Source organism: Streptomyces sp. NPDC057099 (assembly GCF_042671245.1).
Classification (GTDB): Bacteria; Actinomycetota; Actinomycetes; order Streptomycetales; family Streptomycetaceae; genus Streptomyces; species Streptomyces purpurascens.
On the sequence record NZ_JBHUTX010000008.1, the window covers coordinates 57302 to 112830 of the forward strand.

General features: G+C 71.9%; 53 protein-coding genes and 2 pseudogenes (2 of these 55 running past the window's edge). 26 read left to right on the forward strand and 29 right to left on the reverse strand.

The features are described from left to right. Together ACFT4A_RS13715 and ACFT4A_RS13720 are read right to left on the reverse strand one after the other, a co-directional pair. On the reverse strand, positions 1-32 hold the 5' portion of the coding sequence (locus tag ACFT4A_RS13715; RefSeq protein ID WP_382829235.1) for a toxin Doc. The gene continues 346 nt to the left of window position 1, outside the view; 32 of the gene's 378 nt are visible here — the first part of the coding sequence; its start codon is at positions 30-32; the stop codon falls past the left edge of the window. A gap of 3 nt (positions 33-35) precedes the next feature. Further along, positions 36-281: a hypothetical protein gene (locus tag ACFT4A_RS13720; protein ID WP_184587072.1), complete on the reverse strand. Its 246-nt coding sequence runs from the start codon at positions 279-281 to the stop codon at positions 36-38. Between the two features lie 187 nt (positions 282-468). Here ACFT4A_RS13720 and ACFT4A_RS13725 point away from each other — a divergent pair, with 187 nt between their 5' ends. Then, complete coding sequence (locus ACFT4A_RS13725) at positions 469-1401, forward strand: sigma-70 family RNA polymerase sigma factor (protein WP_382829236.1); 933 nt, start codon at positions 469-471, stop codon at positions 1399-1401. A gap of 18 nt (positions 1402-1419) precedes the next feature. Here the strand turns inward: ACFT4A_RS13725 and ACFT4A_RS13730 are convergent, their stop codons facing one another. The 3 genes from ACFT4A_RS13730 to ACFT4A_RS13740 form a co-directional block, all read right to left on the reverse strand. Further along, positions 1420-2211: an alpha/beta fold hydrolase gene (locus ACFT4A_RS13730; protein WP_382829238.1), complete on the reverse strand. Its 792-nt coding sequence runs from the start codon at positions 2209-2211 to the stop codon at positions 1420-1422. 68 nt (positions 2212-2279) lie between these two features. Continuing rightward, a complete protein-coding gene (locus tag ACFT4A_RS13735; RefSeq protein ID WP_382829240.1) occupies positions 2280-4523 on the reverse strand; it encodes a glycoside hydrolase family 9 protein in 2244 nt (747 codons plus the stop codon). Between the two features lie 147 nt (positions 4524-4670). Next, on the reverse strand, positions 4671-7760 hold the full coding sequence (locus tag ACFT4A_RS13740; RefSeq protein ID WP_382829242.1) for a glycoside hydrolase family 2 TIM barrel-domain containing protein: 3090 nt from the start codon (positions 7758-7760) through the stop codon (positions 4671-4673). 257 nt (positions 7761-8017) lie between these two features. Between ACFT4A_RS13740 and ACFT4A_RS13745 the strand changes: the two genes are divergently transcribed. Both ACFT4A_RS13745 and ACFT4A_RS13750 read left to right on the forward strand, forming a co-directional pair. Continuing rightward, positions 8018-10405 (forward strand): SpoIIE family protein phosphatase, encoded by a 2388-nt coding sequence (locus tag ACFT4A_RS13745; RefSeq protein ID WP_382829243.1) that lies wholly within the window; start codon positions 8018-8020, stop codon positions 10403-10405. A gap of 65 nt (positions 10406-10470) precedes the next feature. Continuing rightward, positions 10471-11727, forward strand: a complete 1257-nt coding sequence (locus ACFT4A_RS13750; protein ID WP_382829726.1) for an arsenic transporter — start codon at positions 10471-10473, stop codon at positions 11725-11727. Positions 11728-11738: 11 nt separating this feature from the next. Here ACFT4A_RS13750 and ACFT4A_RS13755 read toward each other — a convergent pair whose 3' ends face one another. Together ACFT4A_RS13755 and ACFT4A_RS13760 are read right to left on the reverse strand one after the other, a co-directional pair. Further along, complete coding sequence (locus ACFT4A_RS13755; RefSeq protein WP_382829245.1) at positions 11739-13856, reverse strand: ricin-type beta-trefoil lectin domain protein; 2118 nt, start codon at positions 13854-13856, stop codon at positions 11739-11741. A 242-nt stretch (positions 13857-14098) separates the two neighbouring features. Further along, positions 14099-15073, reverse strand: a complete 975-nt coding sequence (locus ACFT4A_RS13760) for a helix-turn-helix domain-containing protein (protein ID WP_382829248.1) — start codon at positions 15071-15073, stop codon at positions 14099-14101. Between the two features lie 61 nt (positions 15074-15134). Between ACFT4A_RS13760 and ACFT4A_RS13765 the strand changes: the two genes are divergently transcribed. Beyond that, a complete protein-coding gene (locus tag ACFT4A_RS13765) occupies positions 15135-15974 on the forward strand; it encodes a phytanoyl-CoA dioxygenase family protein (RefSeq protein WP_382829250.1) in 840 nt (279 codons plus the stop codon). A gap of 55 nt (positions 15975-16029) precedes the next feature. Here ACFT4A_RS13765 and ACFT4A_RS13770 read toward each other — a convergent pair whose 3' ends face one another. Next, complete coding sequence (locus ACFT4A_RS13770) at positions 16030-16998, reverse strand: aldo/keto reductase (RefSeq protein WP_382829252.1); 969 nt, start codon at positions 16996-16998, stop codon at positions 16030-16032. Between the two features lie 214 nt (positions 16999-17212). On the opposite strand from ACFT4A_RS13770, the gene ACFT4A_RS13775 reads away from it, so the two are divergent. Then, on the forward strand, positions 17213-18088 hold the full coding sequence (locus ACFT4A_RS13775; RefSeq protein ID WP_382829255.1) for a hypothetical protein: 876 nt from the start codon (positions 17213-17215) through the stop codon (positions 18086-18088). A gap of 3 nt (positions 18089-18091) precedes the next feature. On the opposite strand, the gene ACFT4A_RS13780 is transcribed toward ACFT4A_RS13775, so the two are convergent. After that, the gene (locus tag ACFT4A_RS13780; protein WP_382829257.1) at positions 18092-18628 is read right to left on the reverse strand and encodes a flavoprotein; all 537 of its coding nucleotides are present in this window, start codon (positions 18626-18628) and stop codon (positions 18092-18094) included. Between the two features lie 28 nt (positions 18629-18656). Continuing rightward, entirely contained in the window at positions 18657-19115 is a 459-nt protein-coding gene (locus ACFT4A_RS13785; RefSeq protein WP_382829260.1) for a nuclear transport factor 2 family protein, read from the reverse strand. A 92-nt stretch (positions 19116-19207) separates the two neighbouring features. Between ACFT4A_RS13785 and ACFT4A_RS13790 the strand changes: the two genes are divergently transcribed. Continuing rightward, positions 19208-19759, forward strand: coding sequence for a TetR/AcrR family transcriptional regulator (locus tag ACFT4A_RS13790; RefSeq protein ID WP_382829263.1), 552 nt, complete (start codon positions 19208-19210; stop codon positions 19757-19759). A 9-nt stretch (positions 19760-19768) separates the two neighbouring features. On the opposite strand, the gene ACFT4A_RS13795 is transcribed toward ACFT4A_RS13790, so the two are convergent. Both ACFT4A_RS13795 and ACFT4A_RS13800 read right to left on the reverse strand, forming a co-directional pair. Further along, positions 19769-19969, reverse strand: a complete 201-nt coding sequence (locus ACFT4A_RS13795; protein WP_382829729.1) for a ferredoxin — start codon at positions 19967-19969, stop codon at positions 19769-19771. 19 nt (positions 19970-19988) lie between these two features. Continuing rightward, positions 19989-21185, reverse strand: a complete 1197-nt coding sequence (locus tag ACFT4A_RS13800; RefSeq protein ID WP_382829266.1) for a cytochrome P450 — start codon at positions 21183-21185, stop codon at positions 19989-19991. Positions 21186-21543: 358 nt separating this feature from the next. Here ACFT4A_RS13800 and ACFT4A_RS13805 point away from each other — a divergent pair, with 358 nt between their 5' ends. Continuing rightward, complete coding sequence (locus ACFT4A_RS13805; RefSeq protein WP_382829269.1) at positions 21544-22176, forward strand: LysE family transporter; 633 nt, start codon at positions 21544-21546, stop codon at positions 22174-22176. Between the two features lie 75 nt (positions 22177-22251). Then, positions 22252-22701, forward strand: a complete 450-nt coding sequence (locus ACFT4A_RS13810) for a nitroreductase family deazaflavin-dependent oxidoreductase (RefSeq protein WP_382829271.1) — start codon at positions 22252-22254, stop codon at positions 22699-22701. Positions 22702-22769: 68 nt separating this feature from the next. Here the strand turns inward: ACFT4A_RS13810 and ACFT4A_RS13815 are convergent, their stop codons facing one another. Further along, a complete protein-coding gene (locus ACFT4A_RS13815; protein ID WP_382829731.1) occupies positions 22770-23690 on the reverse strand; it encodes a cation diffusion facilitator family transporter in 921 nt (306 codons plus the stop codon). 159 nt (positions 23691-23849) lie between these two features. On the opposite strand from ACFT4A_RS13815, the gene ACFT4A_RS13820 reads away from it, so the two are divergent. Further along, positions 23850-24872, forward strand: coding sequence for a glutathione S-transferase family protein (locus tag ACFT4A_RS13820; protein WP_382829274.1), 1023 nt, complete (start codon positions 23850-23852; stop codon positions 24870-24872). A gap of 40 nt (positions 24873-24912) precedes the next feature. Further along, entirely contained in the window at positions 24913-25209 is a 297-nt protein-coding gene (locus ACFT4A_RS13825; protein ID WP_382829277.1) for a DUF4235 domain-containing protein, read from the forward strand. A gap of 71 nt (positions 25210-25280) precedes the next feature. On the opposite strand, the gene ACFT4A_RS13830 is transcribed toward ACFT4A_RS13825, so the two are convergent. Next, positions 25281-25739: an Lrp/AsnC family transcriptional regulator gene (locus tag ACFT4A_RS13830; protein ID WP_382829278.1), complete on the reverse strand. Its 459-nt coding sequence runs from the start codon at positions 25737-25739 to the stop codon at positions 25281-25283. Positions 25740-25801: 62 nt separating this feature from the next. Between ACFT4A_RS13830 and ACFT4A_RS13835 the strand changes: the two genes are divergently transcribed. The 3 genes from ACFT4A_RS13835 to ACFT4A_RS13845 are packed head-to-tail and all read left to right on the forward strand — an operon-like array spanning position 25802 to position 27636. Beyond that, positions 25802-26494 (forward strand): AzlC family ABC transporter permease, encoded by a 693-nt coding sequence (locus ACFT4A_RS13835; RefSeq protein ID WP_382829281.1) that lies wholly within the window; start codon positions 25802-25804, stop codon positions 26492-26494. Continuing rightward, positions 26487-26813, forward strand: a complete 327-nt coding sequence (locus ACFT4A_RS13840) for a branched-chain amino acid transporter permease (protein ID WP_382829284.1) — start codon at positions 26487-26489, stop codon at positions 26811-26813. The genes ACFT4A_RS13835 and ACFT4A_RS13840 overlap by 8 nt, the downstream gene beginning before the upstream one ends. A gap of 28 nt (positions 26814-26841) precedes the next feature. Further along, complete coding sequence (locus ACFT4A_RS13845) at positions 26842-27636, forward strand: thioesterase family protein (RefSeq protein WP_382829287.1); 795 nt, start codon at positions 26842-26844, stop codon at positions 27634-27636. Positions 27637-27659: 23 nt separating this feature from the next. Here ACFT4A_RS13845 and ACFT4A_RS13850 read toward each other — a convergent pair whose 3' ends face one another. After that, positions 27660-28052, reverse strand: coding sequence for a VOC family protein (locus ACFT4A_RS13850; protein ID WP_382829289.1), 393 nt, complete (start codon positions 28050-28052; stop codon positions 27660-27662). Positions 28053-28130: 78 nt separating this feature from the next. Then, complete coding sequence (locus tag ACFT4A_RS13855) at positions 28131-28595, reverse strand: pyridoxamine 5'-phosphate oxidase family protein (protein ID WP_382829291.1); 465 nt, start codon at positions 28593-28595, stop codon at positions 28131-28133. Positions 28596-29196: 601 nt separating this feature from the next. Between ACFT4A_RS13855 and ACFT4A_RS13860 the strand changes: the two genes are divergently transcribed. After that, positions 29197-30927: a hypothetical protein gene (locus ACFT4A_RS13860; protein WP_382829293.1), complete on the forward strand. Its 1731-nt coding sequence runs from the start codon at positions 29197-29199 to the stop codon at positions 30925-30927. 165 nt (positions 30928-31092) lie between these two features. Here ACFT4A_RS13860 and ACFT4A_RS13865 read toward each other — a convergent pair whose 3' ends face one another. The 6 genes from ACFT4A_RS13865 to ACFT4A_RS13890 form a co-directional block, all read right to left on the reverse strand. After that, entirely contained in the window at positions 31093-32343 is a 1251-nt protein-coding gene (locus ACFT4A_RS13865; protein ID WP_382829296.1) for a cytochrome P450, read from the reverse strand. Then, complete coding sequence (locus tag ACFT4A_RS13870; protein WP_215116838.1) at positions 32340-32945, reverse strand: ATP/GTP-binding protein; 606 nt, start codon at positions 32943-32945, stop codon at positions 32340-32342. Before ACFT4A_RS13870 ends, ACFT4A_RS13865 begins: the two co-directional genes overlap by 4 nt. Next, positions 32926-33297, reverse strand: a complete 372-nt coding sequence (locus tag ACFT4A_RS13875) for a DUF742 domain-containing protein (RefSeq protein ID WP_215116839.1) — start codon at positions 33295-33297, stop codon at positions 32926-32928. Before ACFT4A_RS13875 ends, ACFT4A_RS13870 begins: the two co-directional genes overlap by 20 nt. Continuing rightward, entirely contained in the window at positions 33294-33704 is a 411-nt protein-coding gene (locus tag ACFT4A_RS13880; RefSeq protein ID WP_003994857.1) for a roadblock/LC7 domain-containing protein, read from the reverse strand. The genes ACFT4A_RS13875 and ACFT4A_RS13880 overlap by 4 nt, the downstream gene beginning before the upstream one ends. Before the next feature lie 5 nt (positions 33705-33709). Further along, entirely contained in the window at positions 33710-35437 is a 1728-nt protein-coding gene (locus ACFT4A_RS13885; RefSeq protein WP_382829298.1) for a sensor histidine kinase, read from the reverse strand. Positions 35438-35689: 252 nt separating this feature from the next. Next, positions 35690-36634 carry a GlxA family transcriptional regulator gene (locus ACFT4A_RS13890; protein WP_382829301.1) on the reverse strand — a complete coding sequence of 315 codons (945 nt, stop codon included), beginning with the start codon at positions 36632-36634 and terminating at the stop codon, positions 35690-35692. 71 nt (positions 36635-36705) lie between these two features. Between ACFT4A_RS13890 and ACFT4A_RS13895 the strand changes: the two genes are divergently transcribed. The 3 genes and pseudogenes from ACFT4A_RS13895 to ACFT4A_RS13905 all read left to right on the forward strand — a co-directional run. Further along, on the forward strand, positions 36706-37656 hold the full coding sequence (locus ACFT4A_RS13895; protein WP_382829303.1) for an NADP-dependent oxidoreductase: 951 nt from the start codon (positions 36706-36708) through the stop codon (positions 37654-37656). 448 nt (positions 37657-38104) lie between these two features. Next, a complete protein-coding gene (locus tag ACFT4A_RS13900; protein ID WP_382829305.1) occupies positions 38105-39472 on the forward strand; it encodes a cytochrome P450 in 1368 nt (455 codons plus the stop codon). A gap of 163 nt (positions 39473-39635) precedes the next feature. Then, a pseudogene (locus ACFT4A_RS13905) lies at positions 39636-39905 on the forward strand (transposase); the annotation flags it as partial. Positions 39906-40170: 265 nt separating this feature from the next. On the opposite strand, the gene ACFT4A_RS13910 reads toward ACFT4A_RS13905, so the two are convergent. Both ACFT4A_RS13910 and ACFT4A_RS13915 read right to left on the reverse strand, forming a co-directional pair. Next, positions 40171-41277: an NAD(P)-dependent alcohol dehydrogenase gene (locus ACFT4A_RS13910; protein ID WP_382829308.1), complete on the reverse strand. Its 1107-nt coding sequence runs from the start codon at positions 41275-41277 to the stop codon at positions 40171-40173. Between the two features lie 23 nt (positions 41278-41300). Then, a complete protein-coding gene (locus ACFT4A_RS13915) occupies positions 41301-42755 on the reverse strand; it encodes an aldehyde dehydrogenase family protein (protein ID WP_382829311.1) in 1455 nt (484 codons plus the stop codon). Between the two features lie 103 nt (positions 42756-42858). Here ACFT4A_RS13915 and ACFT4A_RS13920 point away from each other — a divergent pair, with 103 nt between their 5' ends. From ACFT4A_RS13920 to ACFT4A_RS13935, 4 genes are all read left to right on the forward strand, one after another. Further along, positions 42859-43296 carry a MarR family winged helix-turn-helix transcriptional regulator gene (locus ACFT4A_RS13920; protein WP_382829313.1) on the forward strand — a complete coding sequence of 146 codons (438 nt, stop codon included), beginning with the start codon at positions 42859-42861 and terminating at the stop codon, positions 43294-43296. Between the two features lie 182 nt (positions 43297-43478). Beyond that, entirely contained in the window at positions 43479-43859 is a 381-nt protein-coding gene (locus ACFT4A_RS13925; protein WP_382829316.1) for an anti-sigma factor antagonist, read from the forward strand. A gap of 110 nt (positions 43860-43969) precedes the next feature. Continuing rightward, a complete protein-coding gene (locus ACFT4A_RS13930; RefSeq protein ID WP_382829318.1) occupies positions 43970-44632 on the forward strand; it encodes a DUF4230 domain-containing protein in 663 nt (220 codons plus the stop codon). Positions 44633-44776: 144 nt separating this feature from the next. After that, positions 44777-45322, forward strand: coding sequence for a VanZ family protein (locus ACFT4A_RS13935; protein ID WP_382829320.1), 546 nt, complete (start codon positions 44777-44779; stop codon positions 45320-45322). On the opposite strand, the gene ACFT4A_RS13940 is transcribed toward ACFT4A_RS13935, so the two are convergent. Beyond that, complete coding sequence (locus ACFT4A_RS13940; protein ID WP_382829323.1) at positions 45319-45555, reverse strand: hypothetical protein; 237 nt, start codon at positions 45553-45555, stop codon at positions 45319-45321. The genes ACFT4A_RS13935 and ACFT4A_RS13940 overlap by 4 nt on opposite strands. Positions 45556-45648: 93 nt before the next feature. Between ACFT4A_RS13940 and ACFT4A_RS13945 the strand changes: the two genes are divergently transcribed. The 4 genes and pseudogenes from ACFT4A_RS13945 (at position 45649) to ACFT4A_RS13960 (ending at position 48951) form a co-directional block, all read left to right on the forward strand. Continuing rightward, positions 45649-46689 (forward strand): PHP domain-containing protein, encoded by a 1041-nt coding sequence (locus ACFT4A_RS13945; protein WP_382829324.1) that lies wholly within the window; start codon positions 45649-45651, stop codon positions 46687-46689. Between the two features lie 39 nt (positions 46690-46728). Then, positions 46729-46944 carry a hypothetical protein gene (locus tag ACFT4A_RS13950; protein WP_382829327.1) on the forward strand — a complete coding sequence of 72 codons (216 nt, stop codon included), beginning with the start codon at positions 46729-46731 and terminating at the stop codon, positions 46942-46944. Then, positions 46941-48089, forward strand: coding sequence for an aromatic acid exporter family protein (locus tag ACFT4A_RS13955; protein WP_382829330.1), 1149 nt, complete (start codon positions 46941-46943; stop codon positions 48087-48089). The genes ACFT4A_RS13950 and ACFT4A_RS13955 overlap by 4 nt, the downstream gene beginning before the upstream one ends. A 65-nt stretch (positions 48090-48154) precedes the next feature. Further along, a pseudogene (locus ACFT4A_RS13960) lies at positions 48155-48951 on the forward strand (NAD-dependent epimerase/dehydratase family protein). A gap of 91 nt (positions 48952-49042) precedes the next feature. On the opposite strand, the gene ACFT4A_RS13965 reads toward ACFT4A_RS13960, so the two are convergent. The 4 genes from ACFT4A_RS13965 to ACFT4A_RS13980 form a co-directional block, all read right to left on the reverse strand. Beyond that, positions 49043-49327, reverse strand: coding sequence for a hypothetical protein (locus ACFT4A_RS13965; protein WP_382829332.1), 285 nt, complete (start codon positions 49325-49327; stop codon positions 49043-49045). Positions 49328-49387: 60 nt separating this feature from the next. Further along, positions 49388-50677, reverse strand: a complete 1290-nt coding sequence (locus ACFT4A_RS13970; RefSeq protein WP_382829335.1) for an ROK family protein — start codon at positions 50675-50677, stop codon at positions 49388-49390. Between the two features lie 78 nt (positions 50678-50755). Then, the gene (locus ACFT4A_RS13975) at positions 50756-51736 is read right to left on the reverse strand and encodes a phosphotransferase family protein (RefSeq protein ID WP_382829337.1); all 981 of its coding nucleotides are present in this window, start codon (positions 51734-51736) and stop codon (positions 50756-50758) included. Positions 51737-51766: 30 nt separating this feature from the next. Continuing rightward, positions 51767-54949, reverse strand: a complete 3183-nt coding sequence (locus tag ACFT4A_RS13980) for a cytochrome P450 (RefSeq protein ID WP_382829338.1) — start codon at positions 54947-54949, stop codon at positions 51767-51769. Between the two features lie 152 nt (positions 54950-55101). Here ACFT4A_RS13980 and ACFT4A_RS13985 point away from each other — a divergent pair, with 152 nt between their 5' ends. Further along, a protein-coding gene (locus ACFT4A_RS13985; RefSeq protein WP_382829340.1) for a PAS domain S-box protein crosses the window boundary here: on the forward strand, positions 55102-55529 show its 5' portion. The gene runs 202 nt beyond the window's last position; 428 of the gene's 630 nt are visible here — the first part of the coding sequence; the start codon lies at positions 55102-55104; its stop codon lies off the right edge, out of view.

Below are 55529 nucleotides of genomic sequence, written 5' to 3' on the forward strand. Positions count from 1 at the left end.
CAGGGCACGTCGATATGGATGACGGGGGCCATCGGTCAGGCGGCCCGCCCCTCGTCCTTCGCGGGCGGTTCGTCGTCGGGGAAGGCGGCGGCGAACTCGTCGGCGTGGGTCGCGAAGAACCTGCGGAAGGCCTCCGCGCCCTCCTGGAGCGCCCGGTGGCGCGCTATGTCGGCCGCGGCCGCCTCCCGCACGAGCGCCTTCATCGACGTACCGCGCTCCTTGGCGATCTGCCGCAGGTCCTCGAGTTCGCGGTCGCTGAACTCCACGTTGAGAGCTGGCATTCCCTCAAGGTACCGCTCGGGTACTGACTCGTAAATATCCCCAGGTCAGAGAGGAAGTCAGACGGTACCGGGAGCGGTTCACCGCCGGTCGGCCGCCGAGACCTGCGTCACATGGCACCCCGGCGATGTCACATTCCGGGCCCCCGCCCGGGTCCCAGTGGTGAGCGCGTCTCTGGGAGGACCACGCATGACCGAGATCACCGCACCCGGCACCGACACCCCGGTCGACGAGGCGACCGGGGTGTTCGTCGACCATCGCGAGCTGCTGTTCGGCGTCGTCTACAACATGCTCGGCAGTGTCGCCGACACGGAGGACGTCCTGCAGGAGACCTGGCTGTCCTGGACGGCCCGGGGCGGCGGCGCTCCCCTGGCCGGCGTCGACAACCCCCGCGCCTATCTCGTGCGGGCGGCGGTCAACCACGCGCTGCGCCGCCGTGCCACGATCAGCCGCAGGCGGGAGACCTACGTCGGCGAGTGGCTGCCCGAGCCCCTGGTCGCCGAGGGCGAGGCCGACACCGCCGACGGGCCCGCCCTGCGCTCCGAGTCGGTGTCGCTGGCGATGCTGGTGGTCCTGGAGTCGCTGACCCCGCTGGAGAGGGCCGTCTTCGTCCTGGGCGAGGTGTTCGGCTACCCGCACGCCGAGATCGCGGAGGTCATCGACCGCTCCCCCGCCGCCGTACGGCAGTTGGCGCACCGGGCCCGGGAGCATGTGCACGCGCGGCGGCCGCGCTACGAGGCGCATCCGCGGGTGCGGCGAGAGGCGACCGAGCGGTTCGTGCGGGCGGCGCTCGGCGGGGACATCGCCGCGCTGATGGAGGTCCTCGCGCCGGACGTCACGGCGTGGACGGACGCCGGCGGCAAACGCAGGCCGGCGAGCCTGCGCCCGGTGCACGGCCGGGACAAGGTGGCCCGCCTGCTCACGTCCGGGCGCGGCGGTCCGCGCAACCCCGTCTGGCGCTACCGCCGCGTCAACGGCGACGACGCCGCCGTGCTGTTCGACGGGGACGCGCCGTTCGCCGTCCTGGTGCTGGACCTCACCCCGGAGGGCGACCGGGTGCGCGGCATCTATGTCGTGGCCAATCCGGACAAGCTCGCCCATGTGCCCAAGGAGGAGGCGTGAGCGTCCGGGACCGGCCGCTCAGGAACGGGCGCGGCAGAACTCCCGGACCGTCCGGTTGAAGGCCTCCGGGGCTTCGATGTTGCTGAGGTGCCCGATGCCCGGCAGCACGACCAGCGTGGCGTGCGGGATCGCCGCCAGGAACGGGTGGGCCACCTGCTCCACCGGGGAGCGCGTGTCCAGCTCGCCCCAGAGCAGGAGCGTCGGCACCGTGATCCTGGGCAGCAGGTCGCGCTGGTCGGCCTCGGCCATGACGGTGAGCTCGGTCCGCATGGTCTGGGGGCGGGTGTCGGCCGACATCACGGACATCAGACGTACGGCTTCGGCGGGTGGCTCGCCCGCGAACAGGCCCGGCATGGTCGGCGCGAAGTCCTCGGCCGGGACCGCGAGCAGCCGCTCGGCCCCCTCGACCCGTGCCCGCACCTCGGCCGCGGGCAGCGAGCCCTTCCAGCCGGCGTAGGTGTCGACGAGGAGCAGCGTCCTGACGAGATCGGAGTGGTGCCGGTAGAGCTCCAGCACGATGGTCCCGCCCCAGGACAGGCCGAGGACGTGGGCCGGGCCGAGGCCCACGTCCTTGACCACCGCCGCCAGACAGCGGGCGTAGTCGGCGAGAGTGAAGGAGGGCGGTACGTCGGAGGAGCGGCCGGTCCCCGGTTCGTCCCAGGCGACCACGGTGAACGCGTCGGCCAGGTCGGCGACCTGGCCACGCCAGAGGCGGGCGTCCGCGGTGGCGCCGTGCACGAGCACCAGGGGCGGGCCCGAGCCCACCCGGTCGTAGGCGATCTCGATGCCGTCTACCCGCACCGCGTGCATGTGACCAGGCTACGCGCGGGTGCCGGAGGCGTCCTGTCGGCGGACTCCCCCGGCACCGGGCACGTTCCCTACCCCTGGTCCGCCACGAAGGCGGCCATCCGGGTCAGGGCGGCGTTCCAGTTGATCGTGTGTTCGTTGGTCGACCAGGACTGGATGTCGTCGATGTAGCAGAACTGTCCGACGCAGCCCTGGAGTTTGCTCTGTGCGTAGGGGTCCTGGATGCTCGAGTTCGGCCCGCCGGCCAGGGTGCCGTTCGGCGGGTGGGGCAGGCCGGGGTCGAGCTGGCGGGCGTACCAGCGGCTGTGCTGGTTCTGGGCGCTGACCTCGCCGTAGCCGGTGACGTAGGAGAGGTTCAGCGCGTTGCGGCCGAGGATGTAGTCCATGCTCTGCAGCGCGCCGTCCCGGTACTTCGAGGCGCCGGTGATGTCGTACGCGGTGGCGAGGACGACGGCGTTGTTGAGGACCTGGTGGCTGGAGCCCCAGTCGTACTTGTTGCCGTCGGGCGCGTAGGGCATGCCGTAGGGGTGGTCCTTCAGGGTGGCCAGGTAGCGGTCGGCGCCCTTGACGACGGACTCGCGCACCTTGTCCCGGCCGGGGAGCTTGTTCGGGACCGTCGCGAGGTCGAGCCGGCCCGCCGCGCCGGTGCGGGCCCAGTCGAAGCCGAGGGGCTTGAAGAGGTCGGCCGTGTGGACCGGGGACTTCAGGACGTACTCCTCGAACTGCTTCTCCCCGGTGCTGAGATACAGCTCGGCCGCCGCCCAGTAGAAGTCGTCGGTCACATCGCTGTCGGGGTAGGCACCGCCGCCGACGCCGTCGCTCTCGGAGGCGTAACGGTCGGGGTGGGCCAGCGCCGCCGACCAGGCCTTGCGGGCGGCCGCCAGGGCCTTGTCGGCGAACGCCTTGTCGTAGGACCGGTACAGGCGGGCCGCCTGCGCGGCCGTGGCCGCCAGGTTCAGGGTGGCCGCGGTGGACGGCGGGTGCAGTTCGCGCTTCTGCGGGTCGTCGCTCGGCAGCAGCGGCAGTCCGGTCCACTGCTCGTCGTGCATCTTGTGGTGGGCCATGCCGGCCAGCGGCTTCCCGGCGGGCACCTGCATCTTCAGCAGGAACTCCAGCTCCCAGCGGGCCTCGTCGAGGATGTCCGGGACCTTGTTGCCGCTCTCGGGGATGGCGAGCGTGCCGTCGCCGAGCTTGCCGGCGTCGCCGGTGCGGGCGTGCAGCGCGCGTTCGTGGGTGCTCAGCACCTCCCAGGTGGAGATGCCGCCGTTGACGACGTACTTGCCGTGGTCGCCGGCGTCGTACCAGCCGCCGCTGACGTCGAGGCTGTAGTCGCACACGCCCGGCTGGCACGGTACGGAGGTGTCGCCCTGGTTGGGTGCCACGCCCACGTGACCGGCCCGGCGGCCGTACCCGGGCCGCAGGTCCTCACGGATCTCGATGCCGCTGCGCTGGGTGTAGTAGTACTTCGCCGAGTCGAGGCGGAGCCGCTCCCAGACGCTCGCGTCGACGTCGAAGGGGCGGCTGGTCTCGCCGTCGGCGACCAGCGTGAAGCCGGTGCCCTTCGTGCGGTACGCGCCGAAGTCGATCGAGTGGACGTTCTGCCCGGAGGAGGCGTCGACCCCGCGCGGCACGGTCGTGCCCCGGGCGACCACGGTGCCGCGGGCGTTCTTCAGCTCCCAGGGCAGCTTCGCCGTGGCGTCGGTGACCAGGGTGGCGTTCTTCGGCCCGGCGGGCAGATAGGCGACCTGGTTGACGCGGACCCGGGGGCCGGTGTCGGGCTCGTACGGCTCCGGCGCGACGCCGCCCAGCAGGGAGACGTCGTCCATGCAGAAGCGCCAGGCGTCCGCGCTGCCGCCGAGCTGGAAGCCGACCTGGCCCTGAGCGGTATCGACGGGCGAGGTGAAGGTGTAGGAGTAGCGGTCGCCGGAGACGCTGAGCTGCGGTGTCACCTCGTAGTAGGTGTCGTACGGGGACACCGACAGGCCCACGATCGCCCGCACCACGTGCCCGGCGGGCGTGCCGGTCGCACTGAACGAGAAGCGGTACGACTCCCCCTTCACGAGGGTGATGTCGTTCTGTCCGACGGCGGCGTCCCAGCGGTTGGCGGTGCCGCCGGGTACGTCGGCGCAGAGCCGGCCGTCGGACAGGCCCCCGGTGACGTTGCTGGTCGTCCACCAGGGGGCGGTGGTGGTGTCGAAGGTGCCGTTCTCGACCTGTTCGACCTCTTCGGCCCCGGCCGGTGCGGAGGGCAGCGCGGTGAGCGCGGTCGCCAGGAGGGCCGTCAGGGACAGCAGGGCGGTTCTGCGTCGTTTCACGTCCGGGCTCCTCTGGTGAGGTGCGGGTGGCGCTCCTCGTGGGAGCGCTCCCAGATGCGGATGCCCGCCATGGTTGTGGCTGATGTGACACTCCGTCAACGGTCCGGACGGGACTGGCTGTCCGCCGCCCGTCCGGACCGGTGTGGCCTAGGCCGTGTCCAGTCGGCTGATACGCATCGCACCCCGCGCCTCGTCGGGGTGGCGGCTCGTCAGGGTGAGCCGGATCCGGGAGCCGCGGACGGACTTGAAGGTGATCGCGGTCGGGGCGTCGGAGGCGGTGGCCCAGTCGATCGCGGTGTCCCGCACGGCCCGCCACCCCCGGCCGTCCCACACCGCCACCTCGATCGCCGCGGGCAGGCTGTGGGTGGCGTCCACCGTGAAGGAGACATCCACCCGGTCGAAGCCGCGGGTGCGCCCGTGGTCGACCGAGACCCAGTCCTCGCCGCGGGCCCCGTCGAAGGCGGGCAGCAGGGCCGTGGCCTGCTTGAAGAAGCCGTTGGACCAGCCGGTGGCCGGATCGCCGTCGAGCATGGCGGCGGGCAGGGTGTCCGGGCGGCCTGAGTAACTGGCGTCCGCGTGCGGGTGGTCCAGCGGAGCCGGATGCTCCGGCCCGAAGGCGGGCGGGGCCGTCTCGGCCCGGTCCCGGGCCGGGGTGGCGCGGACGGTCGTCGTGCCGGTGCGCAGGCCGTCGGCGCGGGCGGTCACCTTCACCGTGCCCGTCCTCGTGCCCGAGCGAACGATGGCGAGGGCCTTGCCGTGGTAGGCGGTGCGGGTGCTCGCCTGGTAGCGCTCGGCGCTCTCCTGCCGGCCGTTGTCGAGCCCGGCGAGGGAGCCGCCCGCCACCTCGAAGGAGATCAGGTGCTCGGCGCCGGGCACCACCACGCCGCGCCGGTCGACCACCTCGGCGGTCACGAAGACCAGCGAACGGCCGTCCGCGGCGGTGGAATCGCGGTCGGGTGTCAGGCGGATCGCGTGCGGGGCACCGGCGGTGCGCAGCACATCGGTGGCGACCTTCTTGCCGCCCTGGCGCGCGACGGCCTTCAGCTCCCCCGGTTCGTAGGGCACCTTCCAGGTCAGGTGCAGCTTTCCGGCACTGCCGTTCGGGCTGGTGTAGCTGCCGGGGTAGGGGCCGTCGGTGAAGGTCTTGTCGTCGCCGGTCGCCTCGGTGGTCTCCAGGTACGAGCGGCCGTCGACGGTCTTCTTGGTGTCGAACCGCCGTACGCCCAGCGACTTCCCGTTGAGGAACAGTTCGACGGTGTCGACGTTGGCGTACGCCCAGACCTCGACCGTGTCGCCCTCGGCGTGGTTCCAGGTCATCGGAAGCAGATGGACCATCGGCCGCTCGGTCCACTGGCTCCGGAAGAGGTGGTACATGTCCTTCGGGAAGCCCGCGGTGTCGACCGCGCCGAAGAAGGACGCCTTGACCGGGAACACGTCGTACGGCGTGGGCTCGCCGATGTAGTCGATGCCCGACCACAGGAACTGCCCGGCGAACCACTTGCGGTCCCGGTCCTTCTTGTGACCGTACTCGCCGCTCATGGTCCAGGAGGCGAGGTTGTTGTCGTAGGAGGAGGTCGCGCGCCGGCCCGGCGTGTGGTCCTCGCCGGTGTTGAGGTGCTCGGGCTCCTGGTAGGCGCCGCGGGTGGAGGTCTCCGAGGACGACTCCGACTCGAACAGGAACAGCTTGGGATAGCGGGCGTGCAGGGCGTCCACCGACTTGGCGGTGTTGTAGTTGAGGCCCAGGCCGTCGATCTTGGCGAGGATCAGATCGCCGGGAGAGCCCGGGGCGGGCACGCTGCGGTGCCGGTGGGAGCCGATCACGACCGGGCGGGTGACGTCGTGGGCCTTGATGGCGGCGATGAGCCGGTCGGCCATGGCGAGACCGGCGGTGGAGGTGAACTCGCTGACCTCGTTGCCGATGGACCACACCAGGACGGCGGGCGAGTTGCGGGCGGCCAGGACCATCTCCGCGATGTCCTTGTCGGCCCACTCGTCGAAGAAGCGGCCGTAGTCGTACCGCGTCTTGGGGCTCTTCCAGCAGTCGAACGCCTCCACCAGCATGACGATGCCGAGTTCCTCGCAGACCTCGATCATCTCCGGGGAGGGCGGGTTGTGGGAGGTGCGGAAGGCGTTGACGCCCATCGACCTCATGATGAGCATCTGGCGGCGGATGGCGTCCTTGCTGACGGCGGCTCCGAGGGCGCCCAGGTCGTGGTGGAGGTCGACGCCTTTGAGCTTGTGGTGGGTGCCGTTGAGGAAGAGGCCCTCGTCCGGGTCGAAGCGGAAGGTGCGGAAGCCGAAGGGCGTGCGGTAGGTGTCGGTGGTCCGGCCGCCGACGCGCAGTTCGGTGTGCAGGGTGTAGCGGTGCGGGGCTTCGATGTCCCACAGCTCCGGTCGCTTGACGGTGAGTTCGTGGGTCTCGGTCCGCTCGTCGGTGACGGCGACGGTGGAGGAGGTACGGGCGACCGTGCGGCCCTTCCGGTCGACGATCCGGGAGACGACCTCGACGTCCGCGCCCGCGCCCGCGGCGTCGACGACCGTGGTGTCGATCCGTACGACGGCCCGCTCGGCGGAGATCTCGGGGGTGAGGACACGGGTGCCCCAGCGGGCCACGTGCACCGGCTCGGTGATCACCAGGCGGGCCTCGCGGTAGATGCCGCTGCCCGAGTACCAGCGGCTGCTGGGGAGCCGGTTCTGGACCTTGACCGCGATCACGTTCTCGGTGGTGCCGTCGGTGTGCACCAGGTCGGTGAGGTCGAAGGCGAAGCCGGTGTAGCCGTAGGGGTGACGGCCGGCCTCCTCGCCGTTGCAGTAGACGTGGGAGTCCATGTAGACGCCGTCGAACTCCACCGAGATCCGCCGGCCCGCGAGGGCGGGCGGCAGGGTGAAGGAGAGGCGGTACCAGCCGAGGCCGCCGGGCAGGAAGCCGGTACCGCTGGTGGTGCCGTGCTCGGTGGTGGGGGCCTGCTCGATGCTCCAGTCGTGCGGGACGGCGACCTCGCGCCACCGGGAGTCGTCGTAGCCGGGCAGCGCGGCGTCGGCGTAGGCGCCGGTCGGGTCGGTGATGCCGCCCGGGTTGACCAGGGCGAAGCGCCAGCCGTCGCGCAGGGCGACGGTACTGCGCCCGGACGCGTCGCGCACCTCCTCGGCGGCCCACGCCTCCGGGGCGCCGAGCAGCGCTCCGGCCGCGGGCGCGGCCGCGGAGGCGAGCAGGACCGATCTGCGCGTGACCGACATGGAGGCTCTCCCTCATTAAGACCCAGAAGCAATCACAACTGATCGCGAACAAACAGATTCTGTCGAGGCGTCACACAGGGCCGTCAAGGGTGCGTCGACATCCTTCTGCCCCAGGCGTCACATCGGCCGGAATCACGCCCCGACCCCGCACAGCCGGGCGCCCTCGGGGTTACCGGTTCACGTCGGGCGCCTACGGACTAGGCTGGAACTCAAGCGACCTCCCTGATCACTGTGAGTGTCCGTATGGAGTGGCGACGATGATCCCGGACGAGCCGTTGGACGAGGGCGTGGCCGCCCGTGTCGTCATCGCCGCCGACGGCACGCTCACCGGGTGGAACGAGGGGGCCCGCCGCCTCCTGGGCCACACGTCCGCCGACGTCGTGGGCCGCCCGGCCGCCGAGCTGCTGGCCGACGACGCCGCCGCGCCGCCCGCGCCCCAGGACGCCCGCTGGAGCGGCATGCTCGCGCTGCGTCACCGCGACGGCCGCACGGTGTCCGTGTGGGTGCTCGCCCACCGCAGACCGCCGGAGGGTGAGGCGGCCGAGTGGTTCGCGGTGTCCCCGCCGGAGGCCGACGACCTGGGGCCGGAGGACGACCCGCTGGTGCGGGCGGCCCTCACCCAGTCACCCTGCGCCACGATGATCTTCGACGAGGGGCTGCGGCTGCGCGGTGTCAACGAAGCCATGGCGGACCTCCTCGGCATGCCCGCCGACCGTCTGCGGGGTCTGAGACCCACCGACATCGGCAGCCGGCCGCAGAACATCGAGCTCGAGGAGAATCTGCGCCGGGTGCTGAGCACCGGCCGCCGGCAGGACATGCAGACGTACATGAAGGCCAGCGGCGAGACCCGGGGCGCGCACGCCTGGCTGGCCCGGATCGCACCGCTCACCGGCCCGTCCGGCCAGGTGTGGGGCGTGTGCGTGACCGCCCACGACTTCAGCGACCAGTACCGGTCACGGGAGCGGCTGCAACTGGTCAACGAGGCGAGCGTGCGCATCGGCACCACCCTCGACGTCACCCGTACGGCCCAGGAGCTGGCGGACGTGTGCGTCCCGGCGCTCGCCGACTTCGTCAGCGTCGACCTGCTCGACACCCGGGAGCACGGCGGCGAGTCCGCGGGGACGCCCGCCCCGCCGGTGAGTCTGCGCCGGGCCGCCCACCAGTCGGTCAACTCGGGCAGCCCCGAGGCCGTCACCAAGCCGGGGCAGGTCGAGGTCTACCCGGAGTCCTCCCCGCAGGCCGCCTCGCTGATCGCGGGCCAGGCGGTGGTGGCCTCGGGATCGGAGGAGGACCTCGAACGGTGGCTCGCCTGGGATCCGGTCCGCTTCCGTCGGGTCCGCGAGTACGGCATCCACTCCACGATGTCCGTCCCGCTCCAGGCCCGGGGCACCATCCTCGGGGTCGCGGTCTTCACCCGCTTTCGCCGCCCCGAGGACTTCACGGACGACGATGTGCTGCTGGCCGAGGACGTCACGGCCCGGGCCGCCGTCTGCATCGACAACGCGCGCCGCTACTCCCGCGAGCGGGAGACGACCCTCGCGCTGCAGCGCAGCCTGCTGCCGCGCCATCTGCCGCGCACCGCCGCGGTGGAGGCGGCCTCCCGCTATCTGCCCGCCACCCGCTCCGGTGTGGGCGGCGACTGGTTCGACGTGATCCCGCTGTCCGGGATGCGGGTCGCCATGGTCGTCGGGGACGTCGTCGGCCACGGCATCCAGGCCTCGGCCACCATGGGCCGGCTGCGCACCGCCGTCCGCACCCTCGCCGACATCGACCTGGCCCCCGACGAACTGCTCACCCACCTCGACGACCTGGTCGTCCGGCTGTCCCAGGAGTCCGGCGGCGAAGACGCGGCCGGCACCGGTGAGGTGGGCGCGACCTGCCTCTACGCGGTGTACGACCCGGTGTCGCGGCGCTGCACCCTGGCCCGGGCCGGGCACCCGCAGCCCTTCCTGGTCCCACCGGACGGCCCGGCCCGGCAGCTCGACCTGCCCTCCGGTCCCCCGCTCGGTGTCGGGGGACTGCCGTTCGAGAGCGCAGAGGTGGAGCTGCGGGAGGGCAGTGTCCTGGCGTTCCACACGGACGGGCTGCTCGCGAGCCGCGAACGGGACGGCGACACGAGCCAGCGGATGCTCCGCGAGTCCCTGTCGGCCCCGGTCGGCTCGCTCGACGAGATCTGCGACCGTGTGCTGCAGGCGCTGCTCCCCTCGGGCGGCTCCGCCGACGACGTGGCCCTGCTGCTGGCCCGCACCCGCGGTCTGCCGTCCTCCCAGGTCGCGACCTGGGACATCCCGGCCGACCCGGCGCTGGTGGCCCCCATCCGCAAGCAGGTCGTCGAACAGCTGGAGCGCTGGACGCTGACCGAGGCCACGTTCACCGCGGAGCTGGTGGTGAGCGAGCTGGTCACCAACGCCATCCGCTACGGCGCCAAGCCCATCCGGCTGCGGCTGATCCACGACGCGGACACCCTGATCTGTGAGGTGTCCGACACCAACCACACCGCGCCGCACCTGCGCCGGGCCAAGACCTGGGACGAGGGCGGCCGCGGTCTGCTCCTGGTCGCCCAGCTCACCCAGCGCTGGGGCAGCAGGCACACCCCCGAGGGCAAGACGATCTGGGCCGAGCTGACGATGCTCGACGTGATGTGAGCGTTCTTACCGGAGCCTGGTTTCATGGGCGGGCACCGCCTGCACACGCCCCGGAGGACCCCGCCCTGAACACCCCGCTCGCCGAAGTCCTGTCCGTGGCGCTGCTGGCCGCGGTGCTCGTCTGGGCCGTCGTCCGCCCCAAGGGGCTGCCCGAGGCCGTACTGGCGGTTCCCGCCGCCGGGCTCGCGGTCGCCGTCGGCGTGATCTCGCCCACGCACGCGTGGGAGGAGATCCAGCGGCTGGGGCCCGTGGTCGGTTTCCTCGCGGCCGTGCTGGTGCTCGCCCACTTCTGCGACGTCGAGGGACTGTTCACGGCGTGCGGGGCCTGGATGGCCCGCTGGGCGGCGGGGCGTCCCGGGCGGCTGCTGACCGCGGTGTTCGCGCTGGCCTCCGTCATCACGGCCGTGCTCAGCCTGGACGCCACGGTCGTCCTGCTGACACCGGTGGTGCTCGCCACCGCCACCAGGATGGGCGTCCAGGCCCGGCCGCACCTCTACGCGTGCGCGCACCTGTCGAACACCGCCTCGCTGCTGCTGCCGGTCTCCAACCTGACCAACCTCCTCGCCTTCACGGCGAGCGGGCTGAGCTTCACCCGGTTCACGGCGCTGATGGCACTGCCCTGGCTGGTCGCGATCGGCGCCGAGTATGTGATCTTCCGGCGGTTCTTCGCCCGGGAACTGGCCGCTCCGCTCCCCGCCGTCGACACCGCGCGGCCTCCCGAGCTGCCGCTGTTCGCCCTGGTCACGGTGGGCTGCACCCTGGCCGGGTTCGTCGTGGCCTCCGCCCTCGGGATCGCACCGGCGTGGGCCGCGCTGGCGGGTGCGCTGGTGCTGGCCGGGCGGGCGCTGCTGCGGCGGCGGGCCACCCCGTTGACGGTGGTGCGCTCCGCGGCCCCGGCGTTCCTGGCGTTCGTGCTCGCGCTCGGCGTCGTGGTGCGCGCGGTCGTCGACAACGGTCTCGCCGACGCGCTGCACCGTGTGCTGCCCGACGGCTCGGGCCTGCTCGCGCTGCTGGGCGTGGCCGTACTGGCCGCCGTCCTGGCGAACCTCATCAACAACCTGCCCGCGGTGCTGGTGCTGCTGCCGCTGACCGCCGGGGCCGGTCCCGGCGCCGTGCTGGCGGTGCTGCTCGGCGTGAACATCGGCCCCAACCTGACCTACGCCGGATCGCTGGCGACGCTGCTGTGGCGGCGGATCGTGCAGCAGCACGGGCATCGCGTCGAGCTCGGGGAATTCACCCGGCTCGGGCTGCTCGCGGTACCCGCCGCGCTGGTGCCGGCCGTGGTGGCGCTGTGGCTGTCGCTGGAGGTCGTCGGGAGCTGAGTCGCGCCCGGTCAGCGGCTGCGACCGCCGTAGCCATGGCCGTAACCGGAGCCATAGCCGTAGCCGGGGTAGCCCTGGTCGCCGTTCCAGGAGCAGGAGTAGCCGTAGTAGTGGCACGTGGTGCTGGGCGACGGGCTCGTGGGCGCCGGCCGGGACGTCGACGGAGCGGCGGTCGGGGTGGGGGTCGGTTCGGGTGTCCTCGACGGTGTGGGGGTGGGGGTCGGGGTGGGCTCGGGCTGCGGCACCGGAGCGGCGGCTTCCCAGTTGACGGCCTCCATCTGGAGATCGGTCTTGGAGGTGTCGATCACCCAGCGCTGGACCTCGTCGTCCGCCCGGGTCTTGAGGACCAGGGACCCCGAGCCGTCGGTCGCGGCCGGGGCCAGGGCGAGCTCCTGGTCCCGGCGGGGCACCAGGGCGCCCTGGAGGATGAAGTCGTAGCTGATGTCCTTGATGTCGGGCCGGGACGTCCCCGTGCAGGGGGCGAGCCGCACCGAGTAGCCGAGCCGCGAGTCCAGGCACAGGTCGGGGGCGGCACCGTTGCGCAGCAGCCCGTCGGTCTCGTACGTCCACTGCTGGGCGGGGGCCGAGGAGCAGGTGGTGAGTGTGGCTTCCGCGTCCTCGACGGCCTTCTTGCCCTCGATGCCGACGCACAGGCCGGAGGCGACATTGTGCAGCCGTCCGCGCAGAGCGCCCTTGCGGGGCTCGCCCGCGCCGATCCAGGACGGGTCACCGGTCGGCTCGGCCGCGCCCGGGCCGGATGCGTCGGAGGGGCGGTCCGCGGCGGTCGGCGGGGCGGCGTCGCCGGAGTTGCCGACGGACCACAGGACCAGCGGGAGGACGACCAGGCCGCTGACGGTCAGGACGCCCACGGTGAGGTTACGGCGGCGGGCGGCACGGCGGGCCGCCTTGTGGGCGGATCTGGGAGAGGCGGGTCTGGGAGAGGCGGTGCGCGGGCCCACGGCGTCCGGGCCGGGGGCCGTTCCGGCGGCCGGTGCGGGCGCGTCGGGCGGGATGGTGGGGAATGCCTCCTGGGCGTGGGCCAGGGCCTGCGCTGCGGCCTGCGCCTGGTCCTGTGTCTGGTTCTGCTTCCGGGCCCGGACCTGCGACGGGGTCCCCGGTTCCCCTTCGGCGGCGGGGGCGGGTGGCGCGGGCACCGGGTCGACGGGGTCGGTGAACGACTCTCCCACCGCGCCGGCGAGGGCGACGGGGTCCGGGAACGCCGCACGCGCGGCACCACCGGCCGGTTCCGTGCCGGCCGGGTCCCCTGGAACGCCGCTCTCGGAGGAGGCCTCCGCGGCGCTGATCGACGCGCTCTCCACGTAGTCCTGCCCGCCCCAGCCGAGCACCGCCTCCGCCAGGGCGACGCCGAGCCCGTGGTTGAACCGGTCGAGCTGGTCCGCGGCGGCGCTGCAGTGCCCGCATCCCTCGATATGCGCGCGTAGATCCGGGTCGAGTTCGAGGGCGCCCCGCCGATACGTCACGTCGAGCAGACGCAGATAGCGCCGGCATTCCTCGTCGGGGGCGAGTTCGCGGTGCAGCTGGAGGCACTCCTCGCGCATCCGGTCACGGGCCCGGGCCAGTTCGACCCGCGCGCCCTCCTCGTCCAGGCCGAGCAGCCCGGCGGGGACCGTGAGCGGTTCGGCCTCGACCTCGATGTGCCACAGCAGGCAGCGGGCCGACTGGGGCAGCCGCTGAAAGGCCCCGGACAGCAGACGCCGGTGCTGCCGCGGCAGCAGCCGGGCGGCCGGCCGCTCCCCGTCACCGCCCTCGGACAGCAGATCCGGGTGGAGCATCTCGCGTCGGTGGTCGGTGGCCCACTCGGCCGCGATCCGCCGTACGGTGACGAGCAGGTGGGGCCGCCAGGCGGATGTCGGACCGTTCTGGCGCAGGCTTTCGCCGAAGAGCCGGGTGAAGGCCGCGGTGGTGAGCATTCCGGCGAAATGCGGACCGGCGGTGCACAGGCGGGCGTAGGCGAAAGCCGCCTCCCAGTGCCGGTCCAGCAGCTCGCCGACGGGATGAAGTGCGGGCGTCGCGCCCGTCCACTTCCTGAGCTCGGCGCTCAGTTGCTCGTCCGTCGGGCCGAACCTGCGGGCCGGGGCCGGGGAATTCGACGGACTTGCGTCGTTCACGGATGCATTCCTCTCAAGGACATGCGGAATAAAGTCCATACCAAGGGGTATGCCGGCACGGCGGCCTCGCGCATACGAAAGAACGGCGCGCTGTCCGCACGCCGACAGGGCACACCTTTGCACAGGTCAGCGACAGGGAACAAGAGATCTCGCGGTTTCGTGCATTGCGTAGGCGGCCAGGGCTTTTTGACAAACTGTCAATCAGCGGTCCGAAAGGGATTTCCGGGCTGCCCCCTCGGCTTTTATGGCAGGTATTCGCCCGGTTCCCGTCGCCGTCCGGAAACCGCTGGGCCGGACGGGTCGCCGTACTTTGTCCGGTACGCGCCGGGCGGTATCCCGTAGCGCTCGCGGAAGACGCGGTTGAAGTGGAACGGGCTGGCGAAACCCGAGGCCGCGGCCACCCGTTCCACGGGCAGGTCGGTGCCCTCCAGCAGTCGCGCGGCGTGCCGCAGCCGGGCCTCGCGCAGGGCGCGCATGGGCGACTGGCCGAGCTGCCGGCTGAACAGGTGGGCGAAGCGGGACGGCGACAGGGCGACGTCCTCGGCGAGCGAGCGGACGGTGTGCGGGGCGCCCGGGTCGGCGGCGATCAGCTCCTCGGCCCGGCGGACCCGTGCGTCGAGGCCGGGGCGGGGTGCCGCCGGCCGGGCGCCGGCCGTGGTGAGGAGGACGATCTCCTCCAGCGCGCACAGGGCGAGTTCGCGGGCCGCGCTGCCGTGTGCGACGGCGACCTGCCCGTCCGGGGACGCGGGTACGGCCGGTGCCTCGGTCCCGGTCCAGCGGGCGTCGGTGTGCATCCGCCGGAACGCCGACTCGACGCGGCCGTGCACACCGGCCGGGGCGGACGTGACCACGTACACCCCGTCGCCGGCGTCGTACGGCCGCAGCCACCCGGCCCACGACGGGCGGGCCTGGCAGTGCGCCCACCAGAACCGCCAGTGCCGGGCGCCGGGGTCCACCGCGTAGCCGTGCGGGACGCCCGGCGCGAGCACCACGAGATCACCCGCGCCGACCGAGGTCTCCACGGCGCCCTGCCGCAGCCGGCCCCGGCCTCCCGTGGTCCAGGTGAAGAGCCAGCTCGCCGAGCCACGCGGGCGGTTGACCGCGTAGCCGGGCGGCTGGTCGAAACGGCCGAGCACGACCAGGCCGGGCGGCGGGGCGGGGACCCCGTCGTTCCCGTTCGCAGCAGTGCCGGGCAATCCGTCAGCACGCACGGGCATCCTCCTCGACGACAGGGCGGCCTAGTGTCGGACCGTGGACACCCGATCGAGGAGTGCGCTCATGACAGTCACGGGCAACGGCGCCGCCGACGCTCCCATCCTGGACCCCGCCGGGCTCCGGCGGTACCGGGAGGGGTTCGAGGAGGACGGTTTCACGGTCGTGCGCGGGCTCTTCGGGGCTGACGAGATCGAGCGGCTGTGCGGTGAGTTCGCGGCGATGCACGCGGCCGGGCCGGTTCCCGGGCACTTCGAGCCGCGTGCGTCCGGGGCGGACGCCGATCCGCTGCGCGTCTGGCCGCGGGTGATGCACCCGCACGAGATCAACGGCCTCGCCCGGGACGTGCTGCTGGACGCCCGGCTGCGCACGGTCCTGGAGGCGCTCCTCGGGGAGGAGGTCCTGGCCGCGCAGAGCATGTTCTACTTCAAGCCGCCGGGCGCCCGGGGGCAGGCGCTGCACCAGGACAACTTCTATCTGCGGGTGGAGCCGGGCACGTGCGTGGCGGCGTGGCTGGCGTGCGACGTGATCGACCGGGAGAACGGCGGGCTGGAGGTCGTGCCGGGCACGCACCGGATGGACGTGTTCTGCCCGGAGGAGGCGGACGCGGGTGTTTCCTTCGCCCGGGAGTACGTTCCGCCGCCGCCCGGGATGGCGCCGGTGCCGGTGGACATGGCGCCGGGGGATGTTCTGTTCTTCAACGGCAGCCTGGTGCACGGGTCGCAGCCGAACCGTTCGGGTGATCGGTTCCGGCGGTCGTTCATCGGGCACTACGTGGGGCGGTCGGCGGAGCGGATCGGTCGGTTCTACCGGACGTTGTCGATGAGTGGGGGGCGGGTGGCTCTGGAGGAGAGCGAGGGGGCGGGGCCCTGCGGGACGGAGTTCGCGCCGCAGGGGCCTCACTGATCGCTCCGCGGGAAGGCCGTAGTTCGTCCGCGGCAGCCCCGCGCCCCCAAGAAACTCAGTGCCCGGCGATCGGATGTGCCGTGTAAGGGCGTTCCAGTTCCTCGAGTTCCTTGTCGCTGAGCTGGAGGTCGACTGCGGCCACCGCGTCCTCCAGATGCCGGGGCTTCGACGCTCCTACGATCGGCGCCGTCACCGTGGGCTGGTGGAGCAGCCAGGCCAGGGCCACCTGGGCTCGGGGGACGTCGCGGTCGGCCGCGATGCGGGTGACGGCCTCGACGATGGTGCGGTCGCCCTCCTGGTACAGATTGCTGCCGAAGGTGTCGGTGGCGCTGCGCTCGGTCGTGGTGTCCCAGTCGCGGGTGAGGCGGCCGCGGGCGAGGGGGCTCCAGGGCAGGACGCCCACGCCCTGGTCCGCGCAGAGGGGCAGCATCTCGCGCTCCTCCTCGCGGTAGATGAGGTTGTAGTGGTTCTGCATGGAGACGAAGCGCGTCCAGCCGTTCAGCCGCGCGGTGTACTGGGCCTTGGAGAACTGCCAGGCGTACATCGAACTGGCCCCGATGTAGCGGACCTTGCCGGCCTTGACGACGTCGTGCAGGGCCTCCATCGTCTCCTCGACGGGGGTGTGCGGGTCGAAGCGGTGGATCTGGTAGAGGTCGACGTAGTCGGTGCCGAGGCGGGTGAGGCTCTGGTCGAGCTCGGTGAGGATCGCCTTGCGGGACAGTCCGGCGCCGTTCGGCCCGGGCCGCATGCGACCGTGCGCCTTCGTCGCGAGCACGATCTCGTCGCGGCGGGCGAAGTCGCGCAGGGCACGGCCGACGATCTCCTCGCTGGTGCCGTCGGAGTAGACGTTCGCCGTGTCGAAGAAGTTGATCCCCGCCTCGACCGCCTGCCGGATCAGCGGGCGCGAGGCCTCTTCGCCGAGGGTCCACTCGTGACGGCCGCGGTCGGGCAGGCCGTAGGTCATGCACCCCAGACAGATCCGGGAGACGTCCAGGCCCGTCGAACCGAGCTTCACGTACTGCATCGTTGCTGCTCCTGCCTTCGGGAGGGGTTTCCAGGGGGAGCGTACGTGCTCGTGTGCGCTCGAAGGCAGGGTGCGCCGAGGCGGCTGACGGGCCGTCATCGTTGCTGCCCCCAGGTGACCGCACGGCGTGGGAGCGGCGGGGCGGGCGGACCGCTGCCGCATCCTCGGCGCAGGTGACCGGCGCCCGGCCGGTCGGCGGTGCAGGGGAGAACGCGTGGCGGTACGACGGAGGACACTCAGGATCCTGACCGGGGCGGCCGCGGCGTCCCTCGCCCTGATCTCGACCGCCTGGAGCCGTCCGGCCCCGCCCGGACACGAGGTCAGGGCCCAGGCTCCGGTGGCCGAGGGACCGGCGACGCTGTGCGCACCCGCGGGCGTCCTGCGCGGCGCGGACGGCGAGCGGGCCGCGGTCAGCCTGTGCGCGGGCAGCGGCACCCCGGTGATGGCGGTCTCGGCGCCCGCGAACTGCCACCGCCCCGGCACGTCCGTCCGGTACGCCTGTCTGACCTCCGGCACCTGGACGGCGAAACACCAGGGGAAGACGGTCGCCTCCGGGACACTGCCCGGTTCGCAGCCGTACCCCGGCCCGGGGATCTACGACGTCACGGCCACCGTGCACGTGCGCTCCACGCCGAGCGGAGTGGACCTGCGCGGCACGGTCCGGGCCGTGCTCACCATGAGCGCGCCGAAGCAGCGGCCCACGCACCGGGTCGAGGTCGACCGGACCACCCTGCGCCGCGGGGCCACCACCACGCTGACCTACCGGGTGTACCGCGACAGCGAACAGGGCGACGGCAGTGCCCGCTTCGGGCTGATCGGCGAGGAGAGCACGGGGGTGCGGATCAGCACGACGGACGCCCGGTGCGTCAATCCGCTCATCGGACGGGCCCCGTCCGAGGACCGGCTGACGTACTCCGTGGACTGTGCGCTGACCGACCTCCAGCCGGGCCGTCCGGCCACCGTGCGGGTCCAGGTGACACCGGGCTCGGCCTGCTCGACGGTGGTCTCGAAGCTGGGCTACTGGATGCCGCGCGGGCAGGCGCTCTACACCGGCGGCATGGTGGAGGGACCCACGGTCGGCTGCGGCTGACCGTCAGTCCCGTTCGATCAGGTCCAGCGCCCGTTCCCAGCCGAACTCCGGCCGCCCGCCGTCCTCGCCCGGTTCTCCGGTGTACGGCTCCCCGAACCGCACGCCCGTCCCCCGCAGCCGTTCGAGACTGTCCCGGTAGGCGGGGTGGGCGGCCAGCGCGTCGGCCACGCACGGCAGGACGGCGATCGGCACGCCGAGCCCCGCGACCTCGCACAGGGTGCCCAGTGCGAGGGTGTCGGCGATGCCGGCCGCCCACTTGTTGACGGTGTTGAAGGTGGCGGGTGCGAGGACCAGGGCGTCGGGTGCCGGGAAGGGGCGCGGCTCGCCCGGGGTGCGCCAGGCGGAGCGGAGCGGGCGACCCGTCTGTGCTTCGACGGCGGCCGTGTCGAAGAAGCCGTTCATGGCGACGGGCGTCGCGATGACGCCGACCTCCCAGTTCCGCTCCTGCGCGGCGGTGATCAGTTCGCTGACGTCCGCGGCGATTCCGGCGGCGCAGACGACGACGTAGAGGAAGGGCTTGCGGGCGGCCTGGTCGGTCATCCCGGAAACCCTAGCGACTCCCCCGGGTTCACCGGAGGGGGAAGGTGTGACCGCGTTCCCGCTCAGGCCGCGGGCCGAGGATGCGGCGTTCCTTCTCCTCGATCCGTACGTCGTTGATGCTGGCCTCGCGGCGGGTCATCAGCCCATGCTCGTCGAACTCCCACAGTTCGTTGCCGTAGGAGCGCCAGCACTGTCCCTCCGCGTCCCGGCACTCGTACTGGAAGCGGACGGCGATGCGGTTGCCGTCGAAGGCCCAGAGGTCCTTGCGCAGCGCGTACTCCTGTTCGCGCTCCCATTTGCGGGTCAGGAACTCGGCGATTTCGGCGCGGCCGGTGACGAAGGTGTCGCGGTTGCGCCAGACGGAGTCCTGCGAGTAGGCGAGGGCGACCTTGTGCGGGTCGCGGGTGTTCCAGGCGTCCTCGGCGGCCTGGACCTTCTGTGCGGCGGTCTCGCGGGTGAAGGGCGGCAGGGGCGGGCGGTCGGTCATCGATTCTCCCCGGTCACAGTGGAGAACGAGCGTTCTCCCGATGGCTGCTACCGTAGGAGAACGCTCGTTCTCGCGTCAAGGAGTGGTGGTACATGGACAGCGCGGTGGCCCGGGAGCGGGCGCTGGACGCGGCCGAGGAGCTGTTCTACGGGCGGGGCGTGCGGTCCGTCGGGATGGACGACGTGCGCGGCATGTCCGGGGTGTCGCTCAAGCGGCTGTACCAGCTGTTCCCGGCGAAGGAGCAACTGGTGGAGGCGTATCTGGAGCGGCGTGACGCGCGCTGGCGCGGTCAGCTGGCCGAGTACGTCGAGCGGCACGGGGAGCCGGAGGAGCGGATCCTGGCCGTGTTCGACTGGCTCGGCGAGTGGTTCGGCGAGCCGGGCTTCCGCGGCTGCGCGTGGATCAACGCCTACGGTGAGCTCGGCGCCACGTCCGCGCGCGTGGCCGGCCAAGTGCGCGCGCACAAGCGGGCGTTCCGGGACTACCTCGCCTCGCTCGTGGCCGCGGCGGGGCTGCCCGACGCGCTGGCCGGGCAGCTGTTCCTGCTGGCCGAGGGTGCCATGGTCACGGCGGGGGTCACCAGGAGCGCCGAGCCCGCGGCCGAGGCACGCGAGGCGGCCCGGCTGCTCCTGCGGACCACGTGAGGCCGGGCCTCAGCCCACCCTGTCCGAGACGGTGATGGCGCTCACCGGACAGGCCCGGGCCGCCTCCCGCACCAGTGGGCTGCCGCCGCCGTCCTCCCGGCCGGGCAGCAGGGCGCTGTAGCCGTCGTCGTCCTGGGTGAACACCTCCGGGGCGGTCAGGGCGCACTGGCCCGCGCCGATGCAGACGTCCGTGTCGATTTCGATGTCGATGTGCATGTGCGGAAGCCTCTTACCAGGTCACGGGGAGTTCCAGCATCCCCTGGATCGTGTCGCCCGGCTTGAAGGGAATCTCGTCGGCGGGGGCGGCGAGGCGCAGGCCGGGAAGCCGGTCGAAGAGGGTGTGCAGGGCGATCTCCAGTTCGGCGCGGGCGAGGTTCTGGCCGAGGCACTGGTGGATGCCGAAGCCGAACGCCACGTGGTGCCGGGACGGGCGGTTCCAGTCGAGCGTGTCCGGCTCGGGGTAGACCGTCTCGTCGCGGTTGATGACGGAGGTCGCGAAGACCACGCCCTCGCCCTTCTTGATCGTCGTCCCGGCCACCTCGATGTCGTCGACGGCCAGGCGCAGCATGCCGTCCGCGATCGACAGCATCCGCATCAGCTCCTCGACCGCGGTCGGCAGCAGCCGCGGGTCCGCGCGCAGTTCGGCGAGCCGCTCGGGGTGCTGGAGCAGGGTGAAGGTGCCGAGCGAGATCATGTTGGCGGTCGTCTCGTGGCCCGCGACCAGCAGGATGAGCGCCATGGCGATCAGGCCCTCGCGGTCGAGTGCGCCGTCGTCCGGCCGGCGGTGGACCAGGTCGTCCAGCAGACCGGTCCCCCGGTCCTTCCGCTTGCGGTCGATCAACTCGCCGAAGTACGACTCCAGCCGGTCGCGGGCGTCCAGCACGTCGGCGGTCTCCGGGCCGCGCAGCAGCCGTCGGGACTGGGTCTCGAAGAAGTCGTGGTCGGAGTAGGGGACGCCGAGCAGGGCGCAGATCACCATGGACGGCACGGGCAGCGCGAAGGCGGTCACCAGGTCCGCGGGCGGGCCCTGGGCGATCATCGCGTCGAGCCGTTCGTCGACGATCTGCTGGATCCGTGGCCGGAGTTCGACGGCCCGTTTGAGGGTGAAGTCCCCGACGACCATACGCCGCTGGACGCGGTGTTCGGGGTCGTCGACGCCCAGCAGGGCCGTTCTGCGGTTCTGGATCCCGGCGAACCGCTTGGTCGGGGCGGGGAAGCCGGGCCGGTCGCGGTCGGACGACAGACGCGGGTCGGCCAGCAGCGCGCGGGCGATCGCGTGCCCGCTGACCAGCCAGGCCTCGCGGCCGTCGAAGAGGGTGATGCGGGTGAGGGGGCGCTCGGTGCGCAGCGGGTCGTAGGCGGCGGGCGGGTGGTAGGGGCAGGTCCGGCTCTGGGGGAAGGCGACGGGTGCGGTCGTGTCCGTCATGAAGACCTCGCAGACGAGTAGTGCGTCGTGCCGATCATCATTAGATGCCCCGGGCACCTATAGGGCGACGCGAAGTTCGGCCAGATCGGTTGCAGCGGCAACATGGCCGGGGAATACCGTCTTCACGTTCGAAGGGCGGGGGCGGGAGCCCGTGATGAGCGAACAGGGCCCTTGAAGGGAGCCGGGGGCTCCGGCGGCGATTCGAAAACCGGTTGTCGCTGCGGCGGGGCAGGCCCCAGGATCCAGCCATGTCTACGCTCGATGCCCTTTCGCCGTCGCTGCCGCTGTCCGTCGCCGCCTCCGCCGCGCGCCGACAGCAGCGGTCCGGCCGTGGTGAAGGGCCGAAGCCGCCTCGGTCATGACGGCCGCGCTCCTCGCGGGGCTGCTCGCCGGGTACGGCATCGCCGTCCCCGTGGGCGCGGTCGGGACCTACCTCGTCTCCCTCACCGCCCGCACGTCCCTGCGTACCGGAGTCTGCGCCGCGCTCGGCGTCGCCACCGCGGACGGGCTGTACGCCCTCGCCGCCACGCTCGGGGGTACGGCCCTGGCCGGCGCGCTGCGGCCGGTGCTCGGGCCGCTGCGCTGGGTCTGTGTCCTGGTGCTGCTCGGGCTGGCGGTGCGGGGCGCGGTCACCGCCCTGCGCGAGTACCGCGGACACCGGCTCGCCACGCGGACGGCCCCCGCTCCCCCGGGTCCCGCCCGGGCCTACGCAGGGCTGCTCGGCATCACCCTGCTCAACCCCACCACCGTGATCTACTTCGCGGCGCTCGTGCTCGGCTCCCGGGCCACGGGTCCGGCCGGGCCGGTGGAGCAGGGTGTGTTCGTCCTGGCCGCCTTCGCCGCCTCCGCGAGCTGGCAGGTGCTGCTCGCCGGGGGCGGTGCCCTGCTGGGCCGGGCGCTGACCGGTCACCGGGGCCGGCTGGCGACGGCGCTGGTGGCGAGCGGGGTGACGACGGCTCTGGCCGTGCGAATGGCGGTTTCTCCAGGATGATTCGCGCGTGGACCGGTGTTGAGGGCAAATATCAGTTACCGGTCGGCCTCTGACACGACGATGGGACGGATTGCCATGCCTCTCGAAGGCGAGTACGAACCCAGCACGACGCAGTGGGTGCGCAAGCAGGTGGAACTGTACGAGAGCTCCGGCGGTACGGAGGGGACGACGCTGCAGGGCTCCAAGATGCCGGTCGTCGTCCTGACCTCACGGGGCGCCAAGAGCGGCAAGCTGCGCAAGACACCGGTGATGCGGGTGGAGCACGACGGGCGTTATGCCGCCGTCGCCTCCCTCGGCGGTGCGCCCAAGCACCCGGTCTGGTACTTCAACCTCAAGTCCGACCCGCATGTGGAACTCCAGGACGGGCCCCGGAAACAGGACATGACCGCCCGTGAGGTCACGGGCGAGGAGAAGTCCGAGTGGTGGGAGCGGGCCGTCGCGGCCTATCCGGCCTACGCGGACTACCAGAAGAAGACGGACCGCGAGATTCCGTTGTTCGTGCTGGAGCCCGTGGCCCGCGACTGAGGCCAGGACGGGCGGGAAAGAAATTCCGCTCGGGGTGCATGAACCGCTGGCGGCGGGGCACGCGTGGTTCAGGCCCCGCCGCGTTCCCCCGTCGCGGCGGGGCTTTCTGCTGCCTCCCGGGCGCTGCGGTCCGTGACGTCCAGGAAGATCTGGTCCGCCTCGGGCACCGTCCGGGCGATGGAACGCTTGATGCGGACGGCGACGTCCTCGACGTGCTCGCTGTCCAGGCCGGGCACCAGGTCGACGCGGGCGGCCACGAGGGCCGAGTCCAGGCCCGTCTTCATCGTGAACAGTGCCTCCACGCTGTCGATCTCGGGCTGCGCCCGCAGCAGCGCCCGGATCCGCCCGCTGGCCTCCGGGTCGGCGGCCTCGCCGATCAGCTGGTCGCGCGCCTCCCGGCCCAGCCGGTAGGCGACGTAGACCAGCAGGGCGCCGATCGCGAGTGAGGCGGACGCCTCCCACACCACCTGGCCGGTGACCATGTGCAGGGCCATGCCGGCCATGGCCAGCGTGACGCCGAGCACCGCGGTGCCGTCCTCGGCGACGACCGTGCGCAGGGCCGGGTCACGCAGCCCGGCGCGTATGCCGCCCTGCCCGCGCACCTGGTACAGGGCGCGCAACAAGGAGCCGCCCTCCGCGAGGAGGGCGATGCCGAGCACGATCAGGCCGGCGACATAGCCGCTGAGCTTCTCCTCCGATCCGCTCGCGAGGGCCTCGAAGCCCTGGAAGAACGAGAAGCAGCCGCCCATGACGAAGATCCCGACCGCCGCGAGGAGCGACCAGAAGAACCGCTCCTTGCCGTAGCCGAAGGGGTGCCGCCGATCGGCGGGACGGCGGCTGCGGCGCAGAGCCGCCAGCAGGAAGACCTCGTTCAGGCTGTCGGCCACCGAGTGGGCCGCCTCCGACAGCAGGGCGGGAGATCCCGCGGCCAGACCGCCGACGGCCTTGGCCGCCGCGATCACCAGGTTGGCCGCGAGCGCCACCAGCACGGTGACGCGGGTCCTGCGATCACTTCCTTCATCACTCACCCACGCCGATTGCCCCGGTCGGCGGTGCTCACACCGTGCCGTCGCCGGAAAAAGGGGAACGCGTTCACCAGGGCACTCGCACGACCGGCAGGTCACACGTACGGCAAGGAGGTCACCCCCATGAGCCGCGACGACGGCGACGGCAACAGCGCCTACGGCAGGAGGGCGTTCAAACGGTCCAAGGCGCATTTCGCGGACCGGATCACGACGGACGGCCGGGACGGCTGGCCGGTGGAGGCGGGCCGCTACCGTCTGGTCGTCAGCCGCGCCTGCCCGTGGGCGAGCCGGTCGCTGGTCTCCCGGCGGCTGCTCGGCCTGGAGGACGCGCTGTCCCTGGCCGTCGCCGACCCGATCCAGGACGACCGCAGCTGGCGCTTCACGCTGGACGAGGACGGCCGCGACCCGGTCCTCGGCATCCGCTACCTCGGCGAGGCCTACGACCGGCGGGAGACCGGCTACCCCGGCGGTGTCAGCGTGCCGGCGATCGTGGACGTGCCCAGCGGGAAGCTCGTCACCAACGACTACCAGCAGCTCACGCTCGACCTCGCGACCGAATGGACGGCCCTGCACCGGGACGGCGCGCCCGACCTGTACCCGGACGCGCGGCGCGACGAGATCGACGAGGTGATGGCGGACGTCTACCAGGACGTCAACAACGGCGTGTACCGGGCGGGGTTCGCCACCGGGCAGGAGGAGTACGAGACCGCCTGCACGGGCGTGTTCCGGCGTCTTGAGCTGCTCGCGGGGCGGCTGGAGCGGCGGCGGTACCTCGTCGGCGACACGATCACCGAGGCGGACATCCGTCTGTTCACCACGCTGGTCCGCTTCGACGCGGTCTACCACGGCCACTTCAAGTGCAACCGCTGGAAGCTGACGGAGAACCAGGTGCTGTGGGGGTACGTCCGTGACCTGTACCAGACGCCCGGGTTCGGCGACACCGTCGACTTCGACCACATCAAGCGCCACTACTACCAGGTGCACACGGGCATCAACCCGACCCGCGTCGTGCCGCTGGGCCCGGACCTGGCCGGCTGGCTGACCCCGCACCACCGTGAGGAGCTGGGCGGCCGGCCCTTCGGTGACGGCACGCCGCCGGGGCCGGTCCGCGCCGAGGAGCGGGTCCCTGCGGCGCACACCCCCTGACCACTCCCACCCACCCCCCTGAGCGACGAAGGAGATCCACGTGGCCAAGAAGAAGAAGTTGCCCATCGCCTACCAGCCCCTCGGGTTCATCCTGGGCTGGTCGAGCGGCTGGCTGTCCGGGCTCGCCTTCCGCAAGGCGTGGATGGCGATCCGGCACGAGGAGGACGCGCCCGACGCGCTGGACCGGGACCGCGGCTGGGGCGAGATCCTCCTGGCCGCCGCGGTCCAGGGCGTCATCTTCTCGGTGGTGCGCAGCGCCGTGGACCGCGCGGGCGCCAAGGCCATCGAGCGTTCGACCGGAACATGGCCGACCAATGAGAAGGGCGGCCGGGACTGACACCTGCCCGGCCTCGCCCGGCCCCGTCCGGCCTGTACGGCGGGCGGGGCCGGCCTGTGCCCGGCGTCCGCTCAGCCGTCCACCTTGATCGTCTTCATGGTGAGGTGCGACTCGAGGCGCAGGACGGCGGGCAGGCCGCTGAGCCTGCTCATCATGAAGGCCTCGTAAGCGGCGTGATCGGCCACGGCGACACGGAGGAAGTAGTCGGGGCGCCCGTACATCCTCCGGAACTCGACGACCTCCTCATAGGAGGCCACGGTGGTCTCGAACTCCTCGACGGTCCTGCGGTCCTGGGCGTAGATCTCGACGTCGACGAGCACTTCGAGCGCGCGGCCCACGGCTCCGGGGTCGATGACGGCCCGGTAGCCGGCGATGACGCCGCTCTCCTCCAGGCGCTTGACCCGGCGCAGACAGGGAGGCGGTGTCAGCCCCACCCGCTTGGCCAGCTCGACGTTCGACAACCGACCGTCCTGGCGCAGATGAAACAGAATTTCGCGGTCGACGGCATCGAGGCCACTTTCATTGCCCATAGGGAGATCATAGGGCCACAATCAGCAACCATATGAGGTGCGAACTTTCCTAAAATGTCGACATGCGAATAAGCCCTGCGGCGCGGGCCGCTTTCCGGGACTGTGCCTCCGTGGGCCTCGGCATGGTGCCGCTCGGTCTCGCCTTCGGGACGCTCGTGGTCCAGTCGGGGCTCGACTGGTGGTGGGCCGGGCTGTCCGCGGCGCTGATCTACGGCGGTTCGTTCGAGTTCCTGCTCATCGGCATGGTCGTGGCCGCCGCGCCGCTGGCGTCCATCGCCCTGGCCGCCTTCCTGGTGCAGGCACGGCACGCCTTCTACGCCCTGTCCTTTCCCCTGCACCGCGTGCGGGGCCGACTCGCCCGGACGTACAGCACCTTCGCGCTCACCGACGAGGCGTACGCGCTGACCGCGGGCGGACAGGCCCGCGGCTGGTCCAGCCCGCGCATCCTGTGGCTGCAGTTCTTCATGCATCTGTACTGGGCCGGCAGCGCCACGGCCGGGGCCCTGCTGGGCGCCCTCGTCCCGGACGGTGTCACCGGGCTGGACTTCGCCCTGACCGCGCTGTTCGTCGTCCTCGCCCTCGACGCGATCCGTGACCTGCGGGGCGACCTGCCGACCCCGGTGCTCGCCCTGCTCTGCGCCCTGGGCGCCCGCCTCCTCTGTCCCGGGCAGTTGCTGCCGGCGGCCTTCGCCCTGTTCACCGCCGGACTCCTGGCACGCCGGCTCGCCACCCGGAGGAAGCCCGCCCATGTCTGACACCTACGCCGTCGTCGCGGTCCTCGTCACCGCCGCCGTCACCTGGTCGCTGCGCGCCCTGCCGTTCGCCGCCCTGGCCCCGCTGCGGGCCAGCGCCACCGTGCGCTACCTCAGCAGCCGGATGCCCGCCGGGGTGATGGTGATCCTGGTCGTCTACTGCCTGCGCGATCTGCCGCTCACCGAGTCGCGCGCCGTGGCCCCGCTGGCCGCCCTGGCCGTCACCGTCGGCCTGCACCTGTGGCTCCGCAACGCCCTGCTGAGCATCCTCGCCGGCACGGCCGTCCACGTGGCCCTGGCCGGCGCGGTCTTCGCGCACTGACGTCCCTCGCCCGAAAGGCACGCGCCCCTTGTACACCGACCACTACTACGAGCCCGTCGACACGCACCGCTTCAAGCCCACTGTCCACGCGGGCGGTGCGTGGGACCCGGACGAGCAGCACTTCAGCCCGCTCGCCGGCCTCATGACGCACGCCGTCGACCGGTATCTGGCCACACGACCGGACACCGGCCTCGCGCTGTCCCGGATCAGCTTCGACATCCTCGGCCGGCTCGCCCTGGACGAGTGCGAGATCCGGGTGGAGAGCCTCCGGCCCGGCCGCACCATCGAACTCCTCGAAGCGGTCGCGCTCATCGCCGGCCGTCCCGTCGTGCGGGCCCGCGCCTGGCTCCTCACCGACCACGACACCACGGAGGTCGCCGGCGGCGGCGCCGACGCACTCGCTGCCCCCGAGACCCTCACGCCCTGGCCGCTGACCTCCGTGTGGCCCGGCGGATACATCGCCTCCCTGGACGTCCGGCCGCTCGCGCCCCCGCGGCCGGGCCGCACGACGGCCTGGGTCTCCACCCGGCTCGGCCTCGTCGCCGGACAGGCCGCGAGTCCTCTCGCGTCCTACGTCGCGCTCGTCGACACCGCCAACGGCATCGCCGTGCGCCGCCCGCCCGGCGACTGGATGTTCCCCAACGTCGACCTCACCCTCCATCTCCACCGCCGGCCGGAAGGCCGCTGGACGGGGCTCGACACCACCGTCGTCTTCGGCCCCACCGGCCAGGGCGTCACCAGCACCGTCCTGCACGACCTCACCGGCCCCGTCGGGCACGCCCAGCAGATCCTCACCGTCCGGCCCCTGCCGGCGACCGGCTGAACGGCAATGGAAGAACGCCGCGTTCAGCCCTGCTTGGGTGCCGTCGGTGCGGTGCGGCGCAGGGTGAAGGAGTGGCCCGCCGGGTCGGCGTAGCCGCGTTCCTCCAGGGGGCCCGAGGCGTCCTTGGCCTCCAGGGGACGTCCGCCCAGGCTGACGACCCGGCGTTCCACCGCGTCGAGATCGTCCACCACGAACTCCAAATGGGCCTGGAGGGAGTTCTCGGGGCGCGGCCAGCTGGGCGGGGTGGCGTTGACGTCCCGGCGCAGGGCGATCCGGAAGCCGTCGGCGCTCTTGATCTCCACCCGGTTGGCCGTCGCGTCCGACTCCTCCCCTTCCAGCAACTCCTTGTAGAACACGGCGAGCTTCTCGGGCTCGGCGCAGTCGAGCACCAGGACACCCGCTTTCACCAGGGCCATGTCTCCTCCGCAGGATTCCGGCCGTGGGGCGTGCTGCCCCGCGGCCTCGTACCTTGCGGTTATCCCGGCACGGCCGATTCAGTCGGCCGTCAACCACCTTCCGTCGCGCATGAGTTCACGACCGTCCAGTTCGTCGGCCTCCCGCCACGCCTGCACCCGCCGCGGCACGACGCGGAAGTAGAGGTACGGCGTGGCCAGCCGGCGGGGATCGAAGCCGGTCTTGGCGGCGAAGAGTTCGGCGTCCTGCTCGGTCAGCTCGCCGGGCTGGACGGTCTCGACGGTGCCCTCGACGAGGACCACGTCACGGGTCGGCCCGATGCCCACCCGGGCCCGTCCGGTCGCGGTCAGGTTCCGTCCGGTGGGGCTCGACGCGGGCGTGGCGAACAGCAGATACGAGCCGTTCCAGAGGAAGGACAGCGGGACCAGGTGCGGCGTCCCCGAGGCACTGTCGGCCGTGGCGACCCAGGCGTCCACGTCGTGGTCCAGACGGTGCAGGGTGTCCTTCTTGCGCTGCTCAGCGCCGCGTACGGGTGCGGACATCATCGTCGGTGCGCCTCCTGAAGAGTCGTCAGAACGAACGGTGTCCAGTGTGACGCCAAGAGGCCGGGGAGGCCCGGCGGACGGGGCACGCCGGGTGAGGGACGAGGGAGTGTACGCAGCTCAAGCGCTTTCCGCAGTAACCGAGATCACGGCAGTGTCACGGAATGGCTCATTCACGCCATGGGCAGTCTCGTACCGCTTCTCGGTTCAACGTTCGGATCGCGAAGCCGAGTTCGAGTGTGCGGCCGGTCAAGACACCGTCCGCTCGCAGGGGCCGGGGGGCTCTGCGGTCCGTCTCCCGAAAGGAAGCACATGCTTCAGGACGTCCGGTTCGACCTCCCTTCGACACCCCGGTCAGCTACGAGTGCTTCCTGATCAACACAGCTGAGGCGGCGATGCAGGTGCTCGCCTTGCGGCAGGAGTGCCGTCATCGCAGCAGTCGTGCCTCTCACGGTCGTTCGCAGCAGGAGCCACAGCCGGTCGCATGAGTCCGGCTGTCCGGCGAGGCCGTCGCGGAAAGTACAGAAGATTCCCGGACACGGCAGGTCAACGACCACGGTCGATCGATTCCGTTGCCAGGACCACAGCTCATGGGGAGACCGGTGTGAAATCTCGAGTCGCAGGTGCTGTTCCGAAGGCATCCGCCGACAGCTCGCTCCCGGCGCAGCCGAGCGCCCAGCTCCAGCCCACGGAGGCGGGGAACACCCTGGCCCGCCTGCTGGGGAAACAGATCAATGGGAGCACGGAGCAGTACCGAAGGTCCCAGAACGCCGCTCAGCAGCGGCTGAACGCATTCGGCTCCCCCCGCTCCAGCACGACGCTGCAAGTGGAGGGAGCCCTCCATCTGGCGCGGCCCGCGTTCCTCCCGCCCGACGAGGAGGGCTACGCCAGGTTGAGGCACCTCGACACCAGCCTGCGCATGATCGAGGCGGCCTTCCCCCAAGTCAGCACCGACATCGAGGTCTGCAGACTGACCTGCACGATGCTGGAAGGGGCCTGGAGGAGCCGGGCACTCACCCCGCCGCGCGAGGAGGAGCAGACAACCGTCTGCGCCTGCCCTCTGTGCCGTCGGCTGCCCACGCCCCCCGCACGCACGCTGGACGACTACCGTTGGCGGCAGAGCGCCGGTCGTCCCCTCACCGTCAAGACCTGGCCCTACCGCCGGGAACTCGACAGCGTCCTGACCGGTGGATGGTCCTGGACCCGGCAGATGAACGACCTCGAACGAGACCTCGGCCACCGCCACCGCTTCGAGAACGACATCCTCGTCTTCCACGAATACAAACGCGTGATCGACACCATCGACACAACGCGCCTCACTCAACACATCGAAGGCCGCCTGGCCGAGAATTTCAGCACCAACAGCGCACGGGCCCTGGTCTCCGGACTCTTCGCAGCCCACAAGCGATCCGTCGACGAGTACTGGATCCAACAGCACGACGCGGGCAGCGTCATGCTCCCCCAGACCAACCCGCTCAACCAGAGCACCTACTCAGCCCTGCAGATGCTGGACTGCCTGTTCTGGCACGTCGCCCCCGACACCGAACTCTGGCAGGAAGAAAACCTCGCCTCCCTGCTGCTGTGCCGCGTCATCGACGACATGGCCGATGTACGAGCCGACGCCCTCACCGGCGAGATCAGCAACTTCTGGCTCGCCGACATGCCCACCCACACCAAGGCGCTCTACGCGGCCTGCGCGATAGCCGTCGTCAAGTACGGCTGCATGCCCGAGGCCCACAACCCGATGTGGAACACCTGGCTGATGACCACCACCACCGTCTGGATGGGGCTCACGGGCCGCCACGCCCTGTGGTTCGACGGCATCACCCAGGGCCTCCCCCCGGCCGAGGAGTGCCCGCTGTGCGACCTGCAGCCCAACCCATGCACCGGCATCCTCACCCACGGCACCACCCTCACCATCGCCCCGCGGCCCACCGCACCGGCACTGAGCACCCGGGCCGCCGAACTGTCCGCACGCTGTCGAGCCCAATACCCCCGGACATGGCGCCTCTTCGACGCCGAGCTCCATGCCTTCGAAGCACTGCACGGCCCCTGGTACGGCAACACGGACAGCACATGGGAGATCTTGCGCCGCACCTACATCGCCGCCGTGGAGGCATCCAGCGCCGCACCATCGCCGGACCGCGCCCGTCATGTCCAACAAGACTCCGGCGTAGTCGGATCCGAGAGGTTCCACACCCTGCACGACCCTCAGACCGGGAGGGAAGACACCGCACTGCTCGCCTACATGTTCGGCTGTGCCCACCCGCATTTCCTCTGGAACGCCACGGGGTATCGTCCCACGGGCGTCGCGGGCGACTGGCTCGACGGCTGACGCCTCGATCCTGAAGGCTCGGGCCGCTGCTCGCACCCGCCTGGTGGTGGCAACGGCCCAGCCTGTGCCCGCTCACCTCGACATCGGCCTGATCGTCCCCCACCGCCTGCACCCACCCACGTTGCCCGGCCGGAAGCCGGCCGGGCAACGGTCCGCAGGCATGGCCTAGACGGCGAATTCGACCGGCAGGCTGTCCAGCCGGGACTCCCACGTGGAGGCCGTCGAGCTGAGTTCTTCCGGCGGTACAGCCAGGCGCAGGTCCGGCAGCCGGTGCAGCAGAACGTCCACGCCGATCTCGATGATGGACTGGCCGATGTTCTGCCCCGGGCACTCGTGCGGTCCGGCGCTGAACGCCAGGTGCGACTGGTTGCCCTGCACGGCGACGGCCGTGTCGGGCCGTACCTCCGGGTCGAGGTTGCCGCCGGCCAGGCCCAGGATGAGCAGTTCTCCCTCCTGGACGTGGTGGCCTCCGAGTTCCATGTCGGCGGTTGCGAACCGGCCCGGCAGCACAGACAGCGGCGGGGCGTCCCACATGACCTCTTCCACCACTGAGGAGACGTTCAGCTCCCCGCTGACCAGACCGGACAGCCGGGCGGCGTCGGTGAGGACCCGCTGCAGGACCCGGGCCAGCAGATTGCTGGTGGTGGTGTGCGCGGCGATCAGCACCAGGCGCAGATGGCTGACGACCTCATCGTGGTCGAGGCCGGCCGGGTGCTCCAGCAGGGCCGTGGCGAAGTCGGAGCCCGGCTCGGCCCGCTTGCGCTCGGCGAGTTCCCCGAGGATCTGCATGATCCGGTCGTTGTGCTCGAGGGCGCCCTCACCACCCTTGAAGACCTGGGCGCACGACTCGATCATGCGCAGCCCGTCCGCCGCGGGAAGGCCCAGCATCCTGGTCAGCACGAGCATCGGCAGCTGCTCGGCGTAGTCGGCCACGAGGTCGGTGTGCCCGGCGTCGGCGAACGCGTCGATCTGCTTGTTCGCGAAGTACGTGACGTGCCGCCGGATGCCCCGGGCGGCCACCGCCTGCAACCCGTCGGTGACGGCGCCGCGCAGCCTGCGGTGCGGTTCGCCGTCCTGGGACACACAGTCGGGGCGCCAGCCGACCATCGGCATGATCGGCGAGGTCTCCTCGATCCGGCCCTCCCGCCAGTCCCGCCAGATCCGCGCGTCCCGGCTGAACTGGCGGGGATTGTCGAGCACCCGCCGGTTGTCGCGGTAGCCGAGGACCAGCCAGGCCGGCACGTCGCCTTCGAGGAGGACGGGCGCGACCGAGCCGTGTTCCTTGCGCAGCCGCTCGTAGATGCCCACCGGGTCGGTCGCCGCCTCCGGCCCGTACAGCCGGGCGAGATCGGACCCGTGATGGGCGACGGGGCAGCCGCTCGGGACCTGGAGGGCGTTTTCGGTCGAGTCGTTCATCGGGGCTCCAGGGCCACGGCCGAGCGTTCCTTCAGGTGGTGGATCAGGGCGACGAGGACGTCCCGGCTGGAGGCCCGGTCGCGGGCGTCGAAGGCCACGACCGGGGTGTGCTCGGGGATGTCCAGGGCGTCCCGGATCTCCTCGACCGGGTAGTTGGTCGAGTCGGGGAAGACGTTCAGGGCGACGACGAAGGGGACCTCCTGCCGCTCCATCTCCTCGATCGCCCGGAAACTGGACTCCAGGCGGCGGGTGTCCACCAGGACGATCGCGCCGAGCGCCCCCTTGAACAGCCCGTTCCACAGGAACCAGAAGCGCTCCTGCCCCGGCGTGCCGAACAGGTACAGCACCAGGCTCTCGTTGATGCCGATCTTGCCGAAGTCCAGGCTGACGGTGGTCTGCGTCTTGTCGGCGACGCCGATGAGACGGTCGACGTCGGCACTGGCCTGGGTGAGGGTCTCCTCGGTGGTGAGCGGCTTGATGTCGCTGACCGACCGGACCATGGTGGTCTTCCCGGTGCCGAACCCGCCGGCGATCATCACCTTCACCGAGCGGGCGTCCCCGCCCGCCCGCCCTCCGGGTTGGTCAAAGCCTTTCAAGTCCACTGAGTACCTCCTCAAGGAGCGCGAGGTCGGGCCCGCGGCCGGCGTCGTGCGCCGGGATGGGGTTACGCGCTTCGACGCGACCTGCGACGAGCAGGTCCGACAGCAGCACTGCGAGAATGTTGAAGGGCAGCCCGAGGTGAGCGCCGAGTTCGGCGACCGACAGCGGGTCGCGGCACCGGCGGAGAATCTCCTCGTGCTCGTGCTGCATGCCCGGTAACGGGGCTGCGCGGGCGACGACGAGCGTCGCCACGTCGAGGCTCGACGCCGAACCGCCCGGTCCGCTGCGTCCGCCCGTGAGGACGTAGTAGCGCTCGAGACCGGAGGGGTCCGACGGCCTGCGGGGAGCACTCATCCAGAGTGCTCCTCCAGGCGCGGAGTGGTGCCGAGGAGCTCACCCATCCTGCGGGCCAGGTCTCTCATCTGGTGCCCGAGCAGGCCCTGGTCGAGGCCTTCCCTGGCAAGGACACCGAGGTAGGTCTCCACACCTGCGCGGACCACGAAGAGGTGCCCGCCGTCGACTTCGATCATCGCCAGGCGCAACTGCCCGGCGTACTTGGGGAACTGCTCGGCGACCGGCTGGGCGAGGGCCTGCAGGCCTGCCACCACGGCGGCGAAGCGGTCGACGTCGTCGGGGTCTTCGGCGCCGTAGGAGGTGATGGCCTTGCCGTCACTGGAGGCCACGAGGGCGAAACGGATCTCCTGGATGCTCTCGACGAGATCGCGGAGCGCCCAGCTCACATCTGTTCCTTGCTGTGTCATGAGGACTAGTCGCTCTCTTCGGTGCGGTGCTCGTTGGACTCGCGTCCGGCGTCGGTGTCGCGGTCGCCGGGCGCCCGGGACGCCTCTTCGGCGTCGCGTCCGGCGGTGGCGAAGGCGGCGAGGCCGGAGAACGAGGCGTCCGGCGGGATGGCGGAGGCGGTGCTCCGGTCCGTCCGCTCGGCCTGCCTGGGCTCGGCCCCTTCGTTCCGCCTGCTGCGGCGCCGGGGCAGTCCGCCGGGCGTGGTCTCCGCGGCCTCGGCCGGGCCGTCCGGTGCCGGTGCGGCGGCCGTCTCTCGGGCCGCCGGGGCCGCCATGGCGGTACGGACCTCGGGGGCGGCGGGCGGGGCCGGTGCGGCGGCAGCGGGCAGCGGGCTGAAGTACTTGTGCGGAACCACGACCACCACGGAGGTGCCGAGCCACGGGGAGTCCGCGAAGGTGACGCGGATGCCGTAGCGACGGGCGAGGGCACCGACGACGCGCAGACCGATGTTCGCGTCCTCGGTGATGCCGCCGAGGCCCGCTCCGGGGGCGGTGCCCGCGAGGGCGTGCTCGGCCTCGCGCTTCTTCTCCTCGCTCAGACCCTTGCCGGAGTCCTGGATCTCGATGCCGACGCCGTTGGGCACCTCCTTGCCGGAGATGAGCACCGGCTCGGTGGGCGGCGAGTAACGGGCCGCGTTGTCGAGAAGGTGAGCGAAGATCAGCGTGAGGTGGTCCACGAGACCGCCGTCGACGCCGAGTTCGGGCAGGTGGCGGACCTGGATCCGGTGGAAGTCCTTGATCCGGCCGATGCCGCCGCGGGCCACGCTCAGCAGCCGCTGCGGTTCCTGCCACTGCCGGCCGGGCCGGTCCGAGCCGCCGAGCACGCCGATGCTGGCGGCGAGACAGTCGGCGGGGCCGATCTCCTGGTCGAGCTCCATCAGGCCGCGGGCGACGGCCGGCAGCCTGCCGTGCTCGCCCTGCATCTCGTGCAGACGGCCGCGGAGCTTGCTGGTCAGCACGTGGATGCGGTTGCCGATGCTGATGACGGCCTGCTCGGCGGAGGTGGAGCGGTCGAACTCCGACTCCAGGCCGATCAGGGCGGTGCGCAGCACCTTGCGCAGCTCGGCCTGGAGGTCGGAACTGACCTTGGCGCACTGGTTGAGCGTGGGCAGGACGTCGTCGATGGCGTCGCCGGAGCGCAGCGCCCCCATCGCGGAGGGCAGCTGCTCGTCGGCGAGCCGGGCGACCGCGGCGAGCTGGTGGGAGAGCTGCTCCTGCCAGACCTCGGCCTGGTCGGCGAGCTGGGCCTCGTAGGACGTGGCCTGCTCGGTCAGCCGTTCCTCGTAGGCCCGGGAGGTGTCGGAGAGCTGCGTCTCGTACGTGGCGCTCTGGTCGGCCAGGCGCCGCTCGTAGGTCGCGTTCTGCTCGGTGAGCTGGGACTCCAGGGAGGCGCGCTCGGCGGAGAACTTCCGTTCCAGGCCCGCCACGTGCTGCTGCCACTGCTGGTTGTGCTCGGCCTGCGTGGTGCGGAAAGAGTTCTCCGCCTTGTGCAGGTGTGCCCGGGTGCGCAGCAGCAGGCGTACGCACACGGCACTGGCCGCCGTCGCCGCGAGACCGGCGACAGCCGCGGTTATTCGCTCCGAGCTCATGAACGTGGCGGCAACGGTCCCGCCTCCCAAGCCCAGCGGCATCAACCACCAGCTGTACCAGGCGACAGGGGCCCGCGCCGCCGGTGGCGGAGTGGCGAGTTCCATCTGCATCCTTCGAACAAACACGATCGAACAGGGGGGGTGTGGATCGCACTCATGAGTACGCACCGCGAGTCGACCGGACGCGATCGCGTCAACTCGCAGCGCCGATCGGAACCTTATCGGGTTTAGACCCGAAAGGATCAACCTCGTCACCCTGCGGACGTGAGGGTTCCGTCACGCTCCGACAGAAAGGAACAGGTCGACAAATCCCTTTGCTGGCTCCGGGAGTTGGCTGCGTACAGGACCGCGGGCACGTCAGCGGGCGGTCTGGAAGGTGCGGCGGTACGCCTGCGGGGACACCCCGATCGCCGCGTGCAGATGCTGGCGCAGGGACGCGCCCGTCGCGAAGCCGACCCGGCCCGCGATCTGGTCCACCGTGAGGTCGCTGGACTCCAGCAGGTGCCGGGCCCGGGCCACGCGCTGCTGGATCAGCCAGCGGCCGGGGCTGAGGCCCACCTCGTCGTGGAAACGGCGGGCGAAGGTGCGCTGGCTCATCCGGGCGTGGCCGGCGAGGTCGGCCAGGGTGATGGGGTCGCCGAGGCGTTCCAGGATCCAGGCGCGGGTGGCCGCGGTGCTCGCGGCGCCCTGCTCGGGGACGGGCTGTTCGATGTACTGGGCCTGGCCGCCGTCCCGGAACGGCGGGACCACACAGCGGCGGGCGACGGTGTTGGCCAGCCGGCTGCCGTGGTCCTTGCGGACCAGGTGCAGGCAGATGTCCACGCCGGAGGCGGCTCCGGCGGAGGTGAGGAACGGGTGGTCGTCGACGAACAGCACGTCCGGGTCGAGGTCGACCAGCGGGAACATGGTCCGGAACCGGTCGGCGACCTGCCAGTGGGTGGTCGCCCTGCGCCCGTCGAGGAGCCCGGCGGCGGCGAGGACGAAGGCGCCGGTGCAGATGGAGACGATGCGCGTGCCGGGCCGGATCAGCGCGAGGGCGGCGAGGACCTCGCCCGGCACCTCGTCGGTCAGACGGTCCGGCGCGACGGGCGCGATCACCACCGTGCCGGCCGTGGCCAGGACCTCGGGGCCGTGTTCCACGGTGACGCCGAAGTCCGCGTTGGTGCGCACCGGACCGCCGTCGGCCGAGCAGGTCAGCACCTCGTACCGGCCGTCGGCGGCGCCGAGGATGCGGCTGGGGATGCCCAGCTCGAAGGGGTACACCCCGTCCAGGGCCAGGACCACCACTCGCTCTCGTCGCATGGCACGATCCTATCGAAGGTTGGCAATCTTGCCATTGGCGAGCGGTGCGCGGACCGGCACGCTTGATCACCATGAGCACACAGAACACGATGCGAGCCATCAGCCAGGACGTCCTCGGCGGTCCCGAGGTCCTCAAGGAAGTCGACGTCGAGCGCCCGGTACCGGGGCCGAACCAGGTGCTGGTCCGGGTGCGGGCCGCCGGGGTCAACCCGACCGACTGGAAGCACCGCGCGACCGGCGGATTCCTGGGCGACGCGCCCTTCGTCCTCGGCTGGGACGTCTCCGGGGTGGTGGAGGCGGCCGGCATCGGCGTCGTGGCCTTCGCGCCCGGTGACGAGGTCTTCGGCATGCTGCCGTATCCGTACGGGCACGGCTCGCACGCGGAGTACGTCATCGCTCCGGTCCGCGCCCTCACCCGCAAGCCGACCGGCATCGACCACGTCCAGGCGGGCGCGCTGCCGCTGGTCTCGCTCACCGCGTGGCAGGCGCTGGTGGAGCACGCGGACGTGCGGCCCGGACAGCGGGTGCTGATCCATGCCGCGGCGGGCGGGGTCGGGCACGTGGCGGTGCAGATCGCCAAGGCGCGCGGCGCCTACGTGATCGGCACCGCGAGCGCGGGCAAGCACGAGTTCCTGCGCGGGATCGGCGTGGACGAGACGGTGGACTACCGGGAGACGGACTTCACCGAGGCCGTGAAGGACGTCGACGTCGTCCTGGACACGATCGGCGGCGACAACGCCCTGCGCTCCCTGCGCGTCCTGCGCCCCGGCGGTGTCGTGGTCTCGATCCTCCCGGGCGGCTCGAACGAGTTCTACGAGGAGGCCGAGCGGCTCGGCGTACGGGGGCTCCGCATGCTCGTGGACGCCGACCGCGCCGACATGGCTGCGATCGCGGAACTCGCCGAGACGGGCAGGCTCCGCGCCACGATCGCCGGCACCTTCCCGCTGGCCGCTGCCGCGGAGGCGCACACGCTGGGCGACACCGGGCGTACTACGGGGAAGCTGGTGCTGGTGAACGACTAGCCGGGCTGGGCGGACTGGCCGGACTCCAGGAGGATGCCGGTGCGGCGCGAGCACGACGATCTACGTTGTCGTGGGAGGCCGAGGGAGGACGGGCCGGCTAGGTGGAGGTCCGAGCCGATCCCACGCCGGACAGGCCGCCGAGGTCGAGTCGCTGACGGGCGCGGGTAACAGCCATTCGCGGCCTTTGGCCTTGTGGCCGGTGGAGACGACGACGTCTGCTTCGGCCTGTCCGCCATCGGCCATCGCGACGCGCTTGGCTCCCTCCGGCGTGCCCGTGAGCCGCAGGGGGGATTCAACGAAAGCCGGAGAGGAGAGAGGGCTCCCCCTCCCCTCCCCACCAGATCGCCACGTGGCGCAGGACACGCTCATGTCAGGATTGCACTTGGGAAGGTTCAGGGAAGTCATAGGGGCGCCCATGAACCCATGATTGCCGTGAAGGTGATGACCCGTGACGTCCACTGCGCCTCCCCCCATACCTCGAGCCGCAGGATCGTTTCCGTTCATCGGCCACACTCTGAAAATGCGCGACAACCTCGGCTTCATCGACTCGCTGCGCGAGACACGAGAACCACTTGTCGAGATCGTCCTGCAACCCGGGACACGCACCATCGTGGTCCAGGACCCGGCCCTGATCCACCAGATGCTCAAGGCCCTGGGGCCCAGCCTCGACAAGGGCCGGCTCTACGACAAGCTGGGCCAGCTGCTGGGCGACAGTGTCGTCACCGCCACCGGCCGGACCCACGTACGCAAACGCCGCCAGCTGCAACCAGCGTTCGCCCACACCGAGATCAGCCGGTACGTCGACATCATGCGTGCCGAGGTGACGGCCACGGTCGCCGGCTGGGAGCCCGGGCGAACCCTCGACGTACGCGAGGCGATGGTCGGGCTCAGCCTGGACATGCTGGCCAAGACGGTGTTCGCCGGCAGCCTCGACGACCGAGTCTTCCGCCGGCTGCGCAGCGACCTGTCGGTGGTGTTGAACGACGTCGGTGTGCGCATCATGCTGCCCGACTGGGCCGAGCGTCTGCCGCTGCCCTTCAACCGCCGCTTCGACCGGGCCCGGGCCGGCGTACGTGCCACCATCAACACCGCCGTCGATGAACTGCAGGCCTCCGGGCACGACACCGGGGACATGCTCTCCATGCTGCTGCGCGCCATCGACGAGGAGACCGGCGAGCCGCTGACCGGGCATCAGATCTGCTCCGAGATCCTCACCCTGGCCGTCGCGGGCACCGAGACCACCGCGTCGGTGCTGTCCTGGGCCCTGTACGAACTCGCCCGCAACCCCGACATCGAGGCCCAGGTCCTGGCCGAGCTGGACGAGGTCCTCGGCGAACGGCCGGTCGCCTTCGACGACGTGCTCCGGCTGCCGTACCTGAACCGGGTCATCACCGAGACCCTGCGGCTGCACCACCCTGGCTGGCTGGTCACCCGCCGCACCACCGAGGAGACTCGGCTCGGCGAGTGGACACTGCCCGCCGGCACCGAACTGGCCTACTGCCAGCACGCCCTGCACCGCGACCCCGAGCGCTTCCCCGACCCGCACACCTTCGCCCCGGACCGGTGGACCGACCCCGCGCAGGAGCCTCCCCCGGGCGCGTTCCTGCCCTTCGGGGACGGCAAGCACAAGTGCATGGGGGACCGTCTCGCCCTCACCGAGATGGTCACGGCGCTCGCGACGATGCTGCGTTCGGTACGGCTGGAACTCGCCGGGGGCCAGGTCATCCGCCAGGTCGCCCGGCTCACCGTACGGCCGCACACCCTGCGGATGACGGTCCGCCGCCGGAACCGTCCCCGAGCCGGGGGCGGTCTCTAGGGCCTGTTCCAGGTTTGGATCACGTCCGGATCGTGACCGACCGGGCGGGCCGCCGCGAGAACCCCTTCGGGGCACGAAGCGAGCCTTGAGTATGCCCGGACCATTGAGTCCTGTTGACAAGACGAGGTCGGCTTCGCGCCCGCCCGTGCTTGAACACGTGCCAGTCGCCCGCAAGAAGTCCGACGCTGTCGACGCCGCCGCGCCGGCGAACATCCTGCGGACCGACATGGCCGTGCACCGGTCCCTTCCTGCGGATTCGGAGCTCGTGCAAGCGATCGCCGTGCTCGCACGGGCCCAGCAGGACGCCGTCTGGGACCGCGGCCAGGCCCACAACAAGCTCCGCTCCCAGGTGCGGGAGTTCTACCCGGCGATCCTGGCCGCGGCGCCGACTCCGACCGCGGCCGAAAGGCTGACACGACGGCGGCTGCAGTCCCCATCGGTCATCCGCAGCTTTCAAGGCCTTGGATCCTCAACCGGGGCCCGTGTCTCTACGACCGACGCAAAGCAGCAGGCGACCGCCACGTCGCAGCACAGCGCGACCTGTTCAACCGCTTCATGGGCGTGCTCTTCCACTGCCTCCAGAACGGAACGGCCTACGACGAGTCCAAAGGCCGACCGGGCCAAACACCTTGACGCCCTCCGATAGCTCCCGAACCATCCGGCCGCGCCTCGGGCCACGCCCTGCTCAGTCGCCGGTGTCAGAACGTCAGCACCGGCTTGATCGTCTTGCCCGACCTCATGTCCTGGACCGCCCGGTCGATGTCCCCGAAGGGATAGGTGCTGATCAGACGGTGCAGCGGCAGGCGGCCCTCCTTCGCCAGGCGGACCAGGGCGGGGATCATGGTTTGGGTCTCGCTGTCGCCGAGGGTGAGGCCGACGATCCGCTTGCCGCCGAGCAGGCCGTTGACGTCCAGGGCGACCTCGGTGCCGAAGGGCGGGGCGCCGACGACGACCAGGGTGCCGCGGGCGGCGAGCGCGTCGACGCCCTGGCGCAGGACGCCGACGTTGCCGGTGGACTCCACGACCCCGTCCGCGCCCTGTCCGCCCGTGATGCCGGCGAGGGACTCGGCCAGGTCCTCCCGGCTGGTGTCGACGGTGTGCGTGGCGCCCAGCTCGGTGGCCAGCGAGAGGCGTTCGGCGACCCGGTCGACGGCGACGATCCTCGTGGCCGGGGTGAGGGCCGCCGCCATCACGGCCGACAGGCCGACCGCTCCGGCGCCCAGGACGACGACCGTGCTGCCCGTGTCGGGCTTCAGGACGTTCCAGACGGCGCCCACACCGGTCTGTACACCGCAGCCGAGCGGGGCGATCGACTCCAGCGGCACGTCCGCGTCGACCTTGACCAGGCTGCGCTCGTCGGCCAGTGCCCACTCGGCGAAGGAGGACTGGCCGAAGAAGTGGCCGCCCAGGGCCTCTCCGTCCCGGCTGATGGTGTGCGTCCCGTCGGCCCGGCTGCCGCCGAGCAGGTTCAGCGGCAGCCAGGTCGCGCAGTACGCGGGGTGCCCGCCGCGGCAGTTGCGGCAGTCGCCGCAGGAGGTGAAGGAGAGCAGGACGTGGTCGCCGGGCGCGACGCCGGTGACGGCGGAGCCGACGGCCTCGACGACGCCCGCGCCCTCGTGGCCGAGGACCCCGGGCAGCGGGAAGGGCAGTCCGCCGCTCGCCACCCCGAGGTCGGTGTGGCACAGGCCGGTGGCGACCATGCGGACCAGTGCCTCGTGCGGGCCGGGTTCGTCGAGGACGACATCGGAGAGGGTGAAGGGCGCGCCGCCGGACTCGACGACCGCGGCACGGGTGGTGGTGGGCATCGCAATGGCTCCTTGACGGTGTCTCAGTCGAGCGAGACGACGACGGACTTGACCTTGGTGTAACCGGCGAGGGCCTCGGGCCCGTACTCACGGCCGTAGCCGGAGTCCTTCACACCGCCGAAGGGCACGGCGGGGTCGAGCATCGCCCAGTCGTTGATCCAGACGATCCCGGCCCGGAGCCGGTCGGCGACCCGGTGGGCGCGGGCGAGATGGCTGGTCTGGACGCCCGAGGCCAGGCCGTAGGGCGTGGAGTTGGCGAGGGCGACGGCCTCGTCCTCGTCGTCGAAGGGCTGCACGGTGAGGACGGGGCCGAAGATCTCCTCCTGGATCACGCGGGAGTCGTTCGACAGGTCGGCGATGACGGTGGGCTGGTAGTAGTAGCCGCCGTCGAGGTCGAGCCGCTCGCCGCCGCAGACGATGCGGGCGCCCTCCTTGCGGGCCAGGGCGACGTACTCCTCGACCTTCTTCAGGTGCTTCTCGGCCGCCATCGGGCCGATGACCGTGGCCGGGTCGCGCGGGTCGCCGATCGGCACGCCGGGCACGGCCTCGGCGAGGATCCCGAGCAGCGTCGGGTACACCGAGCGGGCCACCAGCAGGCGCGGGCCTCCCATGCAGAACTGGCCGGTGTTGAAGACGAAGCCCTTGATGACCGCGCCGACCGCCTTCTCCAGGTCGGCGTCCTCGAAGACGATGTGGGCCGCGTTGCCGCCCAGCTCCATGGTGACGGGCTTGAGTGCCTCGCCGGCGACGCTCGCCACATGCCGGCCGATCGCGGTGGAGCCGGTGAAGGCGACCTTGTCCACGCCGCGGTGGCGCAGCAGTGCCTCGCCGGCGACCGGGCCGCTGCCGGTCACGACGTTGACCACACCGTCCGGTACGCCCGCCTCCTGGAGGAGCCGGGCCATGTACAGGGCGCTGAGCGGGGTCTCGTCGGCGGGCTTGTGGACGATCGTGTTGCCGGCCGCGAGCGCGGGGGCGAGCTTGGAGCCGGCGAGGATCAGCGGGAAGTTGAACGGGGTGATCGCGGCGACCACGCCGAGCGGCTCGCGCCTGGTGTAGGCGAGGGCGTTCATGGGGGTGTCGCGCAGGGCGCCGTCCTGGCTCTGGGCGAGGTTCGCGAAGTACTCGTAGTCGTTGGCCGCGTTCGTCACGTCGACCGCTCCGCACAGCGAGATGGGCTTGCCGACGTCGAGGCTCTCCAAGGCGGCCAGCTCGTCGGCGTTCTCGCGGATCAGCCGGGCGACGCGGTGCAGCACCCGGCCCCGCTCGCGGCCGCTCAGCCCGGACCAGGCGCCGTCGTCGTAGGCCTCGCGGGCGGCGTGTACGGCCGCGTCGACATCGGCGGGGCCCGCCTCCGCGACGGTGGTGACGACCGTGCCCCGGGACGGGTCGACCACCTCGGTACGCGCCCCGTCGGCGGCCTCGCGCCACCCGCCCCCGATGAACAGCTGTCCGGGTTCCCTCTCGAAGGTGGTCATCGCCGCTCCCCAGCGTCGTCGCCAAGATTTCAACCAACAGGATTCCTGTTGGTTCGCAGTCTCTTTACAGACAGGTTTCCTGTCAATGCTCTAGCCTGCATCCATGCTCGACACACAGGTGACCAAGGCGCCCCCTTCCCTGCTCTACATGGTCAAGCAGGTGGAGCTCGTCGTGCGCTCCCACCTGGACGAGCTGGTCAGACCCTCCGGGATCACCGCTCTCCAGTACACCGCGCTGACCGTCCTGGAGCGACACGACGGACTGTCGGCGGCCCAGCTGGCGCGCGACTCCTTCGTCACCGCGCAGTCCATCGCCGATCTCGTCCGCTCCCTGGAGGGCCGCGGGCTGGTGCGCCGGGAGCGCAATCCCCGCAACCGCAGGGAGCTGCTGATCCTGCTCACCGACGACGCCCGGGAGCTGCTCACCCGGCACGCGGGGCCGGTCAGGGAGCTGGAGGAGCGGATGGTGCGCGACCTCACGGCCCACCAGACCGAGCAGTTCCGCCAGGCGCTGATCAAGGCCTGGCACGCCCTGTCGTAACCCGGAGCGCACGCCCGCGCACTCCCCCGCGCGAACCTCGGCCAACTCGGCCGCAATTCAGAGACATATGTCAATCGAACATGCTCAAATTCACTCGTTGGAGGGTAACTTGCGGGGCGGGGAACGGTGTTGAGGCCGTGGCCCCTCCCCCACGCACGGAGCAAGCTGGAGGCGATCTCGTCGTGCGGCAGGAACCTGCACCGCTCACCCGGCATCTGCGCGTCCGCCAGGAACGGGGGCACACCGTGCTGGAGTTCCGCGGCGAGATCGACCTCGCCGCGGCCACGGAGATCGCCCCGCACCTGGACCGGGAGACGAACCGCCCCGCCGCCCGGGTCGTGATCGACCTCAGCCGGATCGAGTTCTTCGACTGCTCGGGCCTGCGGTTGCTGTACCGGGCCAGGAGCCGGGTCCTCGACCGGGACGGTCAGCTACTCCTCGTCTGCGCCCACCCTCTGACCCTGCGGGTCCTGCGCATCACCGGCCTGTCCCGGCTGCTGCCGCCGCAACCGACGCTGGACGCCGCCCTGGAACAGCCGGAGGCCACGTCCGGCTCGGTGTGACACGCCCCGAATGCGCCCTTCGTGCTTCCGTCGAAGTCCTCCCCTCTTCAACCGGCTGGTCTGGCAAGGGATGTGGCGGGCATCCGGACAGTAGGAAGGAGGGCCGTCGCATGACGACTCCCGTCAAGCGCCTCCCCAGGCGCATGCCCGGCTGGGCCAAGGTGGTGGGCGCGCTCGTCCTGGTGCTCGTGGTGTTCTTCGCCGGGATCCGGCTCAGCGTGATCCCGGGCCTGAAGGACCTGTTCGGCACCGAAACCCACGACCGGTCCGGCCCCGCGCTGTTGAAGTCCATCCAGGACATCAGCCGCTACGACGCCGCCTCCGGCAACTTCCAGGTCGTCGTGGACCTGGAGAAGGACGCCAGGTTCCTGCCCGACGCGATCCGCGGCACCCGCACCCTGTACGTCGGCGCGGGCACCGTGGACGCCTACGTCGACCTGGGCAAGGTCGGCGAGAACGACGTGAAGGTCAACGGCGACCGCACGTCCGCCACGCTCCGGCTGCCGCACGCGCAACTGGGCAAGCCGGCCCTCGACCCCGACCGCTCCTACGCCGTCTCCAAGCAGCGCGGTCTCTTCGACCGCCTCGGCGACCTCTTCTCGGACAACCCCAACGGTGAACAGGCCGTGCAGAAACTCGCGGTACGGCACATCGGCGACGCGGCGAAGGAAAGCGAGCTGACCGCACGCGCCGAGAAGAACGCCACCGGCATGCTCGAAGGTCTGCTGCGTTCCCTGGGCTTCAAGGAGGTGCGCGTGTCGTACGGGAACTGACCCGGCCGACGAGTACCTGGGACAGGGCGGAGTGCCCCGGCGGAACGCGGGCAACAGTGGCTGGGAACGACCCCCGGCGGCATCGTCCGCACACCGGTGGGTAACCGCCCTGTCACACAGGGAAGTTGAAGTCTGGAGGACCGTATGGCCAGTGCAGCCTCACGTCCCCGTACCGTCGGGTCCGGGAGCGAGCGACGTCCACTCCCGCTGCCCGTCCGGCTGCTGGCGACGCTGTGCGCCTTCACGTTCATGGTCGCCTTCGCCGTGGTGCTGGCGCGGCTGACCCTGCAGCCCTCGCCCGCCTCGGAGGCACTGACCCACACCAACCTGCAACCCGGCGACTCGCTGAGGGCCTATCTCGACCAGCCGGAACTGCGGGACGCCTTCCGGCAGATCGGCGGCAACATCCTGCTCGGCGTCCCCTTCGGCATCCTCGTGCCCGTCGTCGCGCCGCGCACGCGGGGCATCCTGCGCGTCCTGCTGATGACCGCGGTCGTGATGCTGCTGGTGGAGTTCGCCCAGGGCGCCCTGGTCACCGGCCGCGCCTTCGACATCGACGACGTCATCCTCAACACGACGGGCGCGCTGATCGGCTACCTGTTCCTGGGCCGTCGCCTGAGCCGGGCGGTCCACGCGCGCAGGCCCCGGCGCGGCCGGGCGGACCGGAAGCCGTCGGCCGAGAAGGCCTAGTGCGGGGTCCAGGTGTACTTGTCTCCGCCCACCCAGCGGACCACGTCCGGATCGTCCATGTCGTGGACCGTGATGCCGAACGCGGCCGCGGCCGTCAGCACGTCGGTGGCGGCCTTGGCCTCCCCGACCACCTGGCCGTCGATCTCCACGATCCGGAACGGCGGTGTGCCCGGCTGCACCCCGAGCACCAGGATCCGCGGGTGGGATATGTACGGGCTCGCGCTTTCGGTCATGCATCGAGGGTAGAGCGCAACCGGCGACCGCGCGGGGTCCAGCCCGTCGTGCGGCCCGCCGGGCGCTGAGGAACCCTTGAGGTGGAGGTGGCGATGGATCCCGTCGAGGCACTGGACCGGATCGCCTTCCTGCTGGAGCGGTCCCTGGCACCGACGTACCGGGTGCGCGCCTTCCGTACGGCGGCCCGGGTGCTGAAGGAGCTGGGCGACGACGAGGTGCGCCGGCGAGCGGCGGACGGTTCGCTGGAGTCGCTCAAGGGCGTCGGCCCGAAGACCGCGCAGGTGGTGCGGGAGGCGCTGGCCGGGGAGGAGCCCGGTTATCTGCGCACGCTGGAGGGCGAGGCCACGGAGCGGCCCGCCGTGCGGGGCGGCGAGGGGCTGCGGGAGCTGCTGCGCGGGGACTGCCATCTGCACTCCGACTGGTCGGACGGCGGCAGCCCGATCGAGGAGATGGGCCGGGCCGCGGCGGCGCTGGGCCACGAGTGGGCGGCGCTGACCGACCACTCGCCGCGGCTGACCGTGGCGCGTGGCCTCACGGCCGAGCGGCTGCGGGAGCAGCTGGACGTGGTGGCGGAGCTGAACGAGACCTGGGCGCCGTTCCGGCTGCTGACCGGCATCGAGTGCGACATCCTCGAGGACGGCTCGCTCGACCAGGAGCCGGAGCTGCTGGACCGGCTCGATGTCGTGGTGGTGTCGGTGCACTCCAAGCTGCGTATGGACGCCCGGTCGATGACCCGGCGGATGGTGGCCGCCGTAGGTGATCCGCACTCCGATGTGCTCGGGCACTGCACGGGACGGCTGGTGACCGGGCGGGGGCGGCCCGAGTCGGAGTTCGACGCGGACGAGGTGTTCGCGGCGTGCGCGGAGACCGGCACGGCCCTGGAGATCAACAGCAGGCCGGAGCGGCTCGACCCGCCGCGGCGGCTGCTGCGCCGGGCCGTGGCCGCGGGGGTGCTGTTCTCCGTCGACACCGACGCGCACGCGCCGGGGCAGCTGGACTGGCAGATCAACGGGTGCGCGCGGGCGGAGGAGTGCGGGGTGCCGCCGGAGCGTGTGGTGACGACGTGGTCCCTTCCGGAGTTGCTGGCCTGGACCCGCGAGCGGCGGGTGCCGTCCGGAGTGGCGGGCGGCTGAGGTGGTACCCGGGCGAGCCGGAGAGAAAGGGCAGCTCCCATGGGCAGCGCCGAACGGGCCGCCGTGTTCGATGTCGACGGCACGCTGGTCGACACCGGCCCCGCGCACCGGGAGGGCTGGGCGGTGGTGCCGGCCACCCCGGCGGGCGGCGCCGAGCTGAGCGCGCCACGCCGGGCCATCGAGGAGTCCGGCGCGGACATGATCTGTGCCGACCCCGCGCACCTGCTGTCCCTCCGCGGCAGTCCGAGGGCATGAGGCCGGCCTCCGTGCGGCGTGGGACGCGGGCCGCCTGGGACGCCCTGCGAGCCGCCTGGACCGGGCCCGGGCGGGAACGCGATCTGGTCGTCCAGTCGCTCAAGGCCGCCGCGGCGGCGGTGCTCGCCTGGGTGGTGGGCGGCGTCTGGATGGGAGACCCGCTGGCGCTGATGGCGCCGTGGGTGGCGCTGGTGCTGGTGCAGGCCACGGTCTACAGCTCGCTGGTGCAGGGGGCGCGGCAGTTCGGGGCGATCTGCGTCGGCACCGTGCTGGCCTCCGCCGCACAGGCGATCACCGGCGACACGACGGGCGCGCTCGCCCTGTCCATCCCGGTGCTGATGCTGCTCGCGAACTGGTCCCGCTTCGGCGACCAGGGCATCTACGCGGCGACCACCGCCCTGTTCACCCTCACAGCGGGCTCCGTGAGCATGTCGAGCGTCGGGCATCGCGTGGGGCAGGCGGCCCTGGGCGCCGTCATCGGCGTCGCGGTCAACGCGCTCGTCCTGCCGCCGGTCCATCTGCGGGACGTACGGGAGAACCTGGCGGCCCTCGCCCGGGAGTCGGGGGACGTCCTGCGCACCGTCGCCGCCGACCTGCGCGAGGGCGAGTGGGACGCGCAGACCGCCGCCGGCTGGCTCGGCGCGTCCTCCCGGCTGGACCACCGCCTTGAGGCGCTGCGCTCGGCGCGCCGGTGGAGCCAGGAGAGCCTGCGCCTGACCTACGGCCCGTTGCGGCGCCTGCACCGCGTGCCGCACAGGGGCGCTCTGCCACCGGTGGACGAGGACGACCGGTTCGGCCGGGTCACCGGGCACGTGGCCGCGCTGACCCGGGCCCTGGCGGTGTCCGTGGACGACAACCGGACGCCCACCCCGCCCGAGGGCCCGGCCCTCGACGCGTACGCGCGGCTGCTGAAGCTGATCGGGGAAGCCTGCCACACCGAGGCCGACAGTCTGCTCGACGGCAGCGTGCGGCCCCGCCCGGACCAGGAGACCGAGGAGGCGATGCGGGAGCTGCACCAGGAGCTGCACGAGAAGCTGCGCCGGCACGCCGGGGAGGGGGCCGCGTACACGGCGGTCCTGGGCACGCTGCTGCTCCAGGCCGAGAACCTGTGGGCCGAGACCGTGCCGGACGACCGGGGTCGGTGACATCCACGTGACCCCCGGGTACTCGGTCACCGCCGGCGGAACCATACGGCCGAGAGGAGCGGAAGGTGAGCAGCGGAACGGGCAAGAGGGTTGTTGTCACGGGCGCCACCGGCAATGTGGGCACCAGCGTGGTGCGCCTCCTCTCCGAGGATCCGGAGGTCGCCCGTTCCAGCCGACGCACGACCCGGCGGCGACCTGGCGCACCAACGTGCTCGGCAGCATGCGAGTGTTCGAGGCGGTGACCGCCGCGGGAGTGCCGGCGCTGGTGCACGCCTCGTCGGTCGGCGCGTACTCGCCGGGTCCCAAGGACCGGACGGTGGACGAGTCGTGGCCGACGCACGGCTGGCCGGACGCCGCGTACTGCCGGGAGAAGGCCTATCTGGAGCGTGCGCTGGACACGTTCGAGCGCGATCATCCCGAGACACGGGTGGTGCGGATGCGGCCCGCCTTCCTCTTCCAGCGGGAGTCCGCGAGTGAGCAACGCCGTATCTTCGGCGGGCGTTTCCTGCCGGGCCCGTCGGCCCGTCCGGAGCTGCTGCCCTTCCTGCCCGACATCGCGGGGCTGCGGGTGCAGGCGCTGCACACGGACGACGCGGCCCACGCGTACCGGCCGGCGGTGCACTCCGACGCCCGGGGCGCGTTCAACCTGGCGGCCGAGCCGACGGTCGACGCGGACCTCCTGGGCAGGATGTTCGGCGCCCGCCCGGTGCGGCTGCCTCTGATGGACTGCTCACGCGCGCGTACGGAACTCGGCTGGCGGCCGGAACACACGGCGCCGGAGGTGCTGGAGCAGTTCCTGCAGGGACTCCAGCAGGGTGCGGGCGCGCGGACGGAACCGATGCGGGGACACAAGGTGGGCTGACCACAGGCCACGCGGCACCCGCACACCGCACACAACCGATGGCCGCAGCCGGCCCCCACGGTCGGCTGCGGCCATCGGAGTTCAGGGGCACTCAGTCGGCGGGCTCGTCCGGCACCGGATGCTCGGGGTGCACCGTTCCCTGCCGGGGCGGCTCCCCCTGCCGGCCCGTCCCCGCCTCGTCCGTCTCGGGGACGTCGTCGGCGGGCTCGTCGGCATGGTCCTTCCCGTCCCTCTCGTTCTTCTCGGCCTCGCCGGTGCCCGTGAAGCGCGAGGCGGCCTCCCATGGGTCCTCGCCGGTGGCGGCCTGCTGGTCCGGCATGTCCCGCGGGACGGGCTGACCGTTCTCGCCAGGTCCTTCGAGGCGGTGGTCGGTCACGGCGTCCTCCCTTCGTGGTCCGGGCGCCACGCGAGTACCTCCGGCATGACCTGCGAAACCTCAGTGTGGTGCCCGCTCCTCGAGTGCCGTGTGCCATGCGGGGAGCGGACTCTCCGGCGCGGGATCGGGGCGCCGTCCGCCGCGTGCGAAGAAGTCGGCGAGCGGCAGGATCGCGGCGCCGACCGTGACCGCGTCGGGCCCGAGCCGGCCCAGTTCGACGGTCACCTGCCCGGCCGGGTGGCGCAGCGCGTAGGACAGGGCGTGACGGCGTACGGCGGGCAGGAAGCGGGCGCCGAGGGCCAGGCCCGCCCAGCCGCCGATGAGGATCCGCTCGGGCTGGAAGAGGTTGATCAGGTCGGCCAGACCGGCGCCGAGGTACTCGGCGGTCTCCTCCAGGACGGCCAGCGCGACCGGGTCGGCCTCACCGTCCCCGGGCGGGTACGCCGCGGCGAGCATCGCGGTGAGCGCGGACTCCTCGTCGGTGCCGTCCTGGCCCCGGCCGCCCTCCTCCCGCCAGCGGGCGAGCAGCGACTCGGCGCCCGCGTAGGCCTCCAGGCAGCCGAGCGCCCCGCAGCGGCAGCGGCGGCCCCGGACCCGGACGGTCAGATGCCCCCATTCGACGGCCCGGCCCTGCTCCGCGTCGGGGGTGACGAGGCTGGCGCCGACGCCGGAGCCGAGGAGGACCACCACGGCGTTGTGCGCGCCGCGTCCGGCGCCGAACCACATCTCGGCCTGGCCCAGCGTCTTGGCGCCGTTGTCGATGAAGTACGGGACGGTGTCCGGCAGCGGGGTCGAGGTGCGGAGCAGGGCCTCCAGCGGGACCGCGTCCCAGCCGATGGTCTGCCCGTGCACGAGCGCGCCGCGGTCGGGCGTGTGCTCGACGATGCCGGGGACGCCGATGCCGACGCCGAGGAGCCGCTCGGGCGCGAGACCGGCGGTGTCGAGCACCTCGGCGATGCCCCGGCGGATGTGGTCGACGATGACCTCGACCTCGTACCCCTGGACGGCGAGCGGGCGCTCGACGCGGGCCAGCTCGGTGAGGGTGAGGTCGAACAGTTCGACACGCACCCGGGTCTCGCCGACGTCGACGCCGATCATGTGGCCGCTGCCGGGCGCCACGCGCAGCAGGGTGCGGGGGCGGCCGCCGTCGGAGTCGACGCTGCCGGCCTCCTCGACCAGTCCTGCGGTGAGCAGGTCGGCGACGACGTTGCTGACGGAGCCGGAACTCAGTGCGGTCGCCGGGCCCAGTGCGAAGCGGCTGAGGGGGCCGTCGAAGTAGAGCCGTTGCAGCACGGCCGTGCGGTTGGCCCGCCTGAGATCGCGTACCGTGCGCCCGTTCCGCCCCGCCATGTGGCTCCTTCCGCCCCTCGTCCGACCTGCAACATACCGTCGGGGCAGGGTCGGCGCGACATTCCCCCACCCCTTATTTCACGTTGTGAGATTTCCCCCGAGGAGTTCCTCGATCTCGTCCAGGGCGGCGACGAGTTCCGGGGCGACCGCCTCCCGCACCCAGCGCACCTGGTCCTCGCCGGCCTCGCGCGGAACCGTCTCGGTGAGCATGATCAGGTACAGATAGGCGCGGTACAGGGCGAGGCGGAGGCGGGTCGGGGTGTCGAAATCGGCCCGGCCGCCGGACTCCCGGTAGCCCGACAGGAACGCCTCGTCCTCCTGGATGTCCCCCAGCAGCGCCAGAGAGACGAACTCGGCGAGGGGGTCGCCCCAGAACATGCGCTCCCCGTCGACGAGGCCCCCGATACGGGCTTCTCCGTCCGAGCGGTCGACGAGGATGTTGCCCCGCCACAGGTCGAAGTGCACCAGGCACGGGACGGTGACCTCGTCGAGGGCGCCGTACGCGGAGCGGGCGGTACGGGCCACGGCGTCGACCGGGCGGGGCAGCCGGGCCCCGTAGCGCCGGGCGTCTTCGAGGACGGCGTCGAACATCGTCGTGAACGCGGTCCGCCAGTCGGGGGCGAGCGGGCCGAGGGCGCCGGAGGGATAGCCGAAGCCGGCGCCCGTCACACGGTGCAGTCGGGCCGTCTGGCGTCCCAGCTCGGCCCGCAGCGCGGTCTGTTCCGCGGCCGTGAGGGAGTCGTCCCAGGGGTCGCCGGGGCAGGCCGTCATGAGCAGGAAGTCGTCCCCCATGGACACCAGCCGCGGCGCGTGGACTCCGGCGCGGGCGGCCGAACGGTAGAACTCGGCCTCCGACACGAGCAGTCGTCGCTCGTGCCGGAGGCCGGGGACGGCTGCCGCGGGCGGGATCTTCAGCACATGGCGGGTGCCGTCGGTGAGGCGGAGTTCCTCGACGGTGTTGTACGTGCCGCCGGTCAGCGGGCGGAGGTGGGCGAGGCGGCCGGGGTCCAGGCCCGCCGCCTCCAGGACGCGCCGGGCCCGTTCCCAGGAGTCCACCACCGTGCGCCCACCCCTCCCCTACGGCTTCGGTCAGCCGGCCGCGTAGACGTCCTCGACGTAACGCCCGTCCGCGACCAGCCCGTCGAGCCACTGCTCGGCGGCCGTCTCGTCGGTACCCGGCGTGTGCTTCCGGTACAGGGTACGGAACGCCTCCCGCACCCCGGGCGCCATCCGCGAGCCGTCGCCGCACACGTACACCCGCGCTCCGGCGTCCAGCAGGGCCCAGACCTCCTCGGCCTCGGCGGCGATGCGGTGCTGCACGAACCGCACCTCGCCCTCGGGGGTCTCGCTGAAGGCGGGGCGCAGCGAGACGGCCCCGGCGGTGTCGGCGGCGCCCAGTTCGTCGGCGTGCATGAAGTCGGCGTCGGGCGCGTCACAACCGAAGTAGCAGACGGCCGGGGCCAGTTCGGCGCCCGCCGAGAGGGCGGCCGTGCGGTCGGCTATGGCGCCGCGGAACGGGGCGAGGCCGGTGCCGGCCGCGACCATCACGACGGGTGCGGATCCCCCGGTGGCGTCGATGCGGAAGGCCTCCCGGCACGGCTGCACGCGCGCGTAGACCGTGTCCCCGGGCTGGACCGCGTTGAGGTGGCCGGATCCGGTGCCCCGGTAGACACCCTTGCCCGAGCGGGCCGGTGCCTGCAGCAGCGACACCATCAGGTCCACGTGGCCGGGGTCGACGGCGGGCGAGGAGGAGATGGAGTAGTGGCGGGGCCGCAGCGGGGTGAGGAGGTCGAGGAGCTGCGGCCAGTCCAGGGCGCCCCGCAGGGCCGGGTGGTCCTCGATGATCTCCACGAGGGTGCGCGGGTCGTCGGTGAGGGCGGCCAGGGCGATGCGCTCCGGCGGGCACGGGTTGGCCTCGGCGAGCGCGGTCAGCTGCCCGGCACTCGGGCGCTCCTGCAGCTCCACGTGGTGGGTGAGGAGCTGCCGTACCGTCACGGGTCGGTCGACGGCGATGCCGTCGCGGCGGGGGCGGGTGGCGCGGATGTCCAGGACCGTGTCGAGGTCGAGGCCGAGCGCGGCGGCGGTGCGGGTGACGAGGTCCGGGTCGTTGGCGGGCAGCACGGTGAGGTGGTCGGCCGTGCGGTAGGTGACGCCGACCGGGAGGGCGACGCGCAGGAACCTCTTGCGGCGCGCGTAGCCGGGCGCGGTGAGGTCGAAGGCCTCGGTGACCTTCATGGGGACGAGTTCGTGCCGTTCGGCGAGGGCGTCCAGCGGGCCGCCGGTCAGGGTGCGGACCTCGTAGGCGGCCGTGGGCTCGGGGTCCGGGGTCGTGGCGTCCGGGTCGCCGTACTGCCGCAGGAGGGCGGTGCGCAGGTCCGTCGTGAACTGCCGGACGGTGCCGGTGAGGTCGCCGGAGGCGTCGGCGGCGGCGCGGTCGAGCAGCCGGGTGGCGCCGGACTCGGCGAGCCGCTCGTCGATGCGGGTGGGGACGTGCTGGTAGGTGGCGGCCCAGTTGCGGTCGCCGACGCCCAGGACGGCGTACGTCACGCCGGACAGGTCGTGGTCCTCTTCGAGGCGGGCGGCGAAGGCGGTTGCGTCGTCGGTGGGGCGGCCGTTGTAGGAGGCGGCCGCGATGACGACGGGCCGGTCGGTGGGCAGGCCGCCGGCGTAGGCGTCCAGGGCTGCCACCTGGGTCTCGCAGCCGACGGCCGCGGCCTCGTCGGCGAGCTGGGCGGCGAAGTCGCGGCAGGTGCCGTAGTTGCTGCCGTGCAGGAAGAGGGCGGCGGTGCCGGGGCGGACACGCGCGGGCAGGTCCTGCGGCTCGGCCGAGCCGGTGTCCTGGAGCGGGGCGGCGCCGGGCAGCGGCGTGTGGACGCGGTCGGCGGAGGTGCGCGGGGTCAGCGCGAGGGTGAAGCCCTCGGGCTTGAGGGTGAGGGTCTCCTTGACGTCGAGCCGGTAGTCGGCGTGGTCCCCCAGCCGGTAGCGGTGCACGAGCATGGCCAGCAGCATGGTCGCCTCGTGCAGCGCGAACTGGCGGCCGATGCAGGCGCGCTCACCGGTGCCGAACGGCTTGAAGGCGTGCACCGGGCGCTCCGCCTCCGCCTCGGCGGTGAAGCGGGAGGGGTCGAACAGCTCCGGGTTGTCGCCCCAGACGGGCTGCCGGTGCAGCATCGGCGTGAGCACCAGGGCGGAGTCCCCGGCTCGCATCGGGATCCGGCCGCCGAGCAGCGTGTCCTCGCGGGCCTTCCGGGCGAACACGGCGGCCGTGGGCCAGAGCCGGAGCGCCTCGTTGAGGACCTGGCGGGTGTAGGTCAGCCGGCCGACCTCGTCGTACGTCGGCTCGACGTCCGCCGCGTCGCCCCACATCTCGTCGACCTCGCGCTGCACCATCTGGAGCGCGGTCGGGTGCTTGGCGAGGTAGTACATCGCGAAGGACATGGCGCCGGAGGTGGTCTCGTGCCCGGCGATGAGGAAGGTGATGACCTGGTTGCGGATGTTCGCCGTGTCGAGCGTGGTGCCGTCGGCCGGGTGCTCGGCGGTGAGCATCAGGCCGAGGAGGTCGTCGGCCTGGCTCTGGTCGGTGCCGGTGCGGGCGGCGATGACCTCGTCGACGACCTGGGCGAGATAGGCGGAGTCGTCGCGGAAGGCCGCGTCCTGCGCCGAGTAGTCCTGGCCCGGGACGCGGGCGAGGCGGGTCATGCTCCATTCCAGGCAGCGGACCATCGAGTCGACGAAGGGGTGCGGCTCGGCCCGCTCGAAGGAGCCGAAGTCGTATCCGAAGCCGGCGAGTCCGATGGTGTCGAGCGTCATGCGGGTCATGTCGCCGGGCACGTCGACGGGCTTGCCGGCACCGGCGTCGCGGTCCCAGGACGCGATGAGCCGCTGGGCCACCTGCAGCATCACGGGGTGGTACGTCCGCATCGAGCCCAGCGCGAAGGCGGGCATGAGGATGTCGTGCGCCTTGGCCCAGTTGGGCTCGTCGTTGTAGGCGGTGAACAGGCCGTCCGCTGCGAACTCGCGGACGTTCTCCAGGCCGGGCCCGATGTGCTTGGCGAACCGCTGCTCGTCCGCGAGGTCGGCGACCAGGTCCAGGTCGCCCACGAACAGGGTGTCCCGCCCGTACAGCCGCCGGACGAACGCGGAACCGTGCTCGCGCATCAGATCCATGGCCTGCTGGATGGGCGAGGGGCCGGGTCCGGTGGCGGTGATGTCGGCGACGGGGATGTCGTCGCGGGTGTCTGCGGAGCGGGAGGTCTGTCCGGTGGGGGGCATGACGCGGCAACTGCCTTTCGCGGTACGGAAGTACTGCGGTCCAGCGTGATCCACGGGGCCCGGCGGGCAGTGCCGCGCCCCTACATGATTGTGTAGTGCAAGCAGATGCGTCGCTCTTGCGCGGGAGCGACCCGGCGTGGCAGGAGACGCTCATGGACCTGTCCCGGCACGAGGCCGTGACCTGGCGCAACCGCGCCCTGCTCCTCTTCGACCGGGTCGCGATGCCGGTCGCGGTGTGCGATGTGTACGGGGCGGTGCTGCTCGCGAACCCGGCGATGGCGGCGGAGTGCGGTACGACGCCGGGACGGCTGCGCGGCCGTGACGTGCTGGAGCTGTTCAGCCCGCGGGAGGCGACACAGGTGGAGCGGATCGCCGAGGCGCTGCGGCTGCGGCACCGCTCGCGGTACCAGGTGTCGGTGCGCTGGCAGGCGCCCGGCGGAGCGGAGCGGTACGGAGAGCTGACGGCGGACCCGGTGAGCGACACCGTGGAGGAGACGCCCGCGCTGCTGGTGATGCTGCGGGTGGACGGCGAGCACGAGGCCCGCGGCACCCCGCCCGCCGAACGGGTCACCCCGGCGGA

Coding starts and splice junctions, on each gene's coding strand:
- ACFT4A_RS13745 (WP_382829243.1), top strand. CDS start 8,018: ATGATCCCGGACGAGCCGTTGGACGAGGGCGTGGCCGCCCGTGTCGTC.
- ACFT4A_RS13945 (WP_382829324.1), top strand. CDS start 45,649: ATGGATCCCGTCGAGGCACTGGACCGGATCGCCTTCCTGCTGGAGCGG.
- ACFT4A_RS13835 (WP_382829281.1), top strand. CDS start 25,802: ATGCGAATAAGCCCTGCGGCGCGGGCCGCTTTCCGGGACTGTGCCTCC.
- ACFT4A_RS13980 (WP_382829338.1), bottom strand. CDS start 54,949: ATGCCCCCCACCGGACAGACCTCCCGCTCCGCAGACACCCGCGACGAC.
- ACFT4A_RS13800 (WP_382829266.1), bottom strand. CDS start 21,185: ATGACGGACACGACCGCACCCGTCGCCTTCCCCCAGAGCCGGACCTGC.
- ACFT4A_RS13850 (WP_382829289.1), bottom strand. CDS start 28,052: ATGGCCCTGGTGAAAGCGGGTGTCCTGGTGCTCGACTGCGCCGAGCCC.
- ACFT4A_RS13880 (WP_003994857.1), bottom strand. CDS start 33,704: ATGACACAGCAAGGAACAGATGTGAGCTGGGCGCTCCGCGATCTCGTC.
- ACFT4A_RS13930 (WP_382829318.1), top strand. CDS start 43,970: ATGACGACTCCCGTCAAGCGCCTCCCCAGGCGCATGCCCGGCTGGGCC.
- ACFT4A_RS13810 (WP_382829271.1), top strand. CDS start 22,252: ATGCCTCTCGAAGGCGAGTACGAACCCAGCACGACGCAGTGGGTGCGC.
- ACFT4A_RS13820 (WP_382829274.1), top strand. CDS start 23,850: ATGAGCCGCGACGACGGCGACGGCAACAGCGCCTACGGCAGGAGGGCG.
- ACFT4A_RS13770 (WP_382829252.1), bottom strand. CDS start 16,998: ATGCAGTACGTGAAGCTCGGTTCGACGGGCCTGGACGTCTCCCGGATC.
- ACFT4A_RS13940 (WP_382829323.1), bottom strand. CDS start 45,555: ATGACCGAAAGCGCGAGCCCGTACATATCCCACCCGCGGATCCTGGTG.
- ACFT4A_RS13955 (WP_382829330.1), top strand. CDS start 46,941: ATGAGGCCGGCCTCCGTGCGGCGTGGGACGCGGGCCGCCTGGGACGCC.
- ACFT4A_RS13725 (WP_382829236.1), top strand. CDS start 469: ATGACCGAGATCACCGCACCCGGCACCGACACCCCGGTCGACGAGGCG.
- ACFT4A_RS13915 (WP_382829311.1), bottom strand. CDS start 42,755: ATGACCACCTTCGAGAGGGAACCCGGACAGCTGTTCATCGGGGGCGGG.
- ACFT4A_RS13790 (WP_382829263.1), top strand. CDS start 19,208: ATGGACAGCGCGGTGGCCCGGGAGCGGGCGCTGGACGCGGCCGAGGAG.
- ACFT4A_RS13805 (WP_382829269.1), top strand. CDS start 21,544: ATGACGGCCGCGCTCCTCGCGGGGCTGCTCGCCGGGTACGGCATCGCC.
- ACFT4A_RS13875 (WP_215116839.1), bottom strand. CDS start 33,297: ATGAGTGCTCCCCGCAGGCCGTCGGACCCCTCCGGTCTCGAGCGCTAC.
- ACFT4A_RS13910 (WP_382829308.1), bottom strand. CDS start 41,277: ATGCCCACCACCACCCGTGCCGCGGTCGTCGAGTCCGGCGGCGCGCCC.
- ACFT4A_RS13780 (WP_382829257.1), bottom strand. CDS start 18,628: ATGACCGACCAGGCCGCCCGCAAGCCCTTCCTCTACGTCGTCGTCTGC.
- ACFT4A_RS13885 (WP_382829298.1), bottom strand. CDS start 35,437: ATGGAACTCGCCACTCCGCCACCGGCGGCGCGGGCCCCTGTCGCCTGG.
- ACFT4A_RS13765 (WP_382829250.1), top strand. CDS start 15,135: ATGACAGTCACGGGCAACGGCGCCGCCGACGCTCCCATCCTGGACCCC.
- ACFT4A_RS13935 (WP_382829320.1), top strand. CDS start 44,777: ATGGCCAGTGCAGCCTCACGTCCCCGTACCGTCGGGTCCGGGAGCGAG.
- ACFT4A_RS13950 (WP_382829327.1), top strand. CDS start 46,729: ATGGGCAGCGCCGAACGGGCCGCCGTGTTCGATGTCGACGGCACGCTG.
- ACFT4A_RS13970 (WP_382829335.1), bottom strand. CDS start 50,677: ATGGCGGGGCGGAACGGGCGCACGGTACGCGATCTCAGGCGGGCCAAC.
- ACFT4A_RS13760 (WP_382829248.1), bottom strand. CDS start 15,073: ATGCCCGTGCGTGCTGACGGATTGCCCGGCACTGCTGCGAACGGGAAC.
- ACFT4A_RS13730 (WP_382829238.1), bottom strand. CDS start 2,211: ATGCACGCGGTGCGGGTAGACGGCATCGAGATCGCCTACGACCGGGTG.
- ACFT4A_RS13720 (WP_184587072.1), bottom strand. CDS start 281: ATGCCAGCTCTCAACGTGGAGTTCAGCGACCGCGAACTCGAGGACCTG.
- ACFT4A_RS13840 (WP_382829284.1), top strand. CDS start 26,487: ATGTCTGACACCTACGCCGTCGTCGCGGTCCTCGTCACCGCCGCCGTC.
- ACFT4A_RS13740 (WP_382829242.1), bottom strand. CDS start 7,760: ATGTCGGTCACGCGCAGATCGGTCCTGCTCGCCTCCGCGGCCGCGCCC.
- ACFT4A_RS13830 (WP_382829278.1), bottom strand. CDS start 25,739: ATGGGCAATGAAAGTGGCCTCGATGCCGTCGACCGCGAAATTCTGTTT.
- ACFT4A_RS13890 (WP_382829301.1), bottom strand. CDS start 36,634: ATGCGACGAGAGCGAGTGGTGGTCCTGGCCCTGGACGGGGTGTACCCC.
- ACFT4A_RS13920 (WP_382829313.1), top strand. CDS start 42,859: ATGCTCGACACACAGGTGACCAAGGCGCCCCCTTCCCTGCTCTACATG.
- ACFT4A_RS13895 (WP_382829303.1), top strand. CDS start 36,706: ATGAGCACACAGAACACGATGCGAGCCATCAGCCAGGACGTCCTCGGC.
- ACFT4A_RS13855 (WP_382829291.1), bottom strand. CDS start 28,595: ATGATGTCCGCACCCGTACGCGGCGCTGAGCAGCGCAAGAAGGACACC.
- ACFT4A_RS13785 (WP_382829260.1), bottom strand. CDS start 19,115: ATGACCGACCGCCCGCCCCTGCCGCCCTTCACCCGCGAGACCGCCGCA.
- ACFT4A_RS13865 (WP_382829296.1), bottom strand. CDS start 32,343: ATGAACGACTCGACCGAAAACGCCCTCCAGGTCCCGAGCGGCTGCCCC.